Here is a 50,932-nt window from a genome sequence, read left to right on the forward strand (position 1 = left end):
GCCCACCCCTTTCCCCGCGTGCTCAACAAGAGCCTGAACTTCGTGGTGGAATTGTCCGGCAAGGACGCCTTCGGCCGCGAGGCCGACCTGGCCATCGTGCAGGCGCCGCGCGCGCTGCCGCGCGTGGTAAAGATGCCGGAGAAGCTGTCGGGCTACCCGTATGGCTTTGTGATGCTGTCGTCCTTCATGCAGGGCTTCGTGCATGAGCTGTTCCCGGCGATTGCCGTGCACGGCTGCTACCAGTTCCGCGTCACGCGCAACTCCGACCTGTTCGTCTCGGAAGACGAGATCACCGACCTGCGCGAGGCGCTGCAGGGCGAGCTGCCCACGCGCCATTTCGGCGACACGGTGCGCCTGGAAGTCTCGTCGGACACGCCGGCACCGCTGGCACGCCGGCTGCTGCTGGAATCGGGCCTCGCCGAGCAGGACCTGTATCGTGTTTCCGGCCCGGTGAACCTGGTGCGGCTGATGCAGATCCCCGACATGGTGGACCGGCCCGCGCTGAAGTTTGCGCCATATGTGCCCGCGCCGGTCAAGGCCTTCTCCGCCGGCGCGTCAATGTTCGACGTGATGCGCCAGCAGGACGTGTTGCTGCACCACCCGTACGAGAGCTTCAGTTCCGTGCTCGACCTGCTGCAGCTGGCCGCGGCCGACCCCAACGTGGTCGCGATCAAGCAGACCGTCTATCGCACCGGCAATGAGTCGCTGGTGATGGAAGCACTGATGACTGCCGCGCGCAACGGCAAGGAAGTGACCGTGGTGGTGGAGCTGCTGGCGCGCTTTGACGAGGAAACCAACATCAACTGGGCCGAGCGCCTGGAATCCGCGGGCGCACACGTGATCTACGGCGTGGTCGGCCACAAGTGCCACGCCAAGATGCTGCTGATCGTGCGGCGCGAGCCCACCGGCCCCAAGGCCAAGCAGGTCAAGCTGCGGCGCTACGCCCACCTCGGCACCGGCAACTACCATCCGCGCACCGCCCGCCTCTACACCGACTTCGGCCTGCTGACGGCCAACGAGGAGATCTGCGAAGACGTGCATCACGTGTTCCAGCTGCTGACCGGCACCGCCGGCACCATCCGGCTGAACCACCTGTGGCAGTCGCCCTTCACCATGCAGAGCAACCTGGTCGACCATATCCGCGCCGAGGCCCGCAACGCGCGCGCCGGCAAGCCCGCGCGCATCATCGCCAAGATGAACGCGCTGCTGGAGCCATCGATCATCGACGAGCTGTACAAGGCCTCGCGCGCGGGGGTGAAGATCGACCTGATCGTGCGCGGCGTGTGTGCGCTGATGCCGGGCGTGCCGGGCATGTCCGAGAACATCTCGGTGCGCTCGATCATCGGCCGCTTCCTGGAACACCACCGCGTCTACTACTTCTACGCCGGCGGCGAAGAGGTGCTGTACCTGTCCAGCGCCGACTGGATGGACCGCAACCTGTTCCGCCGCGTGGAAGTTGCCTTCCCGGTGCTGGACAAGGCGCTGAAGGCACGCGTCATCAAGGAAAGCCTGCAGGTGCACCTGCGCGACAACGCCTCGGCGTGGATCATGCAGCCGGACGGCAACTATGCACGCAAGCAGACGCGCTCGAAGCGTCCACATGTGAGTCAGAACGATATGCTGGTGATGTTTGGGGGGATGCCCTGAGCGGGCTTCTGTTGCCCACCTTGCGCCAGGAGCCGAGGAGGCTTCCCTGAGGCATAACATGCAAAACCCCGCCGCGGCGGGGTTTTCCTTTACGGGTCAGGCGGCGCGCCGCGAGGTGTCCGGCGACTGCGGCGGCGCGGTCGGGCCGCTGCCTGGCGCTGGCATGTCCGCGCCCTCCCCGGCCGAACGCAGGCTGCGTTCAAGCGGGAAGATCACGCGGAACACGCTGCCCCGGCCCTCTTCGCTGGTCACGCGCAGGTCCGCATGGTGGCGTGACAGCACGTGCTTGACGATGGCCAGCCCCAGCCCGGTGCCGCCGGTGTCGCGCGAGCGGCTGCGGTCCACGCGGTAGAAGCGCTCGGTCAGCCGGGGAATATGCTCGGGAGCGATGCCCAGGCCGGTATCGGCCACCGAGAACACGGCATGACCCTCTTCCCAGGCCAGCCTGATGGTGATGCGCCCCCCGTCCGGCGTGTAGCGCACGGCGTTCGACACCAGGTTGCCCAGCGCCGACAGCAGTTCGGTCTCGGCGCCACGCATGCCGACGGTCGGGTCGATCTCGGCCGAGACCTGGTGCCGTCCCTGCGACAGCGCCTCGGCGTCGTGGGTCAGGTGCGCCACCATGGCACGGATCGGCACGATGTCATTGCCGGGCGGCTGCGCATCGCTTTCCAGCTTGGCCAGCGCCAGCAGGTCTTCGACGATGCTCTGCATGCGCACCGACTGCGCCAGCATCATGTCGATGTAGCGGCGCCGGTCGTCTTCCGACACCGGCAGGTCGCGCACGGTTTCCAGGAAGCCGGTCAGCACCGTCAGCGGCGTCTTCAGTTCGTGCGACACGTTGGCAACGAAGTCGCGCCGCATCGCCTCGGTGTTTTCGAGCTTGGTGATGTCCTGCGTGATCACCAGCTTGCGGTTGTCGCCATAGGGCAGGATCTGCACCGCGATCACGCTGTGCTTGTGCTCGCCCATGTCGCGCATCACCAGTGGGTCATCGAAGCGCTGCCGGGTCAGGTAGTGGACGAACTCGGGGCGGCGGATCAGGTGGGTGATGCGCTGGCGCACGTCGCGCCGCGCGTTCAGGCCGAAATGCTGCTCGGCCACGTCGTTGCACCACTCGATCTGGTCGGCGTCGTCCAGCATCAGCACGCCGTTGGGCGAAGCCTGGATGGCCTGGATAAAGCGCGTGTGCTGCTGCTCGACCTGCAGCACCTGGGTGCGCCAGCGCTTGACCAGCCGGTGCAGCCGGTAATACACCTCGCCCCAAAGCCCGAGTGCACTGGGGATCTCGCCGTAGACCGGCGCATCAAGCACCTTCCACAGGCGGTTGATCTGGTACAGGTAGTAGAACAGCAGCCCGAGCAGCGATACGCATGCCAGCGCCAGCGCCGGCACCGGGCCCACGGCCAGGTAAACACCGGCGGACAGCACCAGCAGGCTGATCAGGATGGCCACGGAACGGGCCCAGATGACATTCATGCGCAGGGTTCAGGCTGGCAGCCACGGAAGGCTGCAGGGTTGCGACGGAGTGTGCCACGAATTCGCCGCGCCCTGCCAGCAGCGTGGGCTCTGGCAGGGCAGCACGTCAAGCCGCCCTCCCATGTCCGGCGCGTCAGGCGCCGGGCGTGCGCGCCAGGCGGTAGCCACTGCCGCGCACGGTTTCGATCATATTGCTGTAGCCGCCGGGGGTGAGCGCGGCGCGCAGGCGCTTGATATGGACGTCGACGGTACGCTCCTCGACAAAGACATGGTCGCCCCAGACCTGGTCGAGCAGTTGCGAGCGGCTGTGCACGCGTTCCGGATGCGTCATCAGGAAGTGCAGCAGGCGGAACTCGGTCGGACCCAGCTCCAGCTTGATCGCGCCGCTGTCGTCCTGGCCGGTGACACGGTGCGTGGCCGGGTCCAGGCGCAGGCCGTTGATGGCCACCACATCGTCGGTCAGCTGCGGCGCACGGCGGCGCAGCACCGCCTTGATCCGCGCCAGCAGTTCCTTGGGCGAGAACGGCTTGGTGACGTAGTCGTCGGCGCCGGCCTCAAGCCCCATCACTTTGTCCTGCTCCTCGCCGCGGGCGGTCAGCATGATGATGGGGATCTGGCGGGTGCGGTCGTTGGCCCGCAACTCCTTGGCGAAGTTCGCGCCCGACTTGCCCGGGAGCATCCAGTCGAGCAGCACCAGGTCGGGCAGCACATCGCTCATCAGCGACAGCGCCTGCTCGGCGTTGTAGGCCCGGATCGGATAGTGCCCCGCGTGCTGCAGGTTCACGGCGATCAGTTCGGCGATCGCCGGTTCGTCTTCGACAACGAGAATACTGCTTGGCATGTAATTGTTCTCCGTGGGCGGCTGAGTTCAGCTCAGCGCTTCGCGCTCCATGTCCTCGCGCGAGACATGGCGGACGTCCGTCCCCTTGACAATGTAAATGATAAATTCCGCGATGTTCTTGGCGTGATCGCCAATGCGCTCCACCGCCTTGGCGATGAACAGGAAATCCAGCGCGACCGAGATCGTACGCGGGTCTTCCATCATGTACGTGATCAGCTTGCGCACGAAGCCGCGGAATTCCTCGTCGATGGCCTTGTCGTCCTTGACGATGCGCGCCGCCGCCACGGTGTCCAGGCGCGCAAAGGCGTCCAGCGCCTGGCGCAGCAGCGAGATCGCCATCTCGCCCGAGAGCTTGACCTCGGCGTAATTGATGCTGTGCGCCGACGCGTCTTCCATGATGTGCTTGGTGCGCTTGGCGATCTTCTCGGCTTCGTCGCCGGCGCGCTCCAGGTTGGTGATGGTCTTGGAGATGGCCATCACCAGGCGCAGGTCGCGCGCGGTCGGCTGGCGCCGGGCAATGATGTTGCCGCAGTCGGCATCGATCTCGACTTCCAGCGCGTTGAGCTGGATCTCCCGGGCGATGACCTGGTCGGCGGTCTCGCCATCGAAGTCGGACAGCGCGCGCATGGCGAGCTCGATCTGCGACTCGACCAGGCCGCCCATCTGCAGCAGCTTGGTGTTGATCGCGTTGAGGTCGGCGTCGAACTGGGTCGACAGGTGCTTGTCTGGCATGGGATTCTCCTGGCCGCTTATGGATATGCTACGCCCTGCGGTAACGATCAGCCGAACCGGCCGGTAATGTAGTCTTCCGTTTCCTTGCGGTGCGGCTTGATGAAGATCTTCTCGGTCTCGCCGAACTCGATCAGTTCGCCCAGGTACATGTAGGCGGTGTAGTCGGAGCAGCGCGCCGCCTGCTGCATGTTGTGGGTAACGATCACGACCGTGTACTCGTCCTTCAGCTCCGCGATCAGTTCCTCGATGCGGCCGGTGGAAATCGGATCGAGTGCCGAGCACGGCTCGTCCAGCAGCAACACTTCCGGGCGGATGGCAATGCCGCGCGCGATGCACAGGCGCTGCTGCTGGCCGCCGGACAGGCCGTAGCCGGACTGATGCAGCTTGTCCTTGGCCTCGTTCCACAGCGCCGCCTTGGTCAGCGCCCATTCCACGCGGTCGTCCATCTCCGAGCGCGACAGCTTCTCGAACAGGCGCACGCCGAAGGCGATGTTGTCGTAGATCGACATCGGGAACGGTGTCGGCTTCTGGAACACCATGCCGACCTTGGCGCGCAGCAGCGCGATGTCCTGGCGCGCGGTCAGCAGGTTGTCGCCGTCCATGTTGATCTCACCCTCGGCGCGCTGCTCGGGATACAGCGCATACATCTTGTTGAAGGTGCGCAGCAGCGTCGACTTGCCGCACCCCGACGGTCCGATGAAGGCCGTGACCTTGCGGTCGGGGATCGACATGTTGATGTCCTTCAGCGCATGGAACTGGCCGTAGTAGAAGTTCAGGTTGCGCACGTCGATCTTGGCGCGTACCGAATCGGGAATGTCGATGACGGTGGAGGTCATTGCGTTTCTCGCTTGCAGTCTTTGGGCGGGACGGTTTGCGTGGTCCGGCCGCTTATTTCTTGAACAGGATGCGCGCCAGGATATTCAGGGCCAGCACGCCGATCGTAATCAGGAACACACCCGCCCAGGCCAGTTGCTGCCATTCGGTGAACGGGCTCATGGCAAAGCGGAAGATCGTCACCGGCAGGTTGGCCATCGGCTTGTTCAGGTCGCTGGTCCAGAACTGATTGGACAGCGCGGTGAACAGCAGCGGCGCGGTCTCGCCGGCGATACGGGCGACGGCCAGCAACACCCCGGTCACAATGCCGGCGTAGGATGACTTCACCGTGATCGACAGCACCATCTTCCACTTGGGCGTGCCGAGTGCGAAGGCCGCCTCGCGCAGCGCGTTGGGCACCAGGTTCAGCATGTTCTCGGTGGTGCGCACCACGATCGGCACCTGCAGCAGCGCCAGCGCGCAGATCCCGGCCCAGCCCGAGAAGTGGCCCATGCGGGTCACCACCAGCGCGTAGACAAAGAGGCCGATCACAATCGACGGCGCCGACAGCAGGATGTCGTTGATAAAGCGGATAAAGCTGGCCAGCGGCGAGCTCTTGCCGTACTCGGCCAGGTAGATGCCGGCCAGGATGCCCAGCGGCGTGCCGAACAGCGTCGCCATGCCGACCATCACGAAGCTGCCGAAGATGGCGTTGGCCAGGCCGCCGCCAGCGGTATTCGGCGCCGGGGTCATCTGCGTGAACAGGTCCAGCGACAGGCCGCCCACGCCCAGCGTGACGGTGGTCCACAGGATCCACGCCAGCCAGAACAGGCCGAAGCCCATCGCCACCAGCGAGGCGGTCAGTGCATACAGGTTGGTGCGGCGGCGGCGCGCCTGCAGCCGGGTGCGAATGGCATCCGCGTCGGCACGGACCGCCGGGATCGATGCGGTTGACACAGCTTGACTCGCGCTCATTTGGTTCCCTCATTCTTTGCCAGTCGCAGCAGCAGCAGCTTGGACAGCGCCAGCACCACGAAGGTAATGAAGAACAGGATCAGGCCCAGTTCCATCAGCGCCGCGGTGTGCAGGCCGGCGCCGGCTTCGGCGAATTCGTTGGCGAGCGCCGAGGTGATGCTGTTGCCCGGCGAGAACAGCGAGGCGCTGTCCAGCAGGTTGGTGTTGCCGATCACGAAGGTGACGGCCATGGTCTCGCCCAGTGCGCGGCCCAGGCCCAGCATCACGCCGCCGATGACACCGGCGCGGGTGTAGGGCAGCACCACGTTCCACATCACTTCCCAGGTGGTGCAGCCCACGCCGTAGGCCGATTCCTTGAGCAGCACCGGGGTGACTTCAAACACGTCGCGCATCACCGAAGCGATGTACGGGATGATCATGATCGCCAGGATCACGCCCGCGCACAGCAGGCCGATGCCCAGCGGCGCGCCCTGGAACAGCTTGCCGACCACCGGCAGCTGGCCCACCGTGGCGGCCAGGGGCTTCTGGAAATACTCGCCGAAGATCGGCGCGAACACGAGCAGGCCCCACATGCCGTAGACGATCGACGGCACCGCGGCGAGCAGTTCGATGGCCGTGCCCAGCGGGCGGCGCAGCCAGGCCGGCGACAGCTCGGTCAGGAACAGCGCGATGCCGAAGCTCACCGGCACCGCGATGATCAGCGCGATCAGCGAGGTCACGATGGTGCCGTAGATGGGCACCAGCGCGCCATAGACATCGGCGGGAGGATCCCACTCCGCGGTCCACAGGAAGCGCGCACCGAAGGTCTGGATCGACGGCCAGGCGCTGATCGCGAGCGAGACGATGATGCCGCCCAGCAGCAGCAGGGTCACGATCGCGGCGCCCCGCGTCAGGCCGCCGAACAGGATGTCGCCCATGCGGCTCGGGGGCTGGACGTTGCGGATCTCGGAGGGGGTAGTCGCCATGTCGGGAATTCAGGGTGGATCGCCGCTCCCGCCTGGGCGGGAGCCTGGTGTCCGGGCCAGTTTCGGGCAGCCCGGCCACCGGCCCCGCACTCGCGCGGGGCCGGCGATGCCGTCAGGATCAGTACAGCGCCTTGCCCGAGGCGTCCTTGACGCTGGTCTTCCAGGTCGAACGGATCTGGTTCACAACGTTTTCCGGCAGCGGCACGTAGTCAAGGTCGGCGGCCATGTTGGCGCCGCTCTTGTAGGCCCAGTCGAAGAACTTCAGCACTTCGGCACCCTGCGCGGCCTTTTCCTGGTTCTTGTGGACCAGGATGAAGGTGGCGCCGGCGATCGGCCAGGCTTCCTTGCCCGGCTGGTTGGTCAGGATCTGGTAGTAGGTCTTGCTCCAGTCCGCACCGGCGGCGGCAGCCTTGAAGGCATCGTCGCCCGGCTTGACCACGGCACCCGACGCGTTCTTCATGTTCACGTGGGTCATCTTGTTCTGCTTGGCGTAGGCGTACTCGACGTAGCCGATGGCGCCGTTCAGGCGCTGCACGAAGGCGGCGACGCCCTCGTTGCCCTTGCCGCCGGTGCCGCCGCCCGGCCAGTTGACCGTGGTGCCCTCGCCCACCGCGCTCTTCCAGTCCGGGCTGACCTTGGACAGGTAGTTGGTGAAGATGAAGGTAGTGCCCGAACCGTCGGCGCGGCGCACCGGCAGGATGTCCTGGCTCGGCAGCTTGGCTTGCGGGTTCAGCGCCTTGATCGCGGGGTCATCCCACTTCTTGATCTTGCCCAGGTAGATATTGGCCAGCACTTCGCCCGTGATGGTCAGATCGCCCGGCTTTACGCCCTGCAGGTTGATCACCGGCACCACGCCGCCGATCACGGTCGGGAACTGGACCAGGCCCTGCTTGTTCAGGTCCTCGTCCTTCAGCGGCGCGTCCGAGGCACCGAAATCGACCGTCTTGGCGCCGATCTGCTTGATCCCGCCCGAGGAGCCGATGGATTGATAGTTGACCTTATTACCCGTTGCTTTTTGGTATGCGTCGGCCCACTTGGAATACACGGGCGCCGGGAAAGAAGCGCCTGCACCGGTAATTTCCGCCGCGAACGCAGTACCCGCCACCACCATCGAAACGATGCCTGCCACGGCAGTCTTGACCAGCTTCATATGTCCTCCAGAGAACATTGGTTGGGAATGACAAATTTTTGACAAGACGAACTCTATGCTCCCTGTATGACAATTCCGTGACATCTTTAAATCTTCTTGGAACCGGCCTCCAGCAAGGGATCGCCGCGGCCATCCGGCAATCATGGTGACGCAATATGACGGCGGTTAATTGCGCTATAGAATAAAAAAACGCCGGGACTGGCCCGGCGTTCCTGATCGGGGGGCGGCGTATCAGGCGCCCAAGGCATCGGCCAGCCGCCTGGCCGCGCGCTCGGCCATTTCAGCCTGCTCGGCCTCGACCATCACGCGCACCACCGGCTCGGTGCCGGAGGCACGGATCAGCACCCGGCCGCGCCCCTCCAGTTCAGGCTCGACCGCCGCGCGCGCGGCCTGCAGGCCGGCATGCGACTGCCAGTCGAAGCCTTTCTGCACGCGCACGTTGATGAGCGTCTGCGGGAACAGCCTTACGCCCTCGAGCAACTGCGCCAGAGTCTTACCGCTGCGGCGCAGCGCGGCCAGCACCTGCAGCGCCGACACGATGCCGTCGCCGGTGCTGTGGCGGTCCAGGCACAGCAGGTGGCCGGAGCCCTCGCCGCCCAGAGTCCAGCTGCGCTTGTTCAACTCTTCCAGCACATAGCGGTCACCCACCTTGGCGCGCACGAATTCCACGCCCTGGCGCTTGAGCGCGAGCTCCACCGCCATATTGGTCATCAGCGTGCCCACGGCACCCGGCACCGCCTGGCCAGCGGCCTGGCGGTCGCGCACGATCAGATACAGCAGTTCGTCGCCGTTGTAGAGACGGCCGTCGGCATCCACCACCTGCAAGCGGTCGGCGTCGCCGTCAAAGGCCAGGCCCAGGTCAGCGCCATGGGCCTTGACCGCCTCAACCAGCTTGGCCGGCGCGGTGGCGCCGTAGCCGTCGTTGATATTGCGGCCGTCCGGCTGGTTGCCGATCGAAACCACGTCGGCGCCCAGCTCATGGAACACGTGCGGCGCGATGTGGTAGGCGGCGCCATGGGCGCAGTCGACCACCAGTTTCAGGCCGTACAGGTCCTGCTCATGCGGGAAGGTGCTCTTGCAGAACTCGATATAGCGGCCGGGCGCATCGTTGATGCGGCGCGCGCGGCCCAGGTCATCGGACGGCGCGCACACCATCGGCTCTTCGATGGCAGCCTCGATCTCTGCCTCGACCGCATCGGGCAGCTTGTCGCCGTCGGCCGAAAAGAACTTGATGCCGTTGTCGTAGTAGGGATTGTGGCTGGCCGAGATCACCACGCCGGCGGACAGCCGCAGCGCCCGCGTCAGGTAGGCGATGCCCGGCGTCGGCAGCGGGCCGGTCAGCAGCACGTGCACGCCGGCCGAGGTGAAGCCGGCTTCCAGCGCCGCTTCCAGCATATAGCCGGAAATGCGCGTGTCCTTGCCGATCAGCACGGTCGGCTTGCCTTGCCCGGTCTTGGCGCCGTGGGCCAGCACCTTGCCGGCCGCATGGCCCAGGCGCATCACGAAGTCCGGCGTGATCGGCGCCTCGCCGACCCTGCCCCGCACGCCATCTGTCCCGAAATACTTGCGTGTCATTCGCTGATTCCCTTTCTTTACTCTGATCGTTGTTCTGCCTGCGGTGGCCGCGGCTGGTTCAGGCCGCGCCAACGGACTCGTTGCGCACCGCCCACCAGGTCTTCACGGCGTCCACCGTCTGCTCCACATCATGCACGCGCACAATAAATGCTCCGCGCTCCAGCGCACACACCGCGGCGGCAATGCTGGCGGCAACACGCTGCTGCGGCGGCCGGCCACCAAGGACCGCGCCCAGCGTGGACTTGCGCGAGATGCCAGCCAGCACCGGCAGGCCCTCAAGCGCCAGCCGCGGCAGTTGGCCGAGCAGGCGCAGATTATGATCGGGTGTCTTGCCGAAGCCAAACCCCGGATCGAGGGAGATGCGCGCATCGTCGATGCCGGCAGCGCGCAGCACGGCAATGCGCTCGGCAAGGAACCCGGCCACCTCGGCGACCACGTCATCGTAGTGCGGGTCTTCCTGCATGGTCTGCGGATCGCGCTGCATATGCATCACGCACAGGCCCGCCTGCCCCGCCGCCACGGCCTCGACCGCGCCCGGCATGCGGAAACCCCAGATATCGTTGATGAGATCGGCTCCGGCCGCAAGCGCGGCGCGCATGACCTCGGGCTTGTAGGTATCGACCGAGAGCGGCTTGCCGCAGTCGTGCAGTGCTTCCACCACCGGGATCACGCGCGCCAGTTCGTCTTCCAGCGGCAGCGCCGCCGAACCGGGCCGGCTGGATTCCCCGCCGATGTCGATGATGTCCACGCCCTCGGCGATCATCTGCCCGGCATGGCGCAGCGCCGCGTCCCGGCTGGCATGCTGGCCGCCATCCGAGAAGGAATCGGGCGTGACGTTGAGGATACCCATCACCAGCGGGCGCTGGTCCAGGGCAAAGCGAAAACGGCCGCACTGGAAATACCTGGTCTGAGAAGTCTGCTGCAAGGTAGGAATGCTTGATTCAATCCGGGCGCGGCAGATGCCGCGCAAAAGGAAAAGCCGGTGCACCAGGCACCGGCTTCAGGGACAGGCACACTACACAGCCATCACTACGGCGTCGTCTGTGGACGAACCAGGATCAGGCCGTGGCGGGCGCGTTGGTCGGCGCCACCGGCGACCCGCCCGGAGGCGTGCTGCCGCCGCCGTTCGGGCCCGACGCGCTGCGCGGCGGACGCGGCGGCTTGCCGGCCATGATGTCGTTGACCTGGTCGGCATCGATGGTTTCCCATTCCATCAGCGCGTTGGTCATGGCTTCGACCTTGTCGCGGTTCTCTTCGAGCAGGCGCTTGGCCAGCGCGTATTGCTCGTCGATGATGCGGCGGATCTCGGCGTCGACCTTCTGCTGCGTGGCTTCCGACACCGTCTTCGACGACAGCTTGCCGAACATGCCATCCTGCTCGGTATCCACGTAGACCATGGCACCCAGCGAATCGCTCATGCCGAAGCGGGTCACCATGTCGCGGGCGAGCTTGGTGGCGCGCTCGAAGTCGTTGGAAGCACCGGTGCTCATGGCGTTGAGGAAGACCTCTTCCGCCGCACGGCCGCCGAAGAGGATGGCAACCTCTTCCAGCATGCTGTCCTTGTACTTCGAATACTTGTCATGCTCCGGCAGCTGCCAGGTCACACCCAGCGCCCAGCCACGCGGCATGATGGTGACCTTGTGCACCGGGTCAGCCTTGGGCAGCAGCTTGGCCACTACCGCATGGCCCGACTCATGGTAAGCCGTGGCCCGGCGCTCTTCTTCGCGCATGACCGTCGACTTGCGCTCCGGACCCATGTAGATCTTGTCCTTGGCGTCCTCGAAGTCCTGCATGTCGACCACGCGCTTGCTCCGGCGGGCGGCAAACAGTGCGGCTTCGTTGACCAGGTTGGCCAGGTCCGCGCCCGAGAAGCCCGGGGTGCCGCGCGCGATGATCGAGGCGTCGACATCGTTGCCGATCGGCACCTTGCGCATATGGACCTTCAGGATCTGCTCGCGGCCGCGGATGTCCGGCAGGCCCACGTAGACCTGGCGGTCGAAACGGCCCGGACGCAGCAGCGCCTTGTCCAGCACGTCGGCACGGTTGGTCGCGGCGATCACGATCACGCCCGAGTTGGCCTCGAAGCCGTCCATCTCGACCAGCATCTGGTTCAGGGTCTGCTCGCGCTCGTCGTTGCCGCCGCCCATGCCGGCGCCACGATGGCGGCCGACCGCGTCGATTTCATCGATGAACACGATGCAGGGTGCCTGCTTCTTGGCGTTCTCGAACATGTCGCGCACGCGGGCCGCGCCCACGCCGACGAACATTTCCACAAAGTCGGAACCCGAGATGCTGAAGAACGGCACCTTGGCCTCGCCGGCAATGGCGCGCGCCAGCAGCGTCTTGCCGGTACCCGGAGGGCCTACCAGCAGCACGCCGCGCGGGATGCGCCCGCCCAGCTTCTGGAATTTCTGCGGGTCCTTCAGGAAGTCGACCAGCTCGACCACTTCTTCCTTGGACTCGTCGCAGCCGGCGACGTCCTGGAACGTGACGGCGTTCTGGTTCTCGTCGATCAGGCGCGCACGCGACTTGCCGAATGAGAAAGCGCCGCCTTTGCCGCCCCCCTGCATCTGGCGCATCATGTAGAACCAGAACACGATGATCAGCAGGGTCGGCCCGAGGTAATACAGGGCCTGCACCAGCACGTTGGGTTCGTCGTCCGCCTTGCCGGTCACCTGGACGCCGTACTTCATCAGGTCGCCGACCATCCAGATGTCGCCCGGCGAGATGATGGTGTACTTGGCGCCTTCCTTAGGCGAGACCACCAGGTTGCGGCCCTGCACGTCGACACGCGACACCTTGCCATTCTTGGCGTCATCCATGAACTGCGAATAGGTGACGCTGTCCTGCGCACGGGGCTTGTCGAACTGCTTGAAGACGGTAAACAACACCAGCGCGATTACGAGCCAGATTGCCGCCTTTTGAAACAGGTTGTTATTCAAGGCCGAACTCCTTTGCAATTGCCTTGCCAACGGATAGCTGCATTGTAATGCAGCGCCCGCCCTCGGGGGGAAACAGAGAAACTATGATGCCGATAGCACCGGGTGGGGCACTTTCCACGCTTCTTTTTTCGCCCTGGCTTGTATCGAGACCGGTCAATCCACTGCCTTGAGGTAGCGCCCAAGGATAAAGGTTTCGGAAGACTTGTCGCGAGACGCCTTGGGCTTGCGTTTCGCAACCACTTTGAAATGCCGTTTGAACTTCTCCACGATCTGGCTGTAGCCGCTCCCGTGGAAGCACTTTACCAGCAATGCCCCCTCCGGCTTAAGGTGGGCCTGCGCAAATTCCAGCGCCAGGTCGCACAGGTACTCGATCCGTGCTGCATCGGCGAAGGCCACACCGGACAAATTGGGGGCCATGTCCGACAAAACAAGGTCAATCTTGTTACCGCCGGAGGCGTCCAGCACCACACTTTCCAGTTCGCGGAAGACTGATTCCTCGCGAAAGTCACCCTGGATGAAAGTGACGTCGGCGACCGGTTCCATCGGCAGCAGGTCGATCGCGACCACGGCGCCATCGATCCTGCCGTCCTTGGCCCGGGGCGAGTCCGCCAGCTTGTTGCGGGCGTACTGGCTCCAGCTGCCCGGCGCCGCGCCCAGATCGACGATCACCTGCCCCGGGCGGATCAGCTTGTCCTGCTCGTCGATCTCCTTGAGCTTGTAGGCCGCGCGGGCGCGATAGCCCTCGCGCTGGGCCATTTTCACGTACGGATCGTTGATGTGGTCGTGCAGCCACGAATGATTGAACTTGTTTTTTGCCATGCCAGTTACCAGCCTGTTCCCTGCCCCGCCCGCCGGTCAATGCCGCCCGCGAAGGTTTTCCTACTGTTTTGATGATTTTGCTGCCCGACAGTGCCGGATTGACGGATAATACGCGCCAATCCGCATCCCGACCGCCGGCTCGCCTTATCAGCTGCCGGCTTGCCGCCCCCGGGCGGCCGTCGGCAGCCTGTCCCTGCCCGACCCGCCGTGTCACGACCGGCGCGGGCTGCAGCGCCCGATTTCCAGCGCCCACGCGCTCTATCACTATTTCAAGCGCCTAATAATCAGCGCCAACTTATGCCTGCTCTACAACTAGTCCCTGCCCAGCGCTCTGACCTGCGCTCCCGTGCCCATGCCCTGAACCCGGTCGTGATGGTCGGCGCCGAAGGCCTGACCCGTGCCGTACTGGCCGAGATCGACCGCAGCCTGGCCGCCCACGACCTGATCAAGATCCGCGTGTTCGGCGACGATCGCGATGCGCGCATCGCCATCTACGAAGAAATCTGCGACCAGCTCAGCGCCGCGCCGATCCAGCATATCGGCAAGCTGCTGGTGGTCTGGCGTCCGGGCGAAGCGCGCCTGAAGGAAAACCAGGCCGAAGACCTGGGCCGCCACACCCCCGCCCGCCGTGGCGGCGCGGCCCCGCGCACGGTGACGGTCAAGAAGCCCAGCGCCGCGCCGAACCGCCGTCCGACCCGCAAGGAAGTCACGGTGCTTGGCAACGAGCGCGTCACCGCCGGCGGCAATGTGAAGCGTTCGCGCGCACGCCCGACCAGCCAGAAGAAGAAGGCGCTGGGCTGAGCACGATCAGCTGAAGCATGGCGGGGTCGCTGCCAGGCGACGCCCGATGCCGGCACGCCACGCCCGTGGCGGTGCCGGCGGCCGGCCTCATTCCCCGGCCGAACGCGGCGCCGAAGCGCGCCACACCAGCACCAGCGCCAGCAGGCTTTGCAGCAGGTAGAAGGCGCTCGACACGCCGTGCAGCATGCCGAACTGCGCCTTGTAAGGCGATTCCGAAACGCCGACGCCCAGCGCCAGCGCCTTTTCCTTCAGGCCGGCCATGAACGGCTGGGTGCCGAAGTAGCCCGCCAGCACGCAGCACAACATGCCCAGCACCAGCCAGCGCAGGCCGCGATAGCGGTGGGCACCGCGCCGGATCATCACGTTGCACAGCACCAGCTGCAGCACGCCGATGGTGACCCCGACGATGGCCTCGGTATGGAACAGGTGCCCGGCGATCATGCCCGCCATCTCGCGGCTGGGCAGCACCGAGAACAAGGTCGGCGCCACCATGTAGCCGACGGTCCAGAGGCTGCCTGCCCACACCACCGTCAGCAGCAGGAAGATGCGGTGCGGCAGCGGCGGCAGATTGTTATAGGAATTGGAGAACACGTGCCGGTCTTTCCGGTGGGCCGGGCCAGGTGCAAGCCTGCCGGCCGGGCCGGCGTCAGATATAGCGTACGGTAATGACTTCGTACTCGCGCTCGCCACCAGGGGCCAGCACGGTTGCGACGTCGCCTTCGAACTTGCCGATCAGCGCACGCGCGATGGGCGAGCTGACTGAGATCTTGCCGACGTCGATGTCGGCTTCGTCATCGCCCACGATCTGGTAGCTGACGGGACTGCCGGACTCCAGGTCTTCCAGGTCCACAGTCGCGCCAAAGACGATGCGGCCGTCGGTGTCCAGCTGGGTCGGGTCGATGATCTGCGCGGCCGACAGCTTGGCCTCCACTTCCAGGATGCGGCCTTCGATAAAGGCTTGCTTTTCCTTGGCGGCGTCGTATTCGGCGTTTTCAGACAGGTCGCCCTGTGCGCGGGCTTCCGAGATCGCATTGATCACCGCCGGACGCTCGACAGCCTTCAGGCGCTGCAGCTCTTCCTTCAGGAGCTCTGCGCCACGCTTGGTAATCGGAATGGTGCTCATGTCTTCGTTCAACAAAAAAATGAGCCGCAGCGGAGCTGGAGCCATCCCTGACCAATGCTGCCAGGGCACTTCCGCTCAACCGCGGCTTTCAGACAGGACCGAATGCGGGCACGCCGCATCGATCGGCGAATTTGACGTAGTTTAGGCCAGGAAGCCCGCCGGCAGCAACTCCGGCGGGCTTCCTGGCCTTGACCGGGCGCAATGCGCCCGGCCAGTGGCGATGTGCCGCTTGCCTTACCTGCGGGGCTTCAGGCCAGCGAGGCGTGCAGGCTCTGCAGGTCGTAGACCTCCAGGCTCTGCATGTGCTTCAGGCCCTCCACCGCGGCGCGGGCGCCGGCGATGGTGGTGTAGTAAGGAATGCGGTGGGCCAGCGCCGAGGTCCGGATCGAGCGCGAATCGGCAATCGCGGTGCGGGTTTCGTCCACGGTGGTGAACACCAGCGCCAGTTCGCCGTTCTTGATCATGTCCACGATATGCGGACGGCCGTCCTTGACCTTGTTGACGGTCTTGACCGGGATGCCGGCGGCCTCGATGGCCGACGCGGTGCCGCGGGTGGCAACGATCGGGTAGCCCATGTCGTGCAGCATGCGTGCCACGCCAACGGCGCGCGGCTTGTCGCTGTCCTTCACGGTGATCAGCACGGTGCCCTTCTCCGGCAGGCGCGAACCCGCGGCCAGCTGGCTCTTGAACAGCGCCTCGCCGAAGGCCTTGCCCACGCCCATCACTTCGCCGGTCGAGCGCATTTCAGGTCCGAGGACCGGATCGACGCCCGGGAACTTGTTGAACGGGAACACCGCTTCCTTGACGCTGTAGTACGGCGGGATGACTTCTTCGCCGATACCCTGCTCGTCCAGCGACTGGCCCGCCATGCAGCGCGCGGCGATCTTGGCCAACTGCAAGCCGGTGGCCTTGGACACGTACGGCACGGTGCGCGAGGCGCGCGGGTTCACTTCCAGCACGTAGACGGTATCGACGCCGTCGTTCTGCTGGATCGCGAACTGCACGTTCATCAGGCCGATCACGTTCAGCGCCTTGGCCATCGCGGCGGTCTGGCGCTTCAGTTCAGCCACGGTCTCGGCCGACAGCGAGTACGGCGGCAGCGAGCACGCGGAGTCGCCCGAGTGCACGCCAGCCTGCTCGATGTGCTCCATCACGCCGCCGATGAAGACGCGCTTGCCGTCGGAGATGGCATCGACGTCGCACTCGATGGCGTCGTTCAGGAAGCGGTCCAGCAGCACCGGGGAATCGTTCGAGACCTTGACGGCCTCGCGCATGTAGCGCTCGAGGTCGCGCGGCTCATGCACGATTTCCATGGCGCGGCCGCCCAGCACGTACGACGGGCGCACCACCAGCGGGTAGCCGATTTCTTCGGCCAGGCGCAGCGCTTCGTCCTCGGCACGCGCGGTGCGGTTGGGCGGCTGGCGCAGGCCCAGTTCCTGCAGCAGCTTCTGGAAGCGCTCGCGGTCCTCGGCCGCGTCGATCATGTCGGGGCTGGTGCCGATGATGGGCACGCCGTTGGCTTCCAGGTCCAGCGCCAGCTTCAGCGGGGTCTGGCCGCCGTACTGCACGATCACGCCGACCGGCTTCTCGAGCGCGACGATCTCCAGCACGTCTTCGAGCGTCAGCGGCTCGAAGTACAGGCGGTCCGAGGTGTCATAGTCGGTCGACACGGTTTCCGGGTTACAGTTGACCATGATGGTCTCGTACCCGTCTTCGCGCAGCGCCAGCGCGGCGTGCACGCAGCAGTAGTCGAACTCGATGCCCTGGCCGATCCGGTTCGGGCCGCCGCCCAGCACCATGATCTTCTTCTTGTCGGTCGGCTGCGCCTCGCACTCGCCATGCTCGGCCTCGTAGGTCGAGTACATGTAGGCGGTGTTGGTGGCGAACTCGGCCGCGCAGGTGTCCACGCGCTTGTAGACCGGGCGCACGTTCTGGGCGATGCGCGCTTCGCGCACGGCCTTGGCGTCGGTCTTCAGCAGCTTGGCCAGGCGGCGGTCGGAGAAGCCCTTCTGCTTCAGGAAGCGCAGCTCGGCGGTCGACAGGCTTTCCAGCGTGCGCGCCTTGACCAGGCCTTCGGTCTTGATGATGTCTTCGATCTGGGCCAGGAACCACGGGTCGATGTCGGTCTCGGCATAGACCTCTTCCAGCGACATGCCCAGGCGGAAGGCGTCGCCCACGTACCAGATGCGGTCGGGGCCGGCTTCGCCGATTTCCTCGACGACCTCGTCACGGTCCGTCGACTTTTCGTCCAGGCCGTCGACGCCCACTTCCAGGCCGCGCAGGGCCTTCTGGAACGATTCCTGGAAGGTGCGGCCCATCGCCATCACCTCGCCCACCGACTTCATCTGGGTGGTCAGGTGGCTGTCGGCCTGCGGGAATTTCTCAAACGCGAAACGCGGCACCTTGGTGACCACGTAGTCGATCGACGGCTCGAACGAGGCCGGGGTCGCGCCGCCGGTGATCTCGTTCTTCAGCTCGTCCAGCGTGTAGCCCACGGCCAGCTTGGCCGCGACCTTGGCGATCGGGAAGCCGGTGGCCTTGGAGGCCAGCGCCGACGAACGCGACACCCGCGGGTTCATCTCGATGACGATCATGCGACCGTCCTTCGGGTTGGTCGAGAACTGCACGTTGGAGCCGCCGGTGTCGACACCGATCTCGCGCAGCACGGCCAGCGACGCGTTGCGCAGGATCTGGTATTCCTTGTCGGTCAGGGTCTGCGCCGGAGCGACGGTGATCGAGTCGCCGGTGTGGATGCCCATCGGGTCCAGGTTCTCGATCGAGCAGATGATGATGCAGTTGTCCTTCTTGTCGCGGACGACTTCCATCTCATACTCTTTCCAGCCCAGCAGCGATTCTTCGATCAGCAGCTCGCGCGTCGGCGACAGGTCCAGGCCGCGCTTGCAGATCTCTTCGAATTCTTCGCGGTTGTAGGCGATGCCGCCGCCGCTGCCGCCCAGCGTGAACGACGGGCGGATCACGATCGGGTAGCCGCCGGTACCGGTTTCCTGGGCAATGCGCGACTGCACGGCCATGGCTTCGTCCATCGAGTGGGCGATGCCCGACTTGGCCGAACCCAGACCGATCTTGGTCATGGCGTCCTTGAACTTCTGGCGGTCCTCGGCCTTGTCGATGGCTTCCGGCGAGGCGCCGATCAGCTCGACCTTGTACTTGTCCAGCACGCCGTGACGGTGCAGGTCCAGCGCGCAGTTCAGCGCGGTCTGGCCGCCCATGGTCGGCAGGATCGCGTCCGGGCGCTCCTTCTCGATGATGCGCTCGACCACTTCCCAGGTGATCGGCTCGATGTAGGTCACATCGGCCGTGTTGGGGTCGGTCATGATGGTCGCCGGGTTCGAATTGACCAGGATGACCTTGAAGCCTTCCTCGCGCAGCGCCTTGCAGGCCTGGGCGCCGGAGTAGTCGAACTCGCACGCCTGGCCGATGATGATGGGGCCCGCGCCGATAATCAGGATGCTCTTGATGTCTGTGCGTTTTGGCATTGCACGCTCTCTTTATGGGCCGGCCCGCCTTGCCTGCGGACCGCGCCGGTAATCAGGGAATCCGTCAGGATTCAAAAATATCGTCTTGCTCAGTTCATCGTGGCCGTCGCCAGCTTGGCGCCGAAGCCGATGAACATCGCGCCCACCCCGCTCGACATGCCCGCCGACAGGCGCCGGCGGCGCCGGAATGCGTCGGCCAGCTTCGCGCCCACGAAGATGATCGTGGTCAGGTAGGCAAAGCTGCAGAACTGGGCGACCAGGCCCAGCACGGAGAACGACAGCACCGGGTAAGCGAAGGCCGGGTCGACAAACTGGATGAAGAACGAGATGAAGAACAGGATCGCCTTCGGGTTCAGCAGGCTGATCAGCAACGCCTTGCGGAACGGGTCGGACTGGTCGGCCTTGCTAACCGGCGCGGTGGCGGCGGCATCGCCGCGTGCGGCCCAGTTGCGCAGCGCGCCGCGCAGCATGCTGAAACCAATCCACGCCAGGTAGGCCGCGCCGACGTACTTCACCACGTAGAACAGCGCCGGGCTGGCCTTGAGCAGCGAGGCCACGCCCGCCGCCGACAGCACCATCAGCACGAAGTCGCCCAGGAACACCCCGCACGCGCCCTTGTAGCCGGCGCGCACGCCGCGCTGCGCCGCCACCGACAGCACGTACATCGAGTTCGGCCCCGGCAGCAGCACGATAAAGATCGTGCCCAGCACATAGGTCCAGAAATCGGTGATGCCGAAAGCGGTATGCATGAAGGCGTTCATGGGATGTCCCTGAGGTCTGCGCTGTTCTTCTTGCCCGCTTACTTGCGCGCGTCCGTCATCAGCTTGATGAAGCGGTCGAACAGGTAAGCCACGTCGTTCGGACCGGGCGACGCCTCCGGATGGCCCTGGAAGCAGAAGGCCGGCTTGTCGGTCAGCGCGAAACCCTGCAGCGAACCGTCGAACAGCGACTTGTGCGTCACGCGCACATTCGACGGCAGCGTGTCCGCATCGACCGCGAAGCCGTGGTTCTGCGACGTGATCACCACGCGGCCATCGTCCAGGTCCTTGACCGGGTGGTTGGCGCCATGGTGGCCGAACTTCATCTTCAGGGTCTTGGCGCCTACTGCCAGCGCCATGATCTGGTGGCCCAGGCAGATGCCGAAGGTCGGGATGCCGCGCTCGATGAACTCGCGCGTGGCGGCGATGGCATAGTCGCACGGCTCGGGGTCACCGGGGCCGTTGGACAGGAACACGCCGTCCGGATTCAGCGCCAGCGCGTCGGCGGCGCTCGCCTGCGCGGGCAGCACCGTGACCTTGCAGCCGCGCTCGGCCAGCATGCGCAGGATGTTGTACTTGACGCCGTAGTCATAGGCGACCACGTGGAATTGCGGCTGGTCCTGCTTGCCGTAGCCTTCGCCCAGCTTCCATTCGGACTGGGTCCACTCGTACGGTTCCTTGACCGAGACTACCTTGGCCAGGTCCATGCCGGCCAGGCCGGGGAACGAGCGGGCCAGGTCGATGGCCTTCTGGACATTGTCTTCGCCGGCCAGGATGCAGCCGTTCTGGGCACCCTTTTCACGCAGGATACGCGTCAGCTTGCGCGTATCGATGCCGGCGATGGCCACCACCTTTTCCTGCTTCAGGTAGTGGGCAAGGGTGTGCTCCTTGCGGAAGTTCGAGGCCAGGATCGGCAGATCCTTGATGATCAGGCCGGCGGCATGGACTTTCGTGGCTTCGACATCCTCAGGATTGACCCCGTAGTTACCGATATGCGGATACGTCAGCGTGACGATCTGCCGGGAGTAACTCGGGTCGGTGAGGATTTCCTGGTAACCGGTGATGGCGGTGTTGAACACCACTTCACCGATGGTATGGCCGGAAGCGCCAATGGAATAGCCACGAAAGACCGTGCCGTCTGCAAGCGCGAGAATGGCGGACGGAAAAGACGGTAACACGGGTAGGCTCCTGCTGGACTCACCCCGTGACCGACCAATCGACGCCTCGTGCCTCCCAGGCTGGATCCGTGACGGCGGCAGCGGCATTGCGCCGATGCGGTCGGATCCGGTTGCGACATGCTCCTTGCGTCACATTGAATGCGGACAACAAAGGCGGCGCGGCTGGGGGCGGCGGAAGGTGGAAAGCGGTAGGCGCTAGGGTGAAGGGTTCTGAAAGCGAAACTTTCGAATTATATCCCGCGCCACCCAATTTCTCAAGTTTTCAAGGACTTGCACGCGGCAGGCAGCGGCGGCGCCACGCCGCCGGCCACCGTCCTGCCCTGTGCCTGCTACGTTACGCCCGCGGCGGCACGACCGCCGTGACCTCGATTTCCACCTTGGCGCGCGGCTCCACCAGGTCCGCAACCTCGACCGCCGTCATCGCCGGGAAGTGGCGGCCGATGATGGCCCGGTAATGCTGGCCGATCGCCCCATAGGCGCCGACATATTCCGCCTTGTCCTTCACATACCAGGTCATGCGCACGATATGCTCGGGCAGCGCGTCTCCGGCCGCCAGCACGGCAACCACGTTGCGCAGCGCCTGCGCCACCTGCAGGCCGAAGTCGTCGGTCTCGAATTCACATTTGCCGGTCCAGCCGATCTGGCCGCTGACAAAGAGGAGGCGGCTGCCGACCTGCATTTCGGTCATGGTGCCGTTGGCGTAGCCACGCGGAGGCGCCCAGTCGGGCGGCTGCAGGATGTTCATGATGCGTTTTCCTGTTGATTATCTGTATGAGTGAATGGAATTCGGGGATTCAGGCCGTCGCGACCAGGTAGGCCGACATGGCCTCGCGCACGGCATCGGGCAGCGGCTGCGGAGCAATCGAGCCGGTATCGACGCAGACCAGCCGCTGCGTCACTTCCATGCGGGTATCGTCATGCGGGCCGGCGAAGCGGATCGCGAGGGTAAAGCTGGACTGGCCCAGCTTCAGCACGCGCAGTTCCCGCGTCAGCACCTCGCCCAGCCGGCTCGGAGCCAGGAAGCGGCACTCCAGCTCGGCGGTCGGCACGCCAGTTCGGCCCTCGCCATGCATGGCGTCGAAGGGCCAGCCCAGCGCCTCGCTGAACCAGTCTTCGATCAGGTCGTTGAGCATCTCGAAATAGCGCGGGTAGAACACGATGCCCGCGGCGTCGCAGTGCTTGAAGCGCACCAGGACGGTGCTGCGGAACACGGGGCTCATGGCTTCCCCGCCTGGTTGACGCCGCCATTGCCGCCGCCATTGCCCTGCTCCGCCATCTGCCGCAGCCGGAAGCGCTGCAGCTTGCCGGTCTCGGTGCGCGGCAGCGCCGGCACGAACACAATACGGCGCGGATACTTGTAGGGCGCGATCTGGCGCTTCACGTAGTCCTGCAGCGCGGTGCGGGTAGCGTCGTCCGCCGCCACGCCCTCGCGCAGCACCACATAGGCCATCACCACCTGGCCGCGCCCGTCGTCGGGCGCGCCGACCACACCGCATTCGGCCACTGCCTCGTGCTGCATCAGTGCGCTTTCCACCTCCGGCCCGGCGATGTTGTAGCCGGCCGAGATGATCATGTCGTCCGAACGCGCCTGGTAGAAGTAGTAGCCGTCCTCGTCAACGAAAAAGGTATCACCCGGCAGGTTCCAGCCCGCCTTCACATAGTTGGACTGGCGCGGATCGTCCAGGTAGCGGCAGCCGGTTGGCCCCTGCACCGCGAGCTTGCCGACCTGCCCCGGCGGCAGGGGCTGCATGTTCTCGTCGACGATCTGCGCGACATAGCCCGGCACCACGCGCCCGATCGCGCCCGGCCTGACCTCGGCGCCGGCGCTGGAGATAAAGATATGCATCATCTCCGTGCCGCCGATGCCGTCGGTCATCTCGATGCCGGTGGCCGCCTTCCAGCTCTGGCGCGTGGCGTCCGGCAGGGCTTCGCCGGCCGACACGCTCTTCTTCAGGCTGGACAGGTCGTAGCGCGGCGCCAGCGCTGCCATCTGCCGGTAGAAGGTCGGGGCGGTAAAGACGATGGTGGCGCGGAAATCCTGGATCAGCCCGAGCAGCGTCTCTGGCGTCAGCTTCTCGGCCAGCACGGCGCTGGCGCCGATGCGCAGCGGGAAACACAGCATGCCGCCCAGCCCGAAGGTGAACGCGATCGGCGGTGTGCCGCAGAACACGTCGTCGGGCTGCGGGCGCAGCACGTGGCGCGGGAACAGGTCACACATGGCCAGCACGTCGCGATGGAAGTGCATGGTGCCCTTGGGCTGGCCGGTGGTGCCGCTGGTAAAGGCGATCAGGCAGACGTCGTCGCTGGCGGTGTCGCAGGCCTCGAAGGCATCCGGCTTGCCCGCCATCGCCGCCTCCAGCGAACCCTCGCCTTCACCGTTGAAGTACAGCGTGCGCGCCAGGCTCGGGCAGTGGAATTCGCCGCCCGCCTGCTGGTTGGCATCGAGTTCCTCGCGCAGCCGCGCATCGCACAGCGCGGCGCCGACCTGGGCCTTGTCGATGATCTGCTTCAGTTCCTTGGCGCGCAGCAGCGGCATGGTCGGCACCGCGACCAGGCCCGCCTTGAGCGTGGCCAGCCAGCTGGCGGCCATCATCAGGTTGTTGGGCCCGCGCAGCAGCACGCGATTGCCGGGCACCAGCTGCATGTCCTCGACCAGCACATGGGCGATGCGGTTCACCAGCGCCGCCAGCTGCGCATACGTGACCGTCTCGATCTGTCCGTCGCAGCGATGGCGGATGGCGATGCGCTCGCCGCGGCCTTCGCGCACGTGGCGGTCTACCAGCTCCACCGCGGCATTCATCCGCTCAGGGTAGTCGGTATCGTCATTGAAGCGGAACACCGGCCACATATCGGGCGGCGGCAGGCGGTCGCGCGCGAAGGTGTCGAGGTGGGCTGTGGTCGCCATGGCTTGTCTCCTGTCTGCTCTGTATCGGTACGGCAGTTCGTGGGTGGCACGCGGGGGCGTCAGGCTTTGCGCCCGGCCAGCGTCTCGCGCGCAATGATCAGCTTCTGCACTTCGGTGGCGCCTTCATAGATGCGCAGCGAGCGGATCTCGCGGTACAGGCTTTCCACCCGCGTGCCGACCTTGACGCCCAGGCCGCCGAACATCTGCACCGCACGGTCGATCACCTGCTGTGCGTTCTCGGTCGCCACCATCTTGGCCATGGCCGCCTCGCGCGTGGTGCGCTGGCCCTTGACATCGCGCAGCCAGGCCGCGCGGTAGGTCAGCAGCGCCGCGGCGTCGATCGCGGTGGCCATGTCGCCGATGGCGGCCTGGGTCAGCTGCAGGTCGGCCAGCACGCCGCCGAACATCGGGCGCGCGCAGGCGCGCGCCAGAGCATCGTCAAGCGCGGCGCGGCCAAAGCCCAGCGCAGCCGCCGCGACCGAGGCACGGAAGATGTCGAGCGTCATCATCGCCACCTTGAAGCCCTGCCCCGCCTCGCCCAGCCGGTTGCCCACGGGCACGCGGCAGTCGTCGAAACGCAGCGTGGCGAGCGGGTGCGGCGCCATCACGTCGATGCGCTCGGCGATGGTCAGGCCCGGCGTATCGGCGTCCACCACAAAGGCGGAGATGCCGCGCGCGCCCGGCGCCTCGCCGGTGCGCACGAACACGCAGTAGAAGTCGGCAATGCCGCCGTTGGAAATCCAGGTCTTGGCGCCATCGATCACATAGTGGCTGCCGTCGTCCGACAGCCGTGCGCTGCACTGCATGGCGGCCACATCGGAACCGGCCTCTGGCTCGGACAGCGCAAACGCGGCAATCGCCTCGCCGCGGGCCACGCGCGGCAGGTAATGCGCACGCAGCGCATCGCTGCCGGCCAGCGAGATCGCGCCCGAGCCCAGCCCCTGCATGGCAAAGGCAAAATCGGCCAGGCCGTCATGGCGCGCCAGGGTCTCGCGCAGCAGGCACAGCGAGCGCGAATCCAGCGCCGGCAGCGCGCCGCCGTGCGCGGCCGGCACGCAGTAGCGCAGCCAGCCGGCCTCGCCCAGCTGGCGCACCAGCGCGCGGCAGGCGGCGTCGGTATCGCTGTGGTCGACATGGAGGTGTTGCGCGCACCAGGCGTCCAGTTCGCGCTCCAGTGTGCGGTGCGCATCGTCGAACAGCGGCAGGTCGAGATAGGTCTTGTCGGACATGGCGCTTCAGTCCCCTTCGAACACCGGCTTGGTCTTGGCGACGAAGGCCTCGTAGGCGCGGCGGAAGTCGCGCGTCTGCATGCAGATGGCCTGGGCTTCGGCCTCGGCCTCGATGGCCTCGTCCAGCCCCATGTTCCATTCCTGGTGCAGCAGCTTCTTGGTCACACCATGCGCAAAGGTCGGGCCGGCGGCCAGTTGCGCGGCCAGCGTCTGCGCCTGGGCCAGCACCGATTCGGACGGATGCAGCGCATTGAAGAAGCCCCACTGCAGGCCCTCGTCCGCGCTCATCGAGCGGCCGGTGTAGAGCAGCTCGCTGGCACGCCCCTGCCCGATCACGCGCGGCAGCAGCGTGCACGCGCCCATGTCGGCGCCGGCCAGGCCGACGCGCGTGAACAGGAACGCGGTCTTGGCCTGCGCCGTGCCCAGGCGCATGTCGGAGGCCAGCGCCATCATCGCGCCGGCGCCGGCGCAGATGCCGTCGACCGCGCTCACCACCGGCTGCGGGCAGGCGCGCATGGCCTTGACCAGGTCGCCGGTCATGCGCGTGAAGTCGAGCAGCTCAGGCATGGTCATGCGCGTGAGAGGCCCAATGATCTCGTGCACGTCGCCGCCCGAGCAGTAGTTGCCGCCCGCGCCCGTCACCACCACCGCCTTGATGTCGCTGGCATAGCACAGGCCGCGGAACAGATCGCGCAGCTCGGCGTAGGAATCGAAAGTCAGCGGGTTCTTGCGCTCCGGCCGGTTCAGCGTCACGGTGCCGACCTTGCCGTCGCCGGACACCGACCACAGGAAGTGCTCCGGCTGGTAGCCGGCAAAGCTGCGCTTGTGGTGGCGCATGTCGAGTGCGATCTCTGTCATGGGTTCTCTCTCAGGTCCTTGTTCTGTCGTTGTCAGCCGGCCATCACCTCGCCGCCGGCCACCGGGATTGCCTGGCCGGTGATCGCCGCGGCGGACGGCTGGCACAGCCAGGCCACGGCGTCGGCCACTTCCTCGGGCTGCACCAGGCGGCGCTGCGGATTGCGCGCGGCCAGTTCAGCGCGGGCCTCGGTTTCAGTGCGGCCGGTCTTGCCGACGATGTTGGCCACCGCGTCGCGCACGATGTCGGTTTCGGTATAGCCCGGGCAGACCGCGTTGACGGTCACGCCCTTGGCCGCGGTTTCCAGCGCCAGCGCGCGCGTCAGGCCGATCACCCCATGCTTGGCCGCGCAATAGGCACTGACATAGCCATAGCCGATCAGGCCGGCCGTGCTCGCCACATTGACGATACGGCCCCAGCCCGCGTCGAGCATCGCCGGCAGCGCCGCCTGCGTGCACAGGAAGGTGCCGGTCAGGTTCACGTCCAGCATGCGCTGCCACAGCGCGGCATCGGTCTTCAGGAACGGTGCGCTGTGCGCCTGGCCGGCATTGTTGACCAGCATCGACACCGGGCCGGACTGTTCCGCGGCGGCGGCGAAGGCGCGTGCCACGCTGTCGGCATCGGCAATATCGGCCGTGACAAAGGAGACTACGGGGCCTGCGGGGGCGACCTCACGCAGCGCTTGTACAGTCGCCTGCAACGCGCCGGCATCGCGGCCCAGCAGCGTCACGCTGGCGCCGTCGGCCAGCAGCCGGCGCGCGATTGCCGCGCCGATGCCGCGCCCGCCGCCGGTGACCAGCGCGTGGCGCCCTGACAATGAACCCGTGCTGCCCGTCATCCCTGCCTCTCCTGCGCCGCGGCACGTTCCAGGTTGGTTTCAAGTTGCCGCTTGCCGGCCTGGTACTGCTTGGGCCAGGTGATATCGCGGTAGCCGATGCGCGCCGCTTCCTGCAGCGTCCAGGCCGGGTTGGCCAGGTGCGGCCGCGCGATCGCGCACAGGTCGGCACGGCCCGCGGCGATGATCGAGTCGACATGGTCGGCCTCGAAGATCGCGCCCACGGCAATGGTGGCGATGCCGGCCTCGTTGCGGATGCGGTCGGCAAACGGGGTCTGGTACATGCGGCCGTAGACCGGAGCCTGGTCCGGGCTGACCTGGCCCGACGAGCAGTCGATCATGTCGGCACCGGCGGCCTTGAAGGCGCGTGCGATCTCGATCGCATCGTCGGGGGTGATGCCGCCTTCGACCCAGTCGTGCGCCGAGATGCGCACCGACATCGGCTTGTGTTCCGGCCACACTTCACGCACCGCGGCAAACACCTCCAGCGGGTAGCGCAGCCGTGCGGCCAGCGAACCGCCGTATTCATCTTCCCGCGTATTGGTCAGCGGCGAGATAAAGCTCGACAGCAGGTAGCCATGCGCGCAATGCAGTTCCAGCCAGTCGAAGCCGGCCTCGGCGGCGCGGCGCGCGCTGGCGACGAAGTCATCGCGCACACGGTCCATGTCTGCGCGCGTCATCTCGCGCGGGGTCTGCGACTCGCCCGGCAGGTAGGGCAGCGGCGAGGCCGAGATCACCGGCCAGTTGCCTTCCGACAGCGGATGGTCCATTGCCTCCCAGCCGAGCTGGGTCGAACCCTTGCGGCCCGAGTGGCCGATCTGCATGGCGATGCGCGCATCGCTGTTGGCATGCACGAAGTCGACGATGCGGCGCCAGGCGTCGCGCTGCGCGTCGTTCCACAAACCCGGGCATCCCGGCGTGATGCGCGCATCGGGCGACACGCAGGTCATCTCCGCCACCACCATGCCGGCGCCGCCCAGCGCGCGCGAACCCAGGTGGACCAGGTGGAAGTCGCCGGGCACGCCGTCGGTGCATGAGTACATCGCCATCGGCGACACCACCACGCGATTCTTCAGCGTGACGCCGCGCACGCGGAACGGCGTGAACATCGGCGGCAGCGGCTGGTGCTCACGCAGTTGCAGGCTTTCCGGTTGCACGCCGGCCTGCCGCGCCAGCCAGTGCTCGAACTGCGCCACGTAGTCCGCATCGCGCACGCGCAGATTCTCATGCGAGATGCGCTGCGAGCGGGTCAGCAGGGAATAGGCGAACTGCTCCGGCGGCAGGCTGCCCGCGTAACGCTCGACGTTCTCGAACCATTCGGTCGAGTTGCGCGCCGCGTTCTGGATCTTCAGCACTTCCACGCCGCGCGTGGCTTCGTAGCGCGACAGTGCATCGGGCAGGCCGTCATGACCCCTGCCACGGATTTCCTCGGCCAGGTCAATCGCATCTTCCAACGCCAGCTTGGTTCCCGAACCGATCGAGAAGTGCGCGGTGTGCGCGGCATCGCCCATCAGCACCACCGGCACGCGGCGGCCGTCGGGCAAGGTGTTCCAATGCACCCATTGGCGGCAGATCACGCGCGGGAAGCGGATCCAGATCGCCGAGCCGCGCAGGTGCGCCGCATTGGTGATCAGCTTGTTGCCGTCGAGGTAGCGCGCGAACAGGCGCTCGCAGTAGGCCACGCCCTCTTCCTGGCTCATCTGCTCGATGCCCGCGGCGCGCCAGACCGACTCCGGGGCCTCGACGATAAAGGTCGAGGTGGTGTCGTCAAAGCGGTAGGCGTGCGCCTGGAACCAGCCGTGCTCGGTCTTCTCGAAGGCAAAGGTGAAGGCGTCGAACAGCTTGTGCGTGCCCATCCAGACAAAGCGGCACTGGCGCGTGTCGATGTCAGGCTGGAAGGTGTCGGCGTAGCGGGTGCGGATACGGCTGTTCAGGCCGTCCGAGGCGATCACCAGGTCGGCCTGGTATTGCATCGCCAGCGCCTGGTCGTCGGAAACATCGGTCTCGAACACCAGCTTCACGCCCAGCGCCTCGCAGCGTGCCTGCAGGATATTGAGCAGGCGCTTGCGGCCGATGCCGATAAAGCCATGGCCGCCGGAGCGGATGGTGCGCCCGCCGATATGGATGTCGATATCGTCCCAGTGGTTGAAGGCCGCGTTGATCTCGGCCGCGCTGACCGGGTCGGCTTGCTTCAGGTTGTCCATGGTGGCGTCAGAGAACACCACGCCCCAGCCGAAGGTGTCGTAGGGCCGGTTGCGCTCGACCACGATGACCTCGTTGGCCGGATCCTGCAGCTTCATCAGCAGCCCGAAGTACAGGCCTGCCGGGCCACCACCAATACAAAGCACTCGCATCTGTCGCCTCCTGCCGGCTGCGCCGGGCACCTTGCCCAGGATCACACCGCCATCTAGATGATGTCTAAATATTTTATACTTCAAATATTAGACTGCATCACGGCCGATGGCAAGGGCGGGATGCGGAGTGCCCCGCACGGCACCCGCATCCCACGCCCTCAGCCCGCCATCTAGCCTTTCAGCGCTGCCTGCAACTGTTCCAGCGCACCCGGGTCCTCGATCGTGGTCAGGTCGCCCGGATCGCGCCCTTCGGCCACCGCCTGCATGGCGCGCCGCAGCAACTTGCCGGAGCGGGTCTTGGGCAGCGCATTGACAAAGAATACGCGCGCCGGCCGCGCCACGGCACCCAGTTGCTGCTCCACCGTCTTCATCAACTCGCCCTCCAATGCCAGCCGCGCTTCGGCCGTGGCCGTGCGCGCCGGATCGCGGGCGATGCAGAAGGCCATCGCCACCTGCCCCTTGAGCGCGTCCTGCACGCCCACCACCGCCACCTCGGCCACGGCAGCGTTGGACGACAGGCTTTCCTCGATCTCGCGGGTGCCCAGCCGGTGGCCGGCAACGTTGATCACGTCGTCGGTGCGGCCCAGGATAAAAACATAGCCGTCGGCGTCGCGCACGCCCCAGTCGAAGGTCGAATAGCACAGCCGGTTCGGCACCGCCTGCCAGTAGGTGCGCACGAAGCGGTCGTCGTCGCCCCAGACCGTGCTCATGCATCCCGGCGGCAGCGGGCCGTCGATGGCGACCACACCCTTCTGCCCCGGCGGGCATTCAGCGCCGGTGTTCTCGTCGACGATCTTCAGGTCATAGCCGTAGGCGGGCACGCCGGGCGAGCCCAGCTTGGGCGGCAGCGCCTCGATGCCGCGCTGGATCGCGAGGATCGGCCAGCCGGATTCGGTCTGCCAGTAGTTGTCGACCACGGGCTTGCCCAGGCCGTCCTGGATCCAGCGCGCGGTGGGCTCGTCCAGCGGCTCGCCGGCCAGGAACAGCAGGCGCAGGCTGGACAGGTCGTAGCGGGTCAGCCAGGCCGGGTCCTGCTTCTTCAGCACGCGGATCGCGGTCGGCGCGCTGAACATCAGGTTGACCTTGTATTGCTCCACCAGCCGCCACAGGATGCCACCGTCGGGGCGGATCGGCGTGCCTTCATACATCAGCGTGGCCATGCCGGCCAGCAGCGGGCCGTAGACGATATAGCTGTGCCCCACCACCCAGCCGATGTCCGACGCGGTGAACATGGTGTCGCCGGGCTTGCCGCAGAAGATGTATTCCATCGAGGTGGCCAGCGCCACCGCGTAGCCGCCGGTATCGCGCTGCACGCCCTTGGGCTTGCCGGTGGTGCCGGAGGTGTATAGCACGTACGACGGCTCGCTCGATTCCAGCCACACGCACGGCACCTGCACGCCGGCCACGCGTTCGCGCCAGGCGGCGTAGTCCTCATCGCGGCCCTCGGTACGGGGCATTTGCGCCAGTTGCCGGTCCACCAGCAGCACCTTCCCGGGCTGGTGCGACGAGAGCCGGATGGCCTCGTCCAGCAGCGGCTTGTAGGGCACCACCTTGCCGGCACGCGAGCCGGCGTCGGCACTGACCACCACGCGCGGCCGGGCATCCTCGATGCGCGCGGCCAGGCTGACCGAGGCAAAGCCGCCGAACACCACCGAATGGATCGCGCCGATGCGCGCGCAGGCCAGCATGGCAAAGGCGGCTTCCGGGATCATCGGCATGTAGATCAGCACGCGGTCGCCCTTCTGCACGTCCAGGCCCTGCAGGATCGCGGCCATGCGGCTGACTTCGTCGTGCAGCTCGGCGTAGGTAAAGGTGCGGGCCTGGTCGGTCTCGGTCGAGACCCAGTGCAGCGCCGGCTGGCTGGCGCGGGCCGCCAGGTGGCGGTCGACCGCGTTGTGGCACAGGTTGGTGCGCCCGCCGACGAACCAGCGCGTAAAGGGCGCGCGGCTGTTGTCGAGCACCTGGCCGAACGGGGTTTCCCAGTCGATGCGCGCCGCCTGTTCGGCCCAGAACCCCTCGGGGTCGGCCAGCGAACGGGCATGCACGGCATGGCTTGCCGTCATGTCTGTCTCCTCCGCGTCTGCGGTCATTGTGATGATGACCGTAGTTTGCCACCGGCGCGGGTGCGCGTGGACACAGATTCGGAGAGGGGCGCGCGGGCCCCGGGGGCCGGCACATGAAAAAAGGGGCGTGCCGACGGCATCGCCCCTTCTTGCGCCATGCGGCGGACCAGCCGGCGCCCGCATTCGTCAGCGGGCCTTGGCCCCCTTGGCGCCGGCCTTGGCCGACGCCTTGACGTTCGGCCCCGGCTTGGACTCGCGCACCACGCGCGCCGGCGTCGCCTTGACTGCCGTGCGCCGCGAGGCCGCCTCGACGGTGACGCGCTTGCGCGGCTCCGCCTTGCCCGCCTTGCCCTTGGCCGAGACCCGCACGATGCCGCCCTTGCTGCTTCGCTCGGAACGCTCTGCACGGTCGGCGCGCTCGGCACGGTCGGCCTGTTCGGCCCGCGCCGCCCGCACCGCGCCGGCGCCGCGCACCGGCACCATCAGCACCAGGCTCTGCCCGGCGACCAACTTGGTGCCGGAGAGCTTGTTCCACGATTGCACCTGCCCCGCCGAGACGCCATAGCGCCGCGCCACCGAGGCCACGGTGTCGCGCCGCCCGGCACGCACCACCACGCGGCGCGCATCCGGCAAATCAGGCTCCATCGCCAGCATGGCACTGTCGGCCAGGGTCGCGCTGATATCCTGGTCGTGGCGGCCCGAGCGCGGGATCATCACGGTCGAGCCGGCCTTCAGGCGCATGCCTTTCGGGATGCTGTTGATCTCGCGCAGCGTATCGGCGTCGACGTTCAGCCGTGCCGCCAGCGCTTCGATACGCTCGCGGCTGTCCACCGTCACCGCCGACCAGCTCGACAACCCGCCGCGGTAGGTGTTCAGGTTGTACTGGAAGCGCTCGGCGTTATCGAACGGCAGCAGGATCTGCGGGTTGGACGCGCCCAGGATCACCGGCCGGTTGAACGACGGATTGAGCGCCTTGAATTCCTCTACCGACATGTCCGCCAGCTTGGCCGCCAGGTTCACGTCGATATCGCGCGAGGTGGTCACCGTGACAAAGTACGGGTGGTCCGGGATCTCGGGCAGCTTGACGCCATACGCAGCCGGGTTGGCGATGATGTTCTTGACCGCCTGCAGCTTCGGCACGTAGTAGCGCGTCTCGTTGGGCATGGGCAGGCTGGCGTAGTCGGTCGGCAGCCCGCGCGCCTGGTTGCGTGCGATCGCGCGCGACACCGCGCCCTCGCCCCAGTTGTAAGCCGCCAGCGCCAGGTGCCAGTCGCCGAACATATCGTAGAGCCGCGCCAGGTAGTCCAGCGCGGCGTCGGTCGAGGCCAGCACGTCGCGGCGCTCGTCACGGAACATGTTCTGCTTCAGGTTGTACGACTTGCCGGTACTCGGGATGAACTGCCACATGCCCGCCGCCTTGGCGGTGGACTGCGCCTGCGGGTTGAACGCGCTCTCGACGAACGGCAGCAGCGCCAGCTCGGTCGGCATCTTGCGCCGTTCCAGCTCTTCTACGATGTGGTACAGGTAGCGGCTTGAGCGCCCGACCATCCGTTCCATGTATTCCGGCCGCTGCGCATACCACTGGGTGCGGTCATCGACCAGCGTGCCCTCCAGGTCCTGCATGGCAAAGCCGCGCCGGATGCGATCCCAGATGTCGTTGGACGGGCCGCGCAGCCAGTCCAGGCCACCCTGGTCGACATTGATCGTGGATGCGGAAGAAAGCGCCGATTTGTCGATGAGCGAGTTGAGCGGGTCCTGGCGCTTGGCGGTCTGGGCGGTCGCGGCGCCGTTGGCGCCATCAGGCGGCGTTGGGGTGCTGGCGCACGCTGCAAGCAGCGCGGCGCACGCGACCACCGCCAGTAATCGACCAATTTTCATTAAGTTCTCGAATCGTGACGCCAAAAGGATGCGTGATGCTAAAAAAAACCGCGTATCGCGTCAATCAGATTTTCCATATGGCCAGTATCCGCCGGGCAGCCGGAAAGCCTTGCGGCGCAAGGCCCGGCAGGGTTCAGCGGAAATTGTCCTTCCAGCCGCGCAGCGCACCGAAGGCCTGCGCATCGCCCGTGGCGGCCCCGCCCTGCGCCGCCACCGCCGCGCGCACCGCGGGCTCGCGCGAGCGCAGGAAGGGATTGACCTCGCGCTCATGAGCGATGGTGGTCGGCAGCGTCGGCTGGTCCGCCGCGCGCAGCGCGTCGACCCGCTGCTCCCATGCCGCCAGCGCGGCATTGGCCGGTTCCACCGCCCGTGCAAAGCGCACATTGCTGCGCGTATATTCGTGCGCGCAATAGACGCGGGTATCGCCCGGCAGTGCCGCCAGCTTGTCGAGCGAGTCCAGCATCTGTGCCGGCGTGCCTTCGAACAGACGCCCGCAGCCACTGGCAAACAGCGTATCGCCACAGAAGACCGCCGGGCCGGCTTCGCCCAGGTCGCCCACATAGGCGATATGGCCGGCGGTGTGCCCGGGCACGTCCAGCACGCGCAGCGTCAGCGCCGGCGTCTCCAGCGTCACGACATCGCCTTCGCGCAGGGCCCGGGTGCGCCCGCCAATGCGTTCGCCGGCGGGCCCCAGCACCGGCATCGGCGCGCCCGACGAGGTGCGCGGGTGCGCCGCCAGCAACTCGGCTACCCCGCCCTGGTGATCGCCGTGGTGATGGGTGATTACAATAGCGCCCAGAGCCAGACCGCTTTGCGCCAGGAAGCGCTCCACCGGCGCGGCCTCGCCGGGATCGACCACGGCGGCGCTATGACCGTCGTGGATGGCCCAGATATAGTTATCCTGGAACGCCGGGATCGGCTCAACCTTCAACATGCGCATGCTCCTATGTCCAATCGTCCCAATCATCCGATTGTAAGCTGGGAAGACTGGCTGGCCTCGCCGCCCGGTGAGTACATGCTGCGCTGGGAGGCGCAGCAGTACGACCGGATCGTGACCGACATCTTCGGCTACCACGCCGTCCAGTTGGGCCTGCCCTTTATCGACACCCTGCGCGAGAACCGGATGCCGTTCTCGGCGCTGGCGCTGGACCCTTCCAGCGGACCGCACGGGCCGCGCGCCGCACATCCCGACGCGCGCCAGCTGCTGTGCCGCTTCGACGAGCTGCCGTTCGACACCCAGAGCATCGACCTGGTCACCCTGCCCCACATCCTGGAATTCGCCGAAGACCCGCACGAAGTGCTGCGCGAGGTCTCGCGGGTGCTGATGCCCGAGGGGCGCGTGGTGGTCACCTGCTTCAACCCGATGAGCCTGTGGGGCGCGCGCCAGGGCATGAACCGGCTCGGCGCCACGCCCTTCCTGCCGACGGACGCGCAGCAGATCGGCTTCGTGCGCATCAAGGACTGGCTCAAGCTGTTGGGCTTCGATATCATCCGCGGCCGCTTCGGCTGCTACTGCCCGCCCTACCGCACCGACCGCTGGCTGCAGCGCGCCGCCTTCATGGAAAAGGCCGGTGACCGCTGGTGGCCGATCTTCGGCGCGGTCTATATGATCTCGGCGATCAAGCGCGTGCGCAATATCCGCCTGGTCGGCCCGGCCTGGAAGAGCAAGCCGGCGCTGGCTCCGGTGTCATCGCCCGTGGCCACGCCTACCGGCACCCACGGCAAGACCCCCGGCGAAGAGCGCTGACGCGGTCCAGCGCCCTTCTCCTGCCCCCTTCAATGCGCCACCCGCCCGGCGGGTGGCCACCATGGAATCACATGCAAGAAGTCACGATCTACTCCGACGGCGCCTGCAAGGGCAATCCCGGCCGCGGCGGCTGGGGCGCGGTGCTCGTCGCCGGCACCAGCGAGAAAGAAATGTTCGGCGGCGAGCCCAACACTACCAACAACCGCATGGAAATGACCGCCGTGATCGAAGCATTGCGCGCGCTCAAGCGTCCCTGCGTCGTGCGTGTCTATACCGACTCGCAGTATGTCCAGAAGGGCATCAGCGAATGGCTGCCCGGCTGGAAGGCCCGCGGGTGGAAGACCGCCGACAAGAAGCCTGTCAAGAACGCCGACCTGTGGCAGGAACTGGACACCCTGGCGCAGCCGCACCAGATCTCCTGGCACTGGGTGCGCGGCCACAACGGCCACCCCGGCAATGAGCGCGCCGACGCGCTGGCCAACCGCGGCGTCGAATCGATCGGCCGCTGATCCCTCTCGCTAACAAGAAACCGCGGGGCGCCCGCGCCGCTCCGCTAGAATGCCCGCCATGCGACAAATCGTTCTCGACACCGAAACCACCGGCCTGAGTGCCGCCACCGGCGACCGCCTGATCGAAATCGGCTGCGTCGAGCTGATGAACCGCCGCCTGACGGGGCGCCACCTGCACTTCTACGTCAACCCGGAACGCGATATCGACGAGGGCGCGATCGCCGTGCACGGCATCACGGTCGAGTTCCTGGCCGACAAGCCCCGCTTTGCCGAAGTCGTCAACGACATCCGCGAGTTCATCCAGGATGCCGAGCTGATCATCCACAACGCGCCGTTCGACCTGGGCTTCCTCGACATGGAATTCCAGCTGCTGGGCCTGCCGCCGTTCCGCCAGCATGCCGGCAATGTGATCGACACCCTGCGCGAAGCCCGCCAGATGTTCCCCGGCAAGCGCAACTCGCTCGACGCCCTGTGCGACCGCCTGGGCATCAGCAACGCCCACCGCACGCTGCACGGCGCCCTGCTGGATGCCGAGCTGCTGGCCGAGGTCTACCTGGCCATGACGCGCGGCCAGGATTCGCTGGTGATCGACATGCACGACAGCACCGCAGGCCACGGCGGCGCGGTTGCCGCGGCCGACCTGTCGCGCCTGGCCCTGCCCGTGCTGCGCGCCACGGACGAAGAGCAGCAGGCCCATCTCGCCCTGCTCAAGGGCCTGGACAAGGCCAGCGGCGGCAAGACGGTGTGGCAGGAAGCCCCCGCGGCAGAACCCGGAAGCCTGGCCGCCTGACAAAAATCAAAAAAGGGCTTTACAAGATACAAGAACCTCTGCATAATCTCATTTCTCCGCTGCACGACGGCAACGACGGCGCAGTAAGGGGTGGTTAGCTCAGCGGTAGAGCACTGCCTTCACACGGCAGGGGTCACAGGTTCAATCCCTGTACCACCCACCAGTACATCGGCCAGCAACACCTAACGTTGCCTAGAAACCCCGGCGCCGCAAGGCTTCCGGGGTTTTTTGTTCCCATCTTTGCCCAAGGTTGCCCAGCATCAACCATCACTTTTTGGGGTAGCCAATCGGGTATGGGGGTATAGTTTTCAGGGTACGCACCCGATACAAGACTATGCCCAAGAGAATCCTCCCTCTCTCCGACCTGCAATGCCGTCAGGCGAAGTACAGCGCTGCCGGCGGGAACCGACTTCGTGACGGCGGCGGGCTCTATCTGGAAGTCCTCCCGAGCGGGGCCAAAAAGTGGCGCATGAAGTACCAGCGCCCCGGCACAAAATCCGAAAACCTTCTCACCTTCGGCGACTACCCCGCCGTGGGATTAAGCGCTGCCCGCGAGCGACGCGAAGAGGCGCGAGCGCAGCTAGCCGCGGGCACTGATCCGGCCTTGGCGCGAGACCTGGCGCGGGCGACCGTTACCGAAGCGGCACGCAATACGTTTCGCGCGGTTGCCGAAGAATGGCTTAAGCACAGGCATGACACGTGGAGCGCCACGTACGCCCAAAAGACAAAACAGCTGCTGGAGCGCGACCTTTACCCAGATCTGGGACAACACCCCATCGCGTCAATCACGCCGGCCTTTCTCCTGGCTGTCGCCCGAAAGATCGAAGCCCGCGGCGCCTATGAGATGCCACGGCGAGCTCTGGTGACCGCCGGTCAGATATTTCAGTACGCGATTGGCACTGGCCGGGCCACCATTGACGCGTCAGCAGGAATGGTCGCGCAGCTCAAGCCACGTCCGCCTGTCAAGCACTATCCGCACGTGACGGATAGCCAGCTTCCGGACCTGCTACAGCGCATCGACCGCTATACCGGGCGGCCGGAGACCATTGCAGCGGTCAAGCTGGCAGTCCTAACCTTCATCCGAGGCGGCGAACTTCGCTATGCAGAGTGGGCCGAATTCGATCTTGAGAAGGCCGAATGGCACGTACCATCCGGCCGGATGAAGGGAAGAATCTGGCACAAGCTCTCTGGCACTCCGCACATCGTGCCACTAGCCCGCCAGACCATCGCGCTACTGGAAGATTTGAAGCAATACACCGGTCACTACGCCCTGCTCTTCCCCGGCGCAGTGAGTGTCCTCAAGCCTGTTACTGGCGAGGCCATGAACAAGGTTTTCCACTCCATCGGCTTCAAAGGCCAACAGACAGTACACGGATTGCGCGGGCTCGCGTCTACGTTGCTCAATGAGTCTGGCCAATTCGATCCCCGCGTCATTGAAGCGCAGCTCTCCCACAAGGAAACGAACCAAACCATCGCGGCCTACAACCATGCGAAGTACATGCCTGAGCGGAGACGGGTAATGCAATGGTGGGCGGACTTCATCGACCAGCATGCCAACATGTCGAAGGCAGACGAAACGATGGAACCGCCCGCTCATAACTTCGCTCAGCACGCGGCCTGATCCAGACTAGCCCAAATTTTTCACCATGAGCCTTCGAGACGAATACGAAAAGCCGACCCACGGATACCTCGACATTGGCAGCGCCGTTTGCTTTCTGGCTGGCCTAGAACGCGTGCCGCAACACCACACGGCGAAATGGTTGCTTGCCAGGCGCGCACACGAAACGCTGCGGACATACGACACGGAGAAATGCAATTCGGACCCGTATGCCTTCGGCTTGGCCGAACTGAGCCCGAACGAGCTCAACGAACAAGTCAACACTCGGCGAATACTTGAAGCAGTAATGCAGCATGATTACCTGTGGGTCGACCACGCCAACACGGAGCTCTTAGAGGTAGATAGCCGGCTGCGATGGGATCGAGACGAATTCTGGCGTTTCGTGGTTGACAACGGGGTGGCGGTCGAACCGGATAGCTTCGAGGATGAGCGAGACGCCCCCACATTCCTACGCCGCGACAATGCTCCCGCACTCTCGCCACACAGAGGCCCGCACGGTTCGCCACTGCGAGAACTGCAGGCTGTACAGCGAGAGCTCGCCGCACTCACGCGCGCACTTCAGGAGGTAAGCGCCAAGGTATCCCGCTTGCACGAGCAACTCCAAAGCACAGCTTTCGCAGATGAAGCCGAAGAATGCGACGAATCCTGTGATGGTTCGGATGAGCGATCGCGCGAACGACGGCGATGGAGCGATGAAGAGCTAGCTGAATTGTTGCAACTTCATCGCTCAGGCATGACGATGGCCGAGATAGGTAGGAAGCATGGCGTTACAGGACAACGCATCAGCTTCCTCTTGAGTCAGGCGAGAACTCAGGAGTCAGCGAAGGCGCCCCCGATCTCCAACATCTGGCCCCTTCGAAATCGCTAACTCACCGTTGCGCAACTTGAAGGCGGCGTTGCACAACGGCATGGAAACCCCTTGCGGCATGAGCCAACGGGGTTTCGATTTGGTTTCGCCCGCCACAGTTTCATAGGCTTCAGCCATCACAAACCAATCGCCCATATAGGGCTATGTGAGGCTATAGATGGCTAGAGTTGCCCAAAACAAGAAGCCGCAAGCAGAGGCGCGGGGCGCAAAGAATGGCGGTAACACTCGACTCCAAACTCTCCCGCACACTGGCCGCGGCCGGTGGAGCGACATTGCACCCTTCGTGGGTGTCTGCCGCGAGACCTGGCGGCAGTTGGTCAACGCCGGCAAGGCTCCTGCTCCCCTTCATCTGACAGGCCGCTGCGCCCTGTATGACTTCGCCTCAATCCATAAGTGGATTGCCGATCCGGTCAGCTATCAAGCGGGAGGCAATCAGTGAGCACCCAGAACAGCCATAACGTGGGCGAGCGTGCTGCTGCCCATTATGTTTCCCGCGTCGAAGCGAGCGCCGCGCACGGCGCGTGCATGCCTTATGGAGAGCTCTTCCGCCAAGTCGTCGCGCTGGGCGGCCTCCACCGGGAAGAAGCCCAATCATTCCTGCAGCACGTTCAGGACTCCCTTCACCTAGCACTGACAGGCCCCATGCAACGCGGGGCGGACGGTATTGACGCCTCGACGATTACGACCACGCTCCGGAAGTATCTCGACCGTTGGGAGGAGGCCCCCGGCCCCTATAACCTGGGGGACGTGCTACGCGACACCGTTACCGAGTTGCTTTCCCATGCACCACCTGGCGCCACGCTGCCTACGGCAAGCGTTTGGCGCAGGGCAACGCAAGCCGTCCTGGTGGAGCAAGTCGGAGGAAAGGTCATAGGCGAACACCCTATGGAGCCCCCTTCGCATCCTGCAGGGCAACCACTGCGGCACGTGCATAAATTTGCATAAATCCATGCACCGCTGCGGCGCCCTTCCGGGCCAATGCTGGCGCGGCAGAGCGGCACCTACGTCGCTGCATAAAAACCACTCAATGAAGCGGGCGGGTGAGGCGGGGTCTCAACGGCGCGCGGCGGGATAACGCCCATGCGCCCGCTCACTCGCCTGCCAGGCATCGCATAACGGCGCCTTGCCGTCGCTGGCGGCCGTATGCCGTGGCGGTTTCGCAAGCTGGCCCAGCGTGGGGGGATGCCTCGGCACCGGCTCGCTGCCGCTCGCTCGTTGTGGGGGATTACAGCACAACACTAAGCCGTTGCCGGGCCACAGCCGCTCTCTAGACACTGTCGTTGCTCCGAGTAGTACCGAGCAAATCCGAGCAACGTTGCTCGCTTCCATTAACCCCCTCTGATGAGGAATGCAGATGATTAGTTCGCACGCTGGAACGTCCACAGCATGCAGCGCTCATGGGCTTGCCCTTCACGGAGCTGGCGCGTCGGAACCTGAGCGGTTCATGCGCCTACCGGAAGTCATGGCCGTTTGCGCTTTGCCCGCATCGTCCATCTATGACGGCATGCGCCGAGGCGACTTTCCGAAGCCCGTGCCGCTGGCAGGCAAGAGCGTTGCCTGGCTCTCAAGCGAGATCCGGCAATGGATGGAATCCCGCATTGCGGCTCGTCGGACGTAAAGCAAGGACTCCCATGAATACGCACACAACCACCCCTCCCCAAAACGTCCGCGACGCCCTGGAAACACACCAGCGCAACCGCGCTGCCTTCGAATCTGCCCGGGACAAAGTAGCCCGCCTTCGGGGCGACCTGCAGAAGCACACGAAGGCAGCCGACGCTGCCGATGCCGATGCACTGAGCGCAAGAAACGACGCGGCGGCCTTGATGCGTGATACCGGCGCCTCCATGAAGCAAATCCGCGACCTCAAAAGCAAGGAGCGCGCCGCCTACACGCTCGCCGAGGACTACCGCGCCATCATTGCTGAAGTTCAGCTGGCGCTGGAAGAAGCCGAGCTCGAAGCGGGCCTTGCTAAAGGCGCTGAATCCGCTGCCTACAGCGGCGTGGCGACTGCATATGCGGAAGGGCTTTTCGAAGCGTTGGGTGACTCCCTGGCGCCGCTACAACACGCAGTTCAGGCACTCGCCCACGCGTATGGACGCCAGGCTGGCGAATCTGGCGGTGCACCGTGGGAGCAGCGTGGCTATCGGTCAGCTCTTGATGCCGCGCTTGCACGCGCGCACAGCGCCATCACCGCCAGCGTCAAAGCAGCGACGTTTGACGCTTCCCGGGATCCGATACTTTCCCTGGCTGAGAGGCCGGATGGCCTAGCGGACTTCAAAGTCGTTTCCCCGGCCACGAAGCAGATGAAGCTGGCCGAATTTGCAAGAAGGGCAGACGCCCTGCGCACCGGCATCCGCAACGCCTGACAGCTATTTCTCATGGAGATCAACATGCAAGTCGAGAAATGCCCGAAATGCCGCACCCTCAACGGACCCGAGGGCTTTGTCACCAACGCCGATGGCAAGAAAGAACTGCTGTATCGCTGCGGGAACCACGCTTGCGAACACACGTTCTCCCGCCACTACAGCACGAACAACGGTCACGCTGAGCTCTACGCAGCAGGCCCGAACACTGTCATCGAAACCGACTGCTAAGCAGCCATCGAGGGGTGGGCACCACATGAGGCCCGCCCTACCCTCTGGAGAACCCCAATGAAGATGAACTGCCCGCATTGCGGCGCCGTGGCTCATATTCGGTCGAGCCGTAAGGTTTCACGGATGACGCGCGAGCTTTACTGCCAATGCACGAACTTGACCTGCGGGCACACGTTCGTCGGCCTGGTGGAAGTGGTGCGCACCCTTTCGCCCAGCAGCAAACCGGATCCGGAGATTGCCATGCAGCTGGCCGCGCGCTCTGGCGCCTGCGTGGCCGCGTATATCGACGCCGGCACACCCGTCCCGAATGCGCCGTCTACGTCCCATTCGACCAGGATCTAGCTAGCTTGACACCCCTTTCGAGATGATGAAGAATTCAGCCGTCACCGAGACAACGGTGGCCGGGCGTCGAAACCCGAATTGCACAAGGCGGACGGCCGCCAACAGCGGCCATTTTTACGTCCGTCACGTCTTCGCACGCCTTTTTCTATGGCGGGCCGGGCGGGGCAGCCTTCGGGCTGGCCGGTACCTTGTGCGCCGGTTTTCGACCCCCGCCGTCGGGCCCGCCACCCCTCACGTCGAAATGAGCGGCGGGTCTCCATCATGCACAAGGAGGCCGCAATGCCTAATGTCCTCGCTCGTCCTGAGCAAACCGCTTTCCCCGAAATTCTTGCCATCGTGCGCGCTGCCCTGCGCGAAGCCATCGAGGCGCCCAGCGACCGCGCTTCGCTCGATGTCGCTGGCGCCGCGCTCGTTGCTGTTGCCGCTATCGCAAAAGCGGAGGTGGCCCATGCTTGAACGCCAGCAACCGGCACACCACCTCGCCCTCTGCCGCCAGCACCGCATGATTGCTCAGCTCATGACGCAGGTGCGCCCTGCCAATACGCGGGCGAAGACAGAGCTCAACGTCGCGATGGAACAGATTGGCGCATTGGGCGACTGCATCCGGGAAACCACTCAGGACAGTTGCTATGCGTTGCTGCGCGTCAGCGCGGGGCTTGATGGCATTCTCCGCTTCCTCGACTTGCAGAGTGACCGATCGCCGGCACACCACAGCCTGCATTGCCTGCTGAGCCCCCTCAAACAACAACTGGATGAGGCCCTGAGCCGCGTCCACGACATGCTGTGAGCGGACACCATGCAGACACAGCAAAACCCTGCCCTGCGCTCGTGGTTTGAGCAGCTCAAGCGCGACATCGACCTGCACGACCTGGCGGAGCGCCTTGAGCTCCGCAGGAGCGGCGCCAAGGGCAACTATCACAGCCCGCTTCACACGGATTCGAGTCCCTCCCTTTCCATCTTTGACAACGGCCGAGCATGGAAAGATTGGTCTACCGAGGCCGGCGGTTCCTGCATCGACCTGGTGCGACATTGCCTCCCGGATGTCGCAGGCCCATTGGATGCCGCAAAGCTTCTCGGCGAGTGGTACGGCATGCCGATGCCCGCTCCCGAGCAGCGTGCGCTGCCCACGAAGAAAAGCACCGAGGAATACATCGCAGATCGGGTTCGAATTGATCCAGCCCCTGCTGTAGCCTACTTGGCCAGCCGCGGCATAGACGAGACGGTAACGCGTCGCGCCATTAAGGCGGGCACGGTTGGGTGGAACACCTGGCAGAGCCAGAAGATTCCTGTTGGTGAGGTTGGCCACGGCGGCCCAGCTGCCGCCTTCATTGTTCGGGAGTCAGGCACTGGCCGCGTCGTCGCGGTTGACCTGCGCTATGCAGATCCCGCAGCCAATGGCAACGTCAAGACGCAATGCCAGGGCGAGAAGATCGGGTATGGCTGGACGGCTGATGCAATGCGCCTGCGCCGCGCACATACGGTATTCATCGTGGAAAGCCCCATTAATGCGCTGTCGGTGGAGTCCTGCCACCTGCCCGACGGCTGCGCGGCATTCGCCATCCGAGGAACCGCCAACGTTGACCGGATCGATTGGACATTCTTGCGCGGCAAGCGCGTGCTGATTGCCCTCGATCACACCGATGCCGTCAACGAACGCACCGGACAGCGCCCCGGCCTTGCCGCCGCATGGAAGCTCTCCGAGGCGCTGACCGCTGCGGACATTGGCTCCATGTTTGTTGACATGCAGGACTGGGAGGAAGGCGAGGACATAAACGATGTGCTGCAGCAGCATGGCGCTGATGAGCTCACCAAGCGGCTCAAACGCCTGGAGCCCTGGCTCATTCCCGGCATGCCCGGCGGAGGCGAGCACATGGAAGGCACGCGCCGCGTCTTCCTGCCGAGCCATGACTTTGCTGTCTATTGGCGCTTCCGCGTGAAGGACGACTTCACGCAATTCGTGGAGAAGTACAAGGAGGGAGAAGGCGACGACAGCCAGCCGCGCCGAACAGAGGAATTGGGCGACCTGTGCTCGTTTCGAGTAGCTGGATTCTCCCGCCTTCGTATTCAGAGCCATCTGGCCACCATCAACGGCACGCCCGACAACCAGCCGGAAACCGTGTTTGGCATCAGCGCCCAGGTGCCGCGACACGGCGCCGTGCTGCAGCGTGAAGTTGTAGGCAACGACAAGCTCTATAACCATGAATGGTGGCGCGGCAAGTTCGGGCACATCTGGATGCCGGCGCAGTTTTCGCGGATGGTCACCGTCCTGGAGCGTGCCGCAGACCTCGGCGCGCGAGACGTGGTGAACTTCGTTGGGCTGGCGTGGCGTGGCGGTGAGCTGGCCGCGCTGGAAGGCAGCGACTGTTACTTCATGGAGCCGCAGAAGCAATGCCTCTACTACAACATGACATTTCCGCGTGGAACGCGCCAGAACGCCCGCACTGTCATCGCGGCTTATCAGGCGACCTTTCGGGACAATGCAGCCGCTATCGGGCTCGTATGGGCCCTTGGCGCCCATCTCAAGACAGTCCTAGGGTTCTATCCCCATCTGCAGATGCAGGCCGAGAAAGGCTCAGGCAAATCGAAGCTCTTGGAGAGCCTGCAGACCACCCTTGCATTCCAAGTCCTGTCGGGCCAGATGCTGAAGACCGATCACCGCCGGCGCGCGTCTGTCTCATGGACCACGCAGCCTGTGGGATGGGACGAATTTTCCAAGCTGCCGAAGGCAGTGCTTTCCGACATCGACGGCCTGCTGCAGTCCACCTACCGTTTCGAGTTCACCCGCGTGGGCGCGGCACTAACGCCGTACCTGATGTGCGCACCGGTGCTGCTGGCCGGCGAAGAAGTGGACGTGGAGAGCCTGCAATCGAAGATCTGCCGTACATCGCTGGCCGTGGCTAAGCAGGGCGACATCATCCCGCACAGCCTGCCGCAGTTCCCGGTGTGGGAGTGGCTGCAGTTTCTGGCCGCGATCGAGCCTGCGCGCATCCGCGACCTGCATGCCGCCTTCCTCGCGGAATGCGTGAAGCGCAGCCGCGCTGAGGCAAGCGATGCGACCGCCCGGCGAATGATGGAGAACTACGCAGCAGTCATGACCGCGTGGGCACTGCTTGCCGAGTTCGCGGAGATCGACGCCGACCAGGGCGGCTTCGTCGATGACTTGCTGGCCGAGATGAATGCACACATTGCCGACACTGACGGCACCCGGCTGCCCTGGGTCTGGATCATGGAAATCTTGTTGTCGGAGCTGGCCGCGCGGCGATTCGAGTTTCCCCGGTGCTGGGGCGTCGTGGAGACCGACGACGGCGGCAAGGAAATGGCCCTCTTCGTGCGGCCGAGCCACATCATGGACCATATCTCGACAGCGCCGCACCTGCGTCCGAAATTCGATGCGCTGCCCATCAAGACGGCCAGAATCTTCAAGCAGCAGCTGCTGCAATCCGGCGTCGTGCCCACGCACGCAGGCAAGCCCCTGGATGATGTGGAAAGGCGCCAGTTTGGGCGGCGCCTTGCCCATATGACGGCCATCAGCGTGCCGCGCCTGGAGCGGCTGGGCCTCCAGGCCATACCTGAGCTCGAAGATGGCCGAGTGCCGCCATAGCAGCGCTTTTCCGCCCTAACCCTCGGCCCGCCTTGTGCGGGCCTTCTCTTTGGCCATACCGCGCATTCCTGGCAGCGAGCCACCGACGAAGGGCAGGGATCGCCGGCCGGACTTCACCGTGCCGCCGGGTGGCGCGGAATCTGAAAAAGCCTGTGGCACCGTGTAGTTTCTCCGCTAACCCGTTGATTTACAAGGAAACTGGTGCCACGACTTTCGTTGTTTTTGCCACGACTTTCCTTTGGTTTCCCACGCTGCCCTTTCGGCGCCCTGCCCCTCTTATTTCCTTTTTTCCTTTTAAAATCAAAGAGAAAGAGAAAGAAAGCGGAGAAAAGAGCAAGTGCCGGGTTGCCACGGTTTGGGGGCGCTGCCTATTTTTTGAGCCACGGAATTGGAGGCGTGCCACAACTGATTTCGTGGCATCTCGTGACCACCTAACCCATTGATTTATAAGGACTCACAGGCGATGGCAGGGCTTTGCCACGATGCCACGGCTTTTTTTGCTAGCCGACCTCCGCCGGCGAGTTACGACCAGCGCTGAGGCACACCACCCCTTCGCAGTTACCATTAGTGCCTGCCGCAACGCCGACTATCAATCAAATCAAATCACATGCTCGTCTACAGTACCGGAGTGCAGCCTCCACGGACTGCTGAGGATTTCGAAGACGTTTGCCACATCATCTACAGCGTAGTCTTTGATGATCTATTGGCCATCAAGAATGGACGTTCTGGCCAGAAGCAGAACGGCGTCGACATCTTTGTCACCCGCGAGAATAAGCGCTACGGCATCCAGTGCAAGAAGAAGTCATTCGGGCAGTTGAGTGCTCGAATCATCAACGACGAAGTAAAGGCCGCCGATCAAGGACCTGTTCAAATCGAACAACTCATCATCGCTACGACGGCGTTGAATGATGTGAAGCTCGTGGCCTACGCCGCTCAACTTAGCGATGCGCGTGCATTGGAAGGCAAGTTCACCGTTGCCCTGGCTTTCTGGGACACACTCGAAACATACATCCGGCGTTACCCCGAACTGCAGTCGCAGTTAGCCCCCCAAATGGCCGGCGGCGCAATCTTCGACTTTGACAAGAAGCTAGACCAAGCGCTGGCGCAGTTCTCTTCTCAAGTCTTATCGGCTAACACGTCAGGTAACGGCCCGCCCCCTCTGATTCCCGACGCCCGCACAGATTCAGTAGACAAGTTCATTGACGGCCAACTGGACGGTATAAAACAGCTGCTCATCGAAGGGCGTGCATCCGACGCGCTCGCAAACCTGTCCCGCATGGCCGGCACATTGGATGCGCTGGACATCCATCAACGCGCAAGATGGTACATACAACGCGCAAATTGCTATTGGCTCCTGAACGAGGACCAGCTTGCTGCGAAGGACTTCGACACTGCCTTCGAACTTACGCCTAGCGATGACAAGGCAGCAGCAAACCACGTGCGAGCTTCACTTCTTCGAAGCAGAAATGAAGAAGCGTTGGAGCGTGCCTATGCACTGCGTCAAAGATTCGCCGCATCCTCCAGCGTGTTTTGCGCATGGCTCCAGGCCGCTCATGCGAACGGCAAAGCGCTGAAGTTACGTCAGGATGTGCCCCCGGAGTTCAGGGATAATCAGGACGTTCTCTATACGCTCGGCTGGCTTGAGCTAGTAGACGGTAATGCAGTCGAGGCAGCTCGACTAGCCCAAAAAGCTTGTGCAAAGGGCCAGCCTAGCTTCGATCATCGCGCCCTACTGTTGATGGCTCGCGTCAATGACGCACTGAGCGACGGGGCCTTGGCCAGTATAGGGGTAATACCCCAACAGAAACTTAGCGGACTCAGGGAGGCAGTCGAGGCACTGAAACCGTTCGGCGAAAAGCTGTGGACGCGACAAGACAAGTCGACTTCTCAAGCAGCAACATCCCTCGGATATGCCTTGCTGATGCTCGGCGAAACCGAAACGGCGATGGAATTACTCATGAATGGCGCTGAGCGGTTTCCGAATGACCAGCAGCTGGTAAGGATCTGTCTCGACTCCGTTGTACGGCTCAAAGGCCATGATAGTGCTCTCGAGTTCGGACTCGCGCATTTCGAATCGCTCGAAGATGACGGCAAGCTCGTATTGGCCGAGCTTGCAGCGCAGCGAGGCGATATTTCTCTCATTGAAAGGATCGAAGCCACCATCGAACATGATGCCGATCAAATGGCATTGATGACTGCCTATCGCTGGCTAGCAAACTCAAATCTCGGAAAAGCCGACGAGGCAAACGGACAGCTGACTGCCGAATGGTTTGCCACGCAGGAATCCGTGCCGGCACGAGTGGTTGCATTACATGTGGCAGCCCGTGAGAAGCTTGCGTGGATCGATGCAGCGACCGACGATCTGGTGCGGTGCGTTGAGACGGACGCAGATTCGCGCAATGTCCTCATGGTCGCAAAGCTCTGTGCTTCGTTCGACCGACATAGCGATGTGATAAGGCTGCTGGCGAGTAAGCTTCCGAACGGGTACGTAAGCGAGCATCACACCATGCTCTTCGAAGCTTATATCCGCACAAACCTACGAAAGAAAGCGCTCGCCATGCTAAAGGACTTTCCTGAGTCTGCGATGAGCGATCCGCAAATTCGGTCCCTCGCCGTCGAGCTTGCGCAGGATGCAAACGACTGGCACCAGCTATCGGTCTTGTCTTTGTTACAGCTGGAAGCCCACGGCGATCGCGCAGATGCATGGATCTTCCGCGCCGTGGTCTTGCTCCGTCAAAAGCAGATCGGGGATGCCCGAAGATTGCTAAGGGCTGACATACCACTGGACCTAAAAGGCTCCCTGCGAAGCCAAGCCCAGCTTGCGCGCCTCGAAATTGAGCATGGCGTTCGGGAACGAGGGTTCAACCGGCTCTATCAACTCTTCCGTAATGCTCTTCACAATGGCGAGGCGGCTGCGATTTACCTATCGCAGATATTTGCCATGAGAAAGGAAAGCATGCCCGAGGTGCCGCAACACGTAGCACCCGGAAGTGCTATCACACTGCGTGCGGCGGATGACAGCAAGAGAGTTGTTGTCATCGACCCCATAGTACCGACAGGACTGTGCGATGCCCAAGGCTTCTTCAGCGCTAACAGCGACTTTGCTAAGGAGAACTTGGGTAAGCGAGCTACCGAATTTATCTCGGTAGTCGATTCGTTCGGTGGCAAGCACGATTACGAGATTGTTGGCATCGATTCAGCGTACCGGCATCTCGGAGGCCGCGCGCAAGAAATGATTCACACATCCGTGGGCGGCACTGGCCCGCTAACGTCCATTTCTATCCCGCAAGACAGCAATGGCCAGCTCGACATGAGCAAGGTCATCTCGATGCTTAAGGCTAGAAAGGAGCAGATTCAGCAAGCAATTTCGACGTACGCGCAGAACCCGCTGCCCCTGGGGTCCATTGCGAGGATCATCGGAACGCCAGTCGCGGTGCTTGCATCAGATTGGCCACAAGACTTCGGCCATAAACTCTACGTCTGTTCAGGCACTCAAGAAGAACGTACTCGGAGCTATGAGAGGCTCCAGGCATGGACAGGACCCGTGGTTGTGGATCTCTCGGCAATCAATGAGCTCGTAACCGCCGGCGCGGAAGGCAGTCTGGATCAATTTGCCGAAATCTACATTTCATCGTCAGCAGAGGGAACGCTAGCAGGGCTGATCAGCAAGCTCGAGGACGATCGTGCGTCCGGACACATGTATGAAGAGGACGGCCGAATATCCATTGTCGAGTATTCAAATGCCTATCACGCCAATCAACTGGACCACCTCCAACGTGTCCGGGCCTGCATCGACAAATACTGTCAGATTCTTCCTTCGTGGGGAGTAGAAGAGCCTCCTGATCATATGTCCGAGCTAGGGGCGCTGCTAGATCAAGAATCGTTTGACGCACTGTTGCTTTGCCTAGAGCGCAAAGCGCTTCTGCTTACTGTAGACGGACGCCTGCGTGAGGCTGCGGAAGCTATAGCGAAGATTCCTACAGTGTGGCCACAGCTTTTTTGCGGCCTAGCAACCGGCCGTAAACTGTGCGACTCGGCTGCTTACCACAAGCTTGTATGCTTGAGCCTCGCGAAGCATCGCACTCATGTTTCCGTAGGGCCCGGTGACATCATTTGGGCCATCGCCCAAGAGAGTGTTGCGAAAAAGATGTACATGGCTTGCTTACTTCAGTACTTGGGAGATGCAAGCGTGGAGATCGGAAGCGCCATACGTGTAGTCGTCGACGTGATCAAGTATTTGGCCATCCGAGGCGCATCGATTCCTGCCGTCGTAGCGATGATCAGAGCGCTTACAGCGCCGTTCTTCCAGCGCACAGGCATTGATGGTGACGGCATTGAAGCTGCATTGCATCTCAGCTTCAGCACATTCCTCGATCACATCTTTTCCCTAGCCGGCAACCACCCATTTGAAGACGACGCAGTCGCTGCCAAGCAGGAATCCTGGCGCCGCGCCCTTGTCGTCGCAGTGAAATCGGCTCGGCACTCCGCTCCAACCGAATCGCTGGACGATCTCTCACGGCTCGCTGCAAGAGTCGGCCCTTGTTACGTAACGGTAGCGCCCAGCTTCCGGCTGTTCCAGGCATAGGCGAAAGGTCGCTCAGCTTCGGGGTATGCTACAGGGTATGTAGCAGAAACCATAAGCCCATCCACCTGATTATCAAGGATTTATCCCTACAGTTCGGTCGCTGTACCACCACCAGACAAATGGCCAGCAACTGCCTAAGTTGCCAGGAAACCCAGACAGCGCAAGCTCTCTGGGTTTTTTGTTGCCCGGCGTTTGCCCACGTTTTCTACCCTCCCCCGGAAAACCGTGGTTCATCACGCCAATCAAGGAATGCTCGCCTGGCATATTTGCCGCTGGCGCGCATACTTGTCCACAGGACGACGGGCCAGGCAGGCACAGTCGCCCTCGCTCCCACGAGCACAGCCCCTATCGCCCATCCGATCATCGACGCAGCTTTCGGGAGTCCGCCATGCCCGATTCACCCAGGACGACGATCCATGCCGGCGCGACCGTGCCGCCGGAGGATGCTCAGACACGGGAGCCGGTGCTGGACGTCGTGGATCGCGTCTCCGAGATGTGCTTCGGCCTGTTCATGGCGCTCACTTTTGTCGGCGCGGTGTCGAGCGGCACGGGTGGCCCGGATGCCAGCCGCACCATGATGCATGCCGCGCTGGGCTGCAACCTGGCCTGGGGCATGGTGGACGCGGTCATGTTCCTGATCCGTACGCTGGCGAACCGCGGCCAGCGGATCTCCCTGGCACTTGCCGTCAGGAATGCTAACGACCAGGCCACGGCGATCGGCCTGATTCGCGATGCGCTGCCTCGCGCAACGAAGTCGCTGGTCACCGACAAGGAACTGGAAGCCATGCGGGCACGGCTTGCCGCCGCCCCGGCACTGCCGCCCCGCCCCCGCCTGAACATGGCCGACCTGATCGGTGCCGTGC

Annotated in this window: 42 protein-coding genes and 1 tRNA gene; 17 read left to right on the plus strand and 26 right to left on the minus strand. The window is 64.5% G+C overall.

Annotation, left to right across the window (positions count from 1 at the left end):
* Window positions 1–1,647: polyphosphate kinase 1 (ppk1, locus tag AC3WQZ_RS26230; protein ID WP_492294318.1), on the plus strand; the 1,647-nt coding region annotated here is incomplete at its 5' end.
* Window positions 1,648–1,743: 96 nt separating this feature from the next.
* Here the strand turns inward: ppk1 and phoR are convergent.
* The 11 genes from phoR to AC3WQZ_RS26285 form a co-directional block, all read right to left on the minus strand.
* On the minus strand, window positions 1,744–3,126 hold the full coding sequence (phoR, locus tag AC3WQZ_RS26235) for a phosphate regulon sensor histidine kinase PhoR (RefSeq protein ID WP_010814306.1): 1,383 nt from the start codon (window positions 3,124–3,126) through the stop codon (window positions 1,744–1,746).
* A gap of 133 nt (window positions 3,127–3,259) precedes the next feature.
* A complete protein-coding gene (gene phoB, locus AC3WQZ_RS26240) occupies window positions 3,260–3,967 on the minus strand; it encodes a phosphate regulon transcriptional regulator PhoB (protein WP_010814307.1) in 708 nt (235 codons plus the stop codon).
* 27 nt (window positions 3,968–3,994) lie between these two features.
* On the minus strand, window positions 3,995–4,699 hold the full coding sequence (phoU, locus tag AC3WQZ_RS26245) for a phosphate signaling complex protein PhoU (protein WP_010814308.1): 705 nt from the start codon (window positions 4,697–4,699) through the stop codon (window positions 3,995–3,997).
* A gap of 47 nt (window positions 4,700–4,746) precedes the next feature.
* A complete protein-coding gene (gene pstB / locus AC3WQZ_RS26250) occupies window positions 4,747–5,535 on the minus strand; it encodes a phosphate ABC transporter ATP-binding protein PstB (RefSeq protein WP_010814309.1) in 789 nt (262 codons plus the stop codon).
* 52 nt (window positions 5,536–5,587) lie between these two features.
* Window positions 5,588–6,487, minus strand: coding sequence for a phosphate ABC transporter permease PstA (gene pstA, locus AC3WQZ_RS26255; RefSeq protein ID WP_011615656.1), 900 nt, complete (start codon window positions 6,485–6,487; stop codon window positions 5,588–5,590).
* The gene (gene pstC / locus AC3WQZ_RS26260; RefSeq protein WP_011615657.1) at window positions 6,484–7,452 is read right to left on the minus strand and encodes a phosphate ABC transporter permease PstC; all 969 of its coding nucleotides are present in this window, start codon (window positions 7,450–7,452) and stop codon (window positions 6,484–6,486) included. The genes pstA and pstC overlap by 4 nt, the downstream gene beginning before the upstream one ends.
* A 118-nt stretch (window positions 7,453–7,570) precedes the next feature.
* Window positions 7,571–8,602 carry a phosphate ABC transporter substrate-binding protein PstS gene (gene pstS, locus AC3WQZ_RS26265; RefSeq protein ID WP_010814312.1) on the minus strand — a complete coding sequence of 344 codons (1,032 nt, stop codon included), beginning with the start codon at window positions 8,600–8,602 and terminating at the stop codon, window positions 7,571–7,573.
* A gap of 231 nt (window positions 8,603–8,833) precedes the next feature.
* A complete protein-coding gene (glmM, locus tag AC3WQZ_RS26270) occupies window positions 8,834–10,177 on the minus strand; it encodes a phosphoglucosamine mutase (RefSeq protein ID WP_010814313.1) in 1,344 nt (447 codons plus the stop codon).
* 58 nt (window positions 10,178–10,235) lie between these two features.
* The gene (gene folP, locus AC3WQZ_RS26275; RefSeq protein ID WP_492301518.1) at window positions 10,236–11,102 is read right to left on the minus strand and encodes a dihydropteroate synthase; all 867 of its coding nucleotides are present in this window, start codon (window positions 11,100–11,102) and stop codon (window positions 10,236–10,238) included.
* Between the two features lie 133 nt (window positions 11,103–11,235).
* Complete coding sequence (ftsH, locus tag AC3WQZ_RS26280; protein ID WP_010814315.1) at window positions 11,236–13,119, minus strand: ATP-dependent zinc metalloprotease FtsH; 1,884 nt, start codon at window positions 13,117–13,119, stop codon at window positions 11,236–11,238.
* A gap of 153 nt (window positions 13,120–13,272) precedes the next feature.
* Window positions 13,273–13,938 carry an RlmE family RNA methyltransferase gene (locus tag AC3WQZ_RS26285; protein ID WP_010814316.1) on the minus strand — a complete coding sequence of 222 codons (666 nt, stop codon included), beginning with the start codon at window positions 13,936–13,938 and terminating at the stop codon, window positions 13,273–13,275.
* Window positions 13,939–14,235: 297 nt separating this feature from the next.
* Between AC3WQZ_RS26285 and AC3WQZ_RS26290 the strand changes: the two genes are divergently transcribed.
* Complete coding sequence (locus AC3WQZ_RS26290) at window positions 14,236–14,739, plus strand: YhbY family RNA-binding protein (protein WP_010814317.1); 504 nt, start codon at window positions 14,236–14,238, stop codon at window positions 14,737–14,739.
* Between the two features lie 87 nt (window positions 14,740–14,826).
* On the opposite strand, the gene AC3WQZ_RS26295 is transcribed toward AC3WQZ_RS26290, so the two are convergent.
* The 15 genes from AC3WQZ_RS26295 to gloB form a co-directional block, all read right to left on the minus strand.
* Complete coding sequence (locus AC3WQZ_RS26295) at window positions 14,827–15,330, minus strand: DUF4149 domain-containing protein (RefSeq protein ID WP_010814318.1); 504 nt, start codon at window positions 15,328–15,330, stop codon at window positions 14,827–14,829.
* A gap of 55 nt (window positions 15,331–15,385) precedes the next feature.
* Window positions 15,386–15,862: a transcription elongation factor GreA gene (greA, locus tag AC3WQZ_RS26300; RefSeq protein ID WP_010814319.1), complete on the minus strand. Its 477-nt coding sequence runs from the start codon at window positions 15,860–15,862 to the stop codon at window positions 15,386–15,388.
* 248 nt (window positions 15,863–16,110) lie between these two features.
* On the minus strand, window positions 16,111–19,359 hold the full coding sequence (gene carB, locus AC3WQZ_RS26305; protein WP_492301519.1) for a carbamoyl-phosphate synthase large subunit: 3,249 nt from the start codon (window positions 19,357–19,359) through the stop codon (window positions 16,111–16,113).
* A gap of 89 nt (window positions 19,360–19,448) precedes the next feature.
* A complete protein-coding gene (gene leuE, locus AC3WQZ_RS26310) occupies window positions 19,449–20,120 on the minus strand; it encodes a leucine efflux protein LeuE (protein WP_439670747.1) in 672 nt (223 codons plus the stop codon).
* Window positions 20,121–20,158: 38 nt separating this feature from the next.
* A complete protein-coding gene (gene carA / locus AC3WQZ_RS26315; RefSeq protein WP_010814322.1) occupies window positions 20,159–21,295 on the minus strand; it encodes a glutamine-hydrolyzing carbamoyl-phosphate synthase small subunit in 1,137 nt (378 codons plus the stop codon).
* Between the two features lie 334 nt (window positions 21,296–21,629).
* Window positions 21,630–22,040, minus strand: a complete 411-nt coding sequence (locus AC3WQZ_RS26320) for a RidA family protein (RefSeq protein ID WP_010814323.1) — start codon at window positions 22,038–22,040, stop codon at window positions 21,630–21,632.
* A 49-nt stretch (window positions 22,041–22,089) separates the two neighbouring features.
* Window positions 22,090–22,515 carry an acyl-CoA thioesterase gene (locus tag AC3WQZ_RS26325; RefSeq protein WP_010814324.1) on the minus strand — a complete coding sequence of 142 codons (426 nt, stop codon included), beginning with the start codon at window positions 22,513–22,515 and terminating at the stop codon, window positions 22,090–22,092.
* A complete protein-coding gene (locus AC3WQZ_RS26330) occupies window positions 22,512–24,200 on the minus strand; it encodes an AMP-binding protein (RefSeq protein WP_058697206.1) in 1,689 nt (562 codons plus the stop codon). The genes AC3WQZ_RS26325 and AC3WQZ_RS26330 overlap by 4 nt, the downstream gene beginning before the upstream one ends.
* A gap of 59 nt (window positions 24,201–24,259) precedes the next feature.
* Window positions 24,260–25,429, minus strand: coding sequence for an acyl-CoA dehydrogenase family protein (locus tag AC3WQZ_RS26335; protein ID WP_058697207.1), 1,170 nt, complete (start codon window positions 25,427–25,429; stop codon window positions 24,260–24,262).
* A gap of 6 nt (window positions 25,430–25,435) precedes the next feature.
* Complete coding sequence (locus AC3WQZ_RS26340; protein ID WP_058697208.1) at window positions 25,436–26,287, minus strand: enoyl-CoA hydratase family protein; 852 nt, start codon at window positions 26,285–26,287, stop codon at window positions 25,436–25,438.
* Window positions 26,288–26,319: 32 nt separating this feature from the next.
* Window positions 26,320–27,123: an SDR family NAD(P)-dependent oxidoreductase gene (locus tag AC3WQZ_RS26345; protein ID WP_439668050.1), complete on the minus strand. Its 804-nt coding sequence runs from the start codon at window positions 27,121–27,123 to the stop codon at window positions 26,320–26,322.
* Complete coding sequence (locus AC3WQZ_RS26350; RefSeq protein WP_439668051.1) at window positions 27,120–29,474, minus strand: bifunctional salicylyl-CoA 5-hydroxylase/oxidoreductase; 2,355 nt, start codon at window positions 29,472–29,474, stop codon at window positions 27,120–27,122. The genes AC3WQZ_RS26345 and AC3WQZ_RS26350 overlap by 4 nt, the downstream gene beginning before the upstream one ends.
* Before the next feature lie 170 nt (window positions 29,475–29,644).
* Entirely contained in the window at window positions 29,645–31,537 is a 1,893-nt protein-coding gene (locus tag AC3WQZ_RS26355; protein WP_010814330.1) for a propionate--CoA ligase, read from the minus strand.
* A gap of 186 nt (window positions 31,538–31,723) precedes the next feature.
* Window positions 31,724–33,415, minus strand: a complete 1,692-nt coding sequence (locus AC3WQZ_RS26360; protein WP_037025174.1) for a transglycosylase SLT domain-containing protein — start codon at window positions 33,413–33,415, stop codon at window positions 31,724–31,726.
* 133 nt (window positions 33,416–33,548) lie between these two features.
* On the minus strand, window positions 33,549–34,349 hold the full coding sequence (gloB, locus tag AC3WQZ_RS26365) for a hydroxyacylglutathione hydrolase (RefSeq protein ID WP_010814332.1): 801 nt from the start codon (window positions 34,347–34,349) through the stop codon (window positions 33,549–33,551).
* 12 nt (window positions 34,350–34,361) lie between these two features.
* Between gloB and AC3WQZ_RS26370 the strand changes: the two genes are divergently transcribed.
* The 15 genes from AC3WQZ_RS26370 to AC3WQZ_RS26440 form a co-directional block, all read left to right on the plus strand.
* Entirely contained in the window at window positions 34,362–35,162 is an 801-nt protein-coding gene (locus AC3WQZ_RS26370) for a methyltransferase domain-containing protein (protein WP_010814333.1), read from the plus strand.
* A gap of 71 nt (window positions 35,163–35,233) precedes the next feature.
* Window positions 35,234–35,671: a ribonuclease HI gene (gene rnhA / locus AC3WQZ_RS26375; RefSeq protein ID WP_010814334.1), complete on the plus strand. Its 438-nt coding sequence runs from the start codon at window positions 35,234–35,236 to the stop codon at window positions 35,669–35,671.
* A 49-nt stretch (window positions 35,672–35,720) separates the two neighbouring features.
* Window positions 35,721–36,461, plus strand: a complete 741-nt coding sequence (gene dnaQ, locus AC3WQZ_RS26380; RefSeq protein WP_011615667.1) for a DNA polymerase III subunit epsilon — start codon at window positions 35,721–35,723, stop codon at window positions 36,459–36,461.
* Between the two features lie 88 nt (window positions 36,462–36,549).
* Window positions 36,550–36,624, plus strand: a tRNA-Val gene (locus AC3WQZ_RS26385).
* A 171-nt stretch (window positions 36,625–36,795) separates the two neighbouring features.
* Window positions 36,796–38,082, plus strand: a complete 1,287-nt coding sequence (locus tag AC3WQZ_RS26390) for a tyrosine-type recombinase/integrase (protein WP_492301523.1) — start codon at window positions 36,796–36,798, stop codon at window positions 38,080–38,082.
* Between the two features lie 25 nt (window positions 38,083–38,107).
* Window positions 38,108–38,947, plus strand: a complete 840-nt coding sequence (locus tag AC3WQZ_RS26395) for a hypothetical protein (protein WP_492301525.1) — start codon at window positions 38,108–38,110, stop codon at window positions 38,945–38,947.
* A 1,444-nt stretch (window positions 38,948–40,391) separates the two neighbouring features.
* Window positions 40,392–40,565, plus strand: coding sequence for a helix-turn-helix transcriptional regulator (locus tag AC3WQZ_RS26400; protein ID WP_290367786.1), 174 nt, complete (start codon window positions 40,392–40,394; stop codon window positions 40,563–40,565).
* 13 nt (window positions 40,566–40,578) lie between these two features.
* The gene (locus tag AC3WQZ_RS26405) at window positions 40,579–41,313 is read left to right on the plus strand and encodes a hypothetical protein (protein ID WP_492301527.1); all 735 of its coding nucleotides are present in this window, start codon (window positions 40,579–40,581) and stop codon (window positions 41,311–41,313) included.
* A gap of 24 nt (window positions 41,314–41,337) precedes the next feature.
* Complete coding sequence (locus AC3WQZ_RS26410) at window positions 41,338–41,541, plus strand: hypothetical protein (protein WP_473703803.1); 204 nt, start codon at window positions 41,338–41,340, stop codon at window positions 41,539–41,541.
* Window positions 41,542–41,598: 57 nt separating this feature from the next.
* The gene (locus tag AC3WQZ_RS26415) at window positions 41,599–41,883 is read left to right on the plus strand and encodes an Ogr/Delta-like zinc finger protein (RefSeq protein WP_492301530.1); all 285 of its coding nucleotides are present in this window, start codon (window positions 41,599–41,601) and stop codon (window positions 41,881–41,883) included.
* A 279-nt stretch (window positions 41,884–42,162) separates the two neighbouring features.
* The gene (locus tag AC3WQZ_RS26420; RefSeq protein WP_492301531.1) at window positions 42,163–42,339 is read left to right on the plus strand and encodes a hypothetical protein; all 177 of its coding nucleotides are present in this window, start codon (window positions 42,163–42,165) and stop codon (window positions 42,337–42,339) included.
* Window positions 42,332–42,670 carry a DUF1484 family protein gene (locus AC3WQZ_RS26425; RefSeq protein ID WP_116355998.1) on the plus strand — a complete coding sequence of 113 codons (339 nt, stop codon included), beginning with the start codon at window positions 42,332–42,334 and terminating at the stop codon, window positions 42,668–42,670. The genes AC3WQZ_RS26420 and AC3WQZ_RS26425 overlap by 8 nt, the downstream gene beginning before the upstream one ends.
* A gap of 9 nt (window positions 42,671–42,679) precedes the next feature.
* Entirely contained in the window at window positions 42,680–45,484 is a 2,805-nt protein-coding gene (locus AC3WQZ_RS26430; protein ID WP_492301533.1) for a toprim domain-containing protein, read from the plus strand.
* Window positions 45,485–46,091: 607 nt separating this feature from the next.
* Window positions 46,092–50,069 (plus strand): tetratricopeptide repeat protein, encoded by a 3,978-nt coding sequence (locus tag AC3WQZ_RS26435; protein ID WP_492301535.1) that lies wholly within the window; start codon window positions 46,092–46,094, stop codon window positions 50,067–50,069.
* A 388-nt stretch (window positions 50,070–50,457) separates the two neighbouring features.
* The coding region (locus AC3WQZ_RS26440) for a hypothetical protein (RefSeq protein WP_492301537.1) at window positions 50,458–50,932 on the plus strand (475 nt) is incomplete at its 3' end.

The organism is Cupriavidus sp. FW305-26 (assembly GCF_058787975.1).

What these genes read in the sequence shown, in the direction of transcription:
- phoR (WP_010814306.1), bottom strand. Translation starts at nt 3,126, where the DNA reads ATGAATGTCATCTGGGCCCGTTCCGTGGCCATCCTGATCAGCCTGCTG.
- phoB (WP_010814307.1), bottom strand. Translation starts at nt 3,967, where the DNA reads ATGCCAAGCAGTATTCTCGTTGTCGAAGACGAACCGGCGATCGCCGAA.
- phoU (WP_010814308.1), bottom strand. Translation starts at nt 4,699, where the DNA reads ATGCCAGACAAGCACCTGTCGACCCAGTTCGACGCCGACCTCAACGCG.
- pstB (WP_010814309.1), bottom strand. Translation starts at nt 5,535, where the DNA reads ATGACCTCCACCGTCATCGACATTCCCGATTCGGTACGCGCCAAGATC.
- pstA (WP_011615656.1), bottom strand. Translation starts at nt 6,487, where the DNA reads ATGAGCGCGAGTCAAGCTGTGTCAACCGCATCGATCCCGGCGGTCCGT.
- pstC (WP_011615657.1), bottom strand. Translation starts at nt 7,452, where the DNA reads ATGGCGACTACCCCCTCCGAGATCCGCAACGTCCAGCCCCCGAGCCGC.
- pstS (WP_010814312.1), bottom strand. Translation starts at nt 8,602, where the DNA reads ATGAAGCTGGTCAAGACTGCCGTGGCAGGCATCGTTTCGATGGTGGTG.
- glmM (WP_010814313.1), bottom strand. Translation starts at nt 10,177, where the DNA reads ATGACACGCAAGTATTTCGGGACAGATGGCGTGCGGGGCAGGGTCGGC.
- AC3WQZ_RS26285 (WP_010814316.1), bottom strand. Translation starts at nt 13,938, where the DNA reads ATGGCAAAAAACAAGTTCAATCATTCGTGGCTGCACGACCACATCAAC.
- AC3WQZ_RS26290 (WP_010814317.1), top strand. Translation starts at nt 14,236, where the DNA reads ATGCCTGCTCTACAACTAGTCCCTGCCCAGCGCTCTGACCTGCGCTCC.
- greA (WP_010814319.1), bottom strand. Translation starts at nt 15,862, where the DNA reads ATGAGCACCATTCCGATTACCAAGCGTGGCGCAGAGCTCCTGAAGGAA.
- carB (WP_492301519.1), bottom strand. Translation starts at nt 19,359, where the DNA reads ATGCCAAAACGCACAGACATCAAGAGCATCCTGATTATCGGCGCGGGC.
- leuE (WP_439670747.1), bottom strand. Translation starts at nt 20,120, where the DNA reads ATGAACGCCTTCATGCATACCGCTTTCGGCATCACCGATTTCTGGACC.
- AC3WQZ_RS26320 (WP_010814323.1), bottom strand. Translation starts at nt 22,040, where the DNA reads ATGAACATCCTGCAGCCGCCCGACTGGGCGCCTCCGCGTGGCTACGCC.
- AC3WQZ_RS26325 (WP_010814324.1), bottom strand. Translation starts at nt 22,515, where the DNA reads ATGAGCCCCGTGTTCCGCAGCACCGTCCTGGTGCGCTTCAAGCACTGC.
- AC3WQZ_RS26330 (WP_058697206.1), bottom strand. Translation starts at nt 24,200, where the DNA reads ATGGCGACCACAGCCCACCTCGACACCTTCGCGCGCGACCGCCTGCCG.
- AC3WQZ_RS26335 (WP_058697207.1), bottom strand. Translation starts at nt 25,429, where the DNA reads ATGTCCGACAAGACCTATCTCGACCTGCCGCTGTTCGACGATGCGCAC.
- AC3WQZ_RS26340 (WP_058697208.1), bottom strand. Translation starts at nt 26,287, where the DNA reads ATGACAGAGATCGCACTCGACATGCGCCACCACAAGCGCAGCTTTGCC.
- AC3WQZ_RS26345 (WP_439668050.1), bottom strand. Translation starts at nt 27,123, where the DNA reads ATGACGGGCAGCACGGGTTCATTGTCAGGGCGCCACGCGCTGGTCACC.
- AC3WQZ_RS26350 (WP_439668051.1), bottom strand. Translation starts at nt 29,474, where the DNA reads ATGCGAGTGCTTTGTATTGGTGGTGGCCCGGCAGGCCTGTACTTCGGG.
- AC3WQZ_RS26355 (WP_010814330.1), bottom strand. Translation starts at nt 31,537, where the DNA reads ATGACGGCAAGCCATGCCGTGCATGCCCGTTCGCTGGCCGACCCCGAG.
- AC3WQZ_RS26360 (WP_037025174.1), bottom strand. Translation starts at nt 33,415, where the DNA reads ATGAAAATTGGTCGATTACTGGCGGTGGTCGCGTGCGCCGCGCTGCTT.
- gloB (WP_010814332.1), bottom strand. Translation starts at nt 34,349, where the DNA reads ATGTTGAAGGTTGAGCCGATCCCGGCGTTCCAGGATAACTATATCTGG.
- AC3WQZ_RS26370 (WP_010814333.1), top strand. Translation starts at nt 34,362, where the DNA reads ATGTCCAATCGTCCCAATCATCCGATTGTAAGCTGGGAAGACTGGCTG.
- rnhA (WP_010814334.1), top strand. Translation starts at nt 35,234, where the DNA reads ATGCAAGAAGTCACGATCTACTCCGACGGCGCCTGCAAGGGCAATCCC.
- dnaQ (WP_011615667.1), top strand. Translation starts at nt 35,721, where the DNA reads ATGCCCGCCATGCGACAAATCGTTCTCGACACCGAAACCACCGGCCTG.
- AC3WQZ_RS26390 (WP_492301523.1), top strand. Translation starts at nt 36,796, where the DNA reads ATGCCCAAGAGAATCCTCCCTCTCTCCGACCTGCAATGCCGTCAGGCG.
- AC3WQZ_RS26395 (WP_492301525.1), top strand. Translation starts at nt 38,108, where the DNA reads ATGAGCCTTCGAGACGAATACGAAAAGCCGACCCACGGATACCTCGAC.
- AC3WQZ_RS26400 (WP_290367786.1), top strand. Translation starts at nt 40,392, where the DNA reads ATGCGCCTACCGGAAGTCATGGCCGTTTGCGCTTTGCCCGCATCGTCC.
- AC3WQZ_RS26405 (WP_492301527.1), top strand. Translation starts at nt 40,579, where the DNA reads ATGAATACGCACACAACCACCCCTCCCCAAAACGTCCGCGACGCCCTG.
- AC3WQZ_RS26410 (WP_473703803.1), top strand. Translation starts at nt 41,338, where the DNA reads ATGCAAGTCGAGAAATGCCCGAAATGCCGCACCCTCAACGGACCCGAG.
- AC3WQZ_RS26415 (WP_492301530.1), top strand. Translation starts at nt 41,599, where the DNA reads ATGAAGATGAACTGCCCGCATTGCGGCGCCGTGGCTCATATTCGGTCG.
- AC3WQZ_RS26420 (WP_492301531.1), top strand. Translation starts at nt 42,163, where the DNA reads ATGCCTAATGTCCTCGCTCGTCCTGAGCAAACCGCTTTCCCCGAAATT.
- AC3WQZ_RS26425 (WP_116355998.1), top strand. Translation starts at nt 42,332, where the DNA reads ATGCTTGAACGCCAGCAACCGGCACACCACCTCGCCCTCTGCCGCCAG.
- AC3WQZ_RS26430 (WP_492301533.1), top strand. Translation starts at nt 42,680, where the DNA reads ATGCAGACACAGCAAAACCCTGCCCTGCGCTCGTGGTTTGAGCAGCTC.
- AC3WQZ_RS26435 (WP_492301535.1), top strand. Translation starts at nt 46,092, where the DNA reads ATGCTCGTCTACAGTACCGGAGTGCAGCCTCCACGGACTGCTGAGGAT.